At 57.7% G+C, this 57671-nt stretch carries 49 protein-coding genes and 3 pseudogenes (1 of these 52 running past the window's edge); 15 read left to right on the top strand and 37 right to left on the bottom strand.

Translation table 11 applies throughout. The annotated features are described in order from the left end of the window. The 8 genes from HV796_RS27720 to HV796_RS27690 form a co-directional block, all read right to left on the bottom strand. A protein-coding gene (locus tag HV796_RS27720) for a TadA family conjugal transfer-associated ATPase (protein ID WP_175229722.1) crosses the window boundary here: on the bottom strand, window positions 1-912 show its 5' portion. It extends 141 nt beyond the left edge of the window; only the first 912 of its 1053 coding nucleotides appear in the window; the start codon lies at window positions 910-912; its stop codon lies off the left edge, out of view. Window positions 913-1039: 127 nt separating this feature from the next. After that, window positions 1040-1678 carry an IncC plasmid conjugative DNA transfer DtrJ family protein gene (locus HV796_RS27715; protein WP_175229720.1) on the bottom strand — a complete coding sequence of 213 codons (639 nt, stop codon included), beginning with the start codon at window positions 1676-1678 and terminating at the stop codon, window positions 1040-1042. After that, window positions 1678-2298 (bottom strand): hypothetical protein, encoded by a 621-nt coding sequence (locus HV796_RS27710; RefSeq protein WP_175229718.1) that lies wholly within the window; start codon window positions 2296-2298, stop codon window positions 1678-1680. Before HV796_RS27710 ends, HV796_RS27715 begins: the two co-directional genes overlap by 1 nt. Window positions 2299-2333: 35 nt before the next feature. Beyond that, window positions 2334-4223 (bottom strand): conjugative transfer system coupling protein TraD, encoded by a 1890-nt coding sequence (gene traD / locus HV796_RS27705; RefSeq protein ID WP_175229715.1) that lies wholly within the window; start codon window positions 4221-4223, stop codon window positions 2334-2336. Further along, window positions 4220-6364 carry a MobH family relaxase gene (mobH, locus tag HV796_RS27700; RefSeq protein WP_175229712.1) on the bottom strand — a complete coding sequence of 715 codons (2145 nt, stop codon included), beginning with the start codon at window positions 6362-6364 and terminating at the stop codon, window positions 4220-4222. The genes traD and mobH overlap by 4 nt, the downstream gene beginning before the upstream one ends. 73 nt (window positions 6365-6437) lie before the next feature. Next, a complete protein-coding gene (locus HV796_RS45895; RefSeq protein WP_377694958.1) occupies window positions 6438-6587 on the bottom strand; it encodes an SWIM zinc finger family protein in 150 nt (49 codons plus the stop codon). Further along, on the bottom strand, window positions 6588-7142 hold the full coding sequence (locus tag HV796_RS27695; RefSeq protein ID WP_175229698.1) for a FlhC family transcriptional regulator: 555 nt from the start codon (window positions 7140-7142) through the stop codon (window positions 6588-6590). It lies immediately after the preceding gene. A gap of 2 nt (window positions 7143-7144) precedes the next feature. Next, window positions 7145-7357 (bottom strand): hypothetical protein, encoded by a 213-nt coding sequence (locus tag HV796_RS27690; protein ID WP_246356071.1) that lies wholly within the window; start codon window positions 7355-7357, stop codon window positions 7145-7147. Between the two features lie 456 nt (window positions 7358-7813). On the opposite strand from HV796_RS27690, the gene HV796_RS27685 reads away from it, so the two are divergent. Continuing rightward, window positions 7814-8494: a helix-turn-helix domain-containing protein gene (locus HV796_RS27685; RefSeq protein ID WP_175229695.1), complete on the top strand. Its 681-nt coding sequence runs from the start codon at window positions 7814-7816 to the stop codon at window positions 8492-8494. Here the strand turns inward: HV796_RS27685 and HV796_RS27680 are convergent. The 14 genes and pseudogenes from HV796_RS27680 to HV796_RS27615 form a co-directional block, all read right to left on the bottom strand. Then, window positions 8442-9146 (bottom strand): hypothetical protein, encoded by a 705-nt coding sequence (locus HV796_RS27680; RefSeq protein ID WP_175229690.1) that lies wholly within the window; start codon window positions 9144-9146, stop codon window positions 8442-8444. The genes HV796_RS27685 and HV796_RS27680 overlap by 53 nt on opposite strands. Before the next feature lie 131 nt (window positions 9147-9277). Continuing rightward, window positions 9278-10351 carry a DUF7146 domain-containing protein gene (locus HV796_RS27675; protein WP_175229689.1) on the bottom strand — a complete coding sequence of 358 codons (1074 nt, stop codon included), beginning with the start codon at window positions 10349-10351 and terminating at the stop codon, window positions 9278-9280. A gap of 61 nt (window positions 10352-10412) precedes the next feature. Then, window positions 10413-12521, bottom strand: coding sequence for a VWA domain-containing protein (locus HV796_RS27670; RefSeq protein ID WP_175229688.1), 2109 nt, complete (start codon window positions 12519-12521; stop codon window positions 10413-10415). A 59-nt stretch (window positions 12522-12580) separates the two neighbouring features. Further along, the gene (locus tag HV796_RS27665; RefSeq protein ID WP_175229687.1) at window positions 12581-13681 is read right to left on the bottom strand and encodes a DUF3150 domain-containing protein; all 1101 of its coding nucleotides are present in this window, start codon (window positions 13679-13681) and stop codon (window positions 12581-12583) included. Window positions 13682-13892: 211 nt separating this feature from the next. Then, entirely contained in the window at window positions 13893-15221 is a 1329-nt protein-coding gene (locus HV796_RS27660; RefSeq protein WP_175229686.1) for a glycyl radical enzyme family protein, read from the bottom strand. Window positions 15222-15786: 565 nt separating this feature from the next. Further along, window positions 15787-16842 (bottom strand): annotated as a pseudogene (locus tag HV796_RS27655) (ribonucleotide-diphosphate reductase subunit beta); the annotation flags it as partial. A gap of 109 nt (window positions 16843-16951) precedes the next feature. Continuing rightward, entirely contained in the window at window positions 16952-19792 is a 2841-nt protein-coding gene (locus HV796_RS27650; RefSeq protein WP_175229684.1) for a ribonucleoside-diphosphate reductase subunit alpha, read from the bottom strand. Between the two features lie 400 nt (window positions 19793-20192). Continuing rightward, the gene (locus tag HV796_RS27645) at window positions 20193-20420 is read right to left on the bottom strand and encodes a hypothetical protein (RefSeq protein WP_175229683.1); all 228 of its coding nucleotides are present in this window, start codon (window positions 20418-20420) and stop codon (window positions 20193-20195) included. Between the two features lie 110 nt (window positions 20421-20530). Continuing rightward, window positions 20531-21007 carry a single-stranded DNA-binding protein gene (locus HV796_RS27640; protein WP_175229682.1) on the bottom strand — a complete coding sequence of 159 codons (477 nt, stop codon included), beginning with the start codon at window positions 21005-21007 and terminating at the stop codon, window positions 20531-20533. A gap of 16 nt (window positions 21008-21023) precedes the next feature. Beyond that, entirely contained in the window at window positions 21024-22052 is a 1029-nt protein-coding gene (locus HV796_RS27635) for a hypothetical protein (RefSeq protein ID WP_175229681.1), read from the bottom strand. A gap of 10 nt (window positions 22053-22062) precedes the next feature. Next, complete coding sequence (locus tag HV796_RS27630) at window positions 22063-22668, bottom strand: hypothetical protein (protein ID WP_175229680.1); 606 nt, start codon at window positions 22666-22668, stop codon at window positions 22063-22065. Between the two features lie 2 nt (window positions 22669-22670). Next, window positions 22671-23786 carry an AAA family ATPase gene (locus tag HV796_RS27625; protein WP_175229679.1) on the bottom strand — a complete coding sequence of 372 codons (1116 nt, stop codon included), beginning with the start codon at window positions 23784-23786 and terminating at the stop codon, window positions 22671-22673. A 59-nt stretch (window positions 23787-23845) separates the two neighbouring features. Next, complete coding sequence (locus HV796_RS27620) at window positions 23846-24469, bottom strand: hypothetical protein (protein ID WP_175229678.1); 624 nt, start codon at window positions 24467-24469, stop codon at window positions 23846-23848. Continuing rightward, window positions 24466-24729: a hypothetical protein gene (locus tag HV796_RS27615; protein ID WP_175229677.1), complete on the bottom strand. Its 264-nt coding sequence runs from the start codon at window positions 24727-24729 to the stop codon at window positions 24466-24468. Before HV796_RS27615 ends, HV796_RS27620 begins: the two co-directional genes overlap by 4 nt. Before the next feature lie 677 nt (window positions 24730-25406). Here HV796_RS27615 and HV796_RS27610 point away from each other — a divergent pair. From HV796_RS27610 to HV796_RS27600, 3 genes are read left to right on the top strand one after another with little or no spacing between them, the layout of a single operon-like run. Continuing rightward, the gene (locus HV796_RS27610; RefSeq protein ID WP_175229676.1) at window positions 25407-26150 is read left to right on the top strand and encodes a hypothetical protein; all 744 of its coding nucleotides are present in this window, start codon (window positions 25407-25409) and stop codon (window positions 26148-26150) included. A gap of 3 nt (window positions 26151-26153) precedes the next feature. Beyond that, window positions 26154-27995 (top strand): ATP-dependent helicase, encoded by a 1842-nt coding sequence (locus HV796_RS27605; RefSeq protein WP_175229675.1) that lies wholly within the window; start codon window positions 26154-26156, stop codon window positions 27993-27995. A gap of 42 nt (window positions 27996-28037) precedes the next feature. After that, window positions 28038-28436 carry a hypothetical protein gene (locus HV796_RS27600; RefSeq protein WP_175229674.1) on the top strand — a complete coding sequence of 133 codons (399 nt, stop codon included), beginning with the start codon at window positions 28038-28040 and terminating at the stop codon, window positions 28434-28436. A 58-nt stretch (window positions 28437-28494) separates the two neighbouring features. Here HV796_RS27600 and HV796_RS27595 read toward each other — a convergent pair whose 3' ends face one another. The 6 genes from HV796_RS27595 to HV796_RS27570 all read right to left on the bottom strand — a co-directional run bounded on the left by HV796_RS27595 (window position 28495) and on the right by HV796_RS27570 (window position 33940). Continuing rightward, the gene (locus tag HV796_RS27595; protein ID WP_175229673.1) at window positions 28495-29223 is read right to left on the bottom strand and encodes a carbon-nitrogen hydrolase family protein; all 729 of its coding nucleotides are present in this window, start codon (window positions 29221-29223) and stop codon (window positions 28495-28497) included. A gap of 620 nt (window positions 29224-29843) precedes the next feature. Then, window positions 29844-30542, bottom strand: coding sequence for a bactofilin family protein (locus tag HV796_RS27590; RefSeq protein ID WP_175229672.1), 699 nt, complete (start codon window positions 30540-30542; stop codon window positions 29844-29846). Continuing rightward, complete coding sequence (locus HV796_RS27585) at window positions 30539-31435, bottom strand: hypothetical protein (RefSeq protein ID WP_175229671.1); 897 nt, start codon at window positions 31433-31435, stop codon at window positions 30539-30541. Before HV796_RS27585 ends, HV796_RS27590 begins: the two co-directional genes overlap by 4 nt. An 18-nt stretch (window positions 31436-31453) precedes the next feature. Next, on the bottom strand, window positions 31454-32722 hold the full coding sequence (locus HV796_RS27580) for a recombination directionality factor (RefSeq protein ID WP_175229670.1): 1269 nt from the start codon (window positions 32720-32722) through the stop codon (window positions 31454-31456). Between the two features lie 65 nt (window positions 32723-32787). Next, the gene (locus tag HV796_RS27575) at window positions 32788-33321 is read right to left on the bottom strand and encodes a hypothetical protein (RefSeq protein ID WP_246356070.1); all 534 of its coding nucleotides are present in this window, start codon (window positions 33319-33321) and stop codon (window positions 32788-32790) included. Between the two features lie 217 nt (window positions 33322-33538). Then, the gene (locus tag HV796_RS27570; protein ID WP_175229668.1) at window positions 33539-33940 is read right to left on the bottom strand and encodes a hypothetical protein; all 402 of its coding nucleotides are present in this window, start codon (window positions 33938-33940) and stop codon (window positions 33539-33541) included. A 124-nt stretch (window positions 33941-34064) separates the two neighbouring features. Between HV796_RS27570 and HV796_RS27565 the strand changes: the two genes are divergently transcribed. Continuing rightward, on the top strand, window positions 34065-34967 hold the full coding sequence (locus HV796_RS27565; RefSeq protein ID WP_175229667.1) for a PD-(D/E)XK nuclease-like domain-containing protein: 903 nt from the start codon (window positions 34065-34067) through the stop codon (window positions 34965-34967). An 11-nt stretch (window positions 34968-34978) separates the two neighbouring features. Here the strand turns inward: HV796_RS27565 and HV796_RS27560 are convergent, their stop codons facing one another. Both HV796_RS27560 and HV796_RS27555 read right to left on the bottom strand, forming a co-directional pair. Continuing rightward, window positions 34979-35557, bottom strand: a complete 579-nt coding sequence (locus HV796_RS27560) for a YcbK family protein (RefSeq protein WP_175229666.1) — start codon at window positions 35555-35557, stop codon at window positions 34979-34981. Between the two features lie 124 nt (window positions 35558-35681). Further along, window positions 35682-35885 (bottom strand): hypothetical protein, encoded by a 204-nt coding sequence (locus tag HV796_RS27555; protein ID WP_175229665.1) that lies wholly within the window; start codon window positions 35883-35885, stop codon window positions 35682-35684. Between the two features lie 1064 nt (window positions 35886-36949). On the opposite strand from HV796_RS27555, the gene HV796_RS27550 reads away from it, so the two are divergent. The 3 genes from HV796_RS27550 (at window position 36950) to HV796_RS27540 (ending at window position 40878) form a co-directional block, all read left to right on the top strand. Further along, the gene (locus HV796_RS27550; RefSeq protein ID WP_175229664.1) at window positions 36950-38287 is read left to right on the top strand and encodes a replication initiation protein; all 1338 of its coding nucleotides are present in this window, start codon (window positions 36950-36952) and stop codon (window positions 38285-38287) included. 848 nt (window positions 38288-39135) lie between these two features. Then, a complete protein-coding gene (locus tag HV796_RS27545) occupies window positions 39136-39807 on the top strand; it encodes a ParA family protein (protein WP_175229663.1) in 672 nt (223 codons plus the stop codon). A 6-nt stretch (window positions 39808-39813) separates the two neighbouring features. Next, window positions 39814-40878 (top strand): ParB/RepB/Spo0J family partition protein, encoded by a 1065-nt coding sequence (locus tag HV796_RS27540; RefSeq protein WP_175229662.1) that lies wholly within the window; start codon window positions 39814-39816, stop codon window positions 40876-40878. Window positions 40879-41156: 278 nt separating this feature from the next. Here HV796_RS27540 and HV796_RS27535 read toward each other — a convergent pair whose 3' ends face one another. Further along, window positions 41157-41441: a hypothetical protein gene (locus HV796_RS27535; RefSeq protein ID WP_175229661.1), complete on the bottom strand. Its 285-nt coding sequence runs from the start codon at window positions 41439-41441 to the stop codon at window positions 41157-41159. Between the two features lie 500 nt (window positions 41442-41941). Beyond that, window positions 41942-42454 (bottom strand): hypothetical protein, encoded by a 513-nt coding sequence (locus HV796_RS27530; RefSeq protein ID WP_175229660.1) that lies wholly within the window; start codon window positions 42452-42454, stop codon window positions 41942-41944. 580 nt (window positions 42455-43034) lie between these two features. On the opposite strand from HV796_RS27530, the gene HV796_RS27525 reads away from it, so the two are divergent. Further along, window positions 43035-44639 (top strand): replication initiation protein, encoded by a 1605-nt coding sequence (locus tag HV796_RS27525; protein ID WP_175229659.1) that lies wholly within the window; start codon window positions 43035-43037, stop codon window positions 44637-44639. A 288-nt stretch (window positions 44640-44927) separates the two neighbouring features. On the opposite strand, the gene HV796_RS27520 is transcribed toward HV796_RS27525, so the two are convergent. From HV796_RS27520 to HV796_RS27510, 3 genes are all read right to left on the bottom strand, one after another. Next, a complete protein-coding gene (locus HV796_RS27520; RefSeq protein ID WP_175229658.1) occupies window positions 44928-46187 on the bottom strand; it encodes a DUF3443 family protein in 1260 nt (419 codons plus the stop codon). Between the two features lie 11 nt (window positions 46188-46198). Beyond that, complete coding sequence (locus HV796_RS27515) at window positions 46199-46669, bottom strand: DUF2844 domain-containing protein (protein ID WP_175229657.1); 471 nt, start codon at window positions 46667-46669, stop codon at window positions 46199-46201. Window positions 46670-47447: 778 nt separating this feature from the next. Next, window positions 47448-48698, bottom strand: a complete 1251-nt coding sequence (locus tag HV796_RS27510) for a tyrosine-type recombinase/integrase (protein WP_175229656.1) — start codon at window positions 48696-48698, stop codon at window positions 47448-47450. A gap of 259 nt (window positions 48699-48957) precedes the next feature. Between HV796_RS27510 and HV796_RS27505 the strand changes: the two genes are divergently transcribed. The 3 genes and pseudogenes from HV796_RS27505 to HV796_RS27495 all read left to right on the top strand — a co-directional run. Next, on the top strand, window positions 48958-49710 hold the full coding sequence (locus HV796_RS27505; RefSeq protein ID WP_175229655.1) for a hypothetical protein: 753 nt from the start codon (window positions 48958-48960) through the stop codon (window positions 49708-49710). A 1096-nt stretch (window positions 49711-50806) separates the two neighbouring features. Continuing rightward, window positions 50807-51664, top strand: coding sequence for a hypothetical protein (locus HV796_RS27500; protein WP_175229654.1), 858 nt, complete (start codon window positions 50807-50809; stop codon window positions 51662-51664). Between the two features lie 101 nt (window positions 51665-51765). Then, window positions 51766-52050, top strand: a pseudogene (locus HV796_RS27495) (IS110 family transposase); the annotation flags it as partial. A 99-nt stretch (window positions 52051-52149) separates the two neighbouring features. Here the strand turns inward: HV796_RS27495 and istB are convergent. Together istB and istA are read right to left on the bottom strand one after the other, a co-directional pair. Beyond that, window positions 52150-52899, bottom strand: a complete 750-nt coding sequence (istB, locus tag HV796_RS27490) for an IS21-like element IS408 family helper ATPase IstB (RefSeq protein WP_175229653.1) — start codon at window positions 52897-52899, stop codon at window positions 52150-52152. 16 nt (window positions 52900-52915) lie between these two features. Then, window positions 52916-54472, bottom strand: coding sequence for an IS21 family transposase (gene istA / locus HV796_RS27485; RefSeq protein ID WP_175229652.1), 1557 nt, complete (start codon window positions 54470-54472; stop codon window positions 52916-52918). Window positions 54473-54736: 264 nt separating this feature from the next. Here istA and HV796_RS27480 point away from each other — a divergent pair. The 3 genes and pseudogenes from HV796_RS27480 to ltrA all read left to right on the top strand — a co-directional run. Further along, window positions 54737-55483: pseudogene (locus HV796_RS27480) on the top strand (IS110 family RNA-guided transposase); the annotation flags it as partial. Between the two features lie 212 nt (window positions 55484-55695). Then, on the top strand, window positions 55696-55959 hold the full coding sequence (locus HV796_RS27475) for a hypothetical protein (RefSeq protein WP_175229651.1): 264 nt from the start codon (window positions 55696-55698) through the stop codon (window positions 55957-55959). Between the two features lie 310 nt (window positions 55960-56269). Beyond that, a complete protein-coding gene (gene ltrA / locus HV796_RS27470) occupies window positions 56270-57514 on the top strand; it encodes a group II intron reverse transcriptase/maturase (protein ID WP_217478020.1) in 1245 nt (414 codons plus the stop codon). Window positions 57515-57671 lie beyond the last annotated feature (157 nt).

Raw genomic sequence — 57671 nt, 5'->3', positions numbered from 1 at the left:
CACGATTCGGTCGTCGTCGACCAACGTCATGAACACCATTACCTGGAAAGCAGTCGCAATACGAACCTGAATGCCTTCCCGGCTATCCGGCGCATCGCTGGACTGCGCCACCATGTCTTCGAAGCGAGGAAGCCCCTCTGCACCGTTATTTGCATGCAACGTCACCAGCGGGCCAGGGTGCCCCGTATTAGCCGCCTGAAGAAGGTCGTTCGCTTCTCCGCCGCGCGCCTCACCGAGCACAATTCGATCCGGGTTTTGCCGCAGCACACTTTCCACCAGACGTTTGGCCGTCACTCTGACCTGCGGGTTGATCTGCAAGCGCACGTTGTTAGGCGACTTGACGACGAGTTCCGGGACCTGTTCAATCGTGATAATCCGATCATCAGGGGGGAAACATCCCAAGAGAGTGTTCGCAAATGTCGTCTTGCCAGAACCCGTACTACCAACCACCGCAACACCTAGACGACGACGGACCGCAGCGGTCAGAAAGTCCGCGACATCTTGTGGCAAAGCGCCTTGCTTGACCCAGTCGGCCATATCCTTGACGACCATATTGTTTCGCCGAAAGGAGATGGTAGGGCCGTCAACAGCAACCGGCGGAAGCGTGGCCTCGACGCGGAATCCGGGGAGCTTCGTACTAACAATCGCGTCGGCCGATTCGTTGCTGACCTGAATGCCTGAGTTCGAAGCAAGAAGCGTAATCGCGGCTTCGACCTGCGCAGCCGAGATCTTCGCCCCGCAACGGAATTTCTTCCCACCCTGCTGAATCCAGACATCATCGGGTCGATTGATCATGATGTCCGTAACGGTCGGGTCCTCGAGCCATTCGCGAAGCGTTCCGAGGCAATTCATGACCATCTCAAGCAGACTGGATCGCCCGCCACTCCGACCTTCTTTCCGCAACTCGCTCATCTTTGGCCTCGCGTGGGCGCCGCGATCGGCACGCCCCTTTTTAGTCAAATGCATAATCTACAGACGCTTCCTGTTAGGAACTACCCGGAAACGCAACCTATAGCGGGGGGGTTTCCGCGCCGATTGATCAGGAACCGAAGATCCGTTGCGAGTTCGAAAGCATCACCGCCACCGGAAGAGCCATCGCGAGCGCCCAGATCGGCACAAAGAGTGGCGTGACCGGGATCGGAGCGACCAAGTACATGATCGGAAAGAAGATGATCCACAGAAGCACGTGCGCGGAAAGCGAGAAAGCGCTCGGATTCTGATAGGCAAACTCGGCAAGCTTCTTCGCACGGGTCATATAGCCGTCCACCACACACGCGATCAGGAAAGGGCCGACAAAGCCTAGCCAATGCCAGACGATAAATAGGCGGATCATCATCCCGTAGAGGTTGATCACCATCGAACCGAAGTAGGAGTTGGTAACCGCCCCGAAGTGCTTGAGTGCACCGCTCAACGCATGCGCCTTTCTGTAGTCACCTTGCGAAAAGTGAGTTTTATTAAGATCCGCGATGAAACCAGATTCCACAAAGGCTGTGCTGTAGACGCTTTTCGCGCGATCGACGATGTTTGCCGTCATGTCATCACCGAAGACCTGCCTGGTCATGTCTACCTCGCGCGAAATGCGATCCAAGCCGTCCTGCACTGAGACGATCGCCGGTACAGCGAGAATCAGAACGAGCGTCACAAGAATCCAAAACTTCAGATGCAAGCCCCATTTCATCACTGCCTCCCCAGCGCTCTGATATCAAGTGCTCCGCTCGGCAGCTCGCTCACCCTACCGATGTCTTTGGCTGTCATGATTCGGCTACACAGCAGAAAACGATTTCCGACGCGCACGTCCGGCTCCGCCGGCGGTACGCGAACGAAGCGCACTTTCTGGAGACCGAGCCGCCGTGCCCACGATCCGATGGGCTCCTCGAAGGGAGGCCATATCCGTCGGTTCCCAGACTCGTCAAAGCCAACCGCGCTGTACTCCATCGCAACGTCGGCAGAAAGCGCTAACGACTCGAGGAAGGCCACCATCGAATCGGTGCTCCGCCGCGACGTTTCATACACCTCCACGAACCGTTCGATCGCGTGTTGAATCGCTTCATCCACCAACGAACCTACGGCGCCCGGATAGCGATCAGACAAGATCTCGCAGAACTTCAGGGCCGACTGCTGCAGCCGTGGCCACTGCAAAAAGATCGGCCTAGCAGCCGCCTTTCGTTCCGCGGAGCGAAGCACGCTTGAGAGAATGGCATCACCCTGCCTGCTGATACAGGCCACCGGCACTTCTACCGCGCCCTTCGTCTTCTTGCGAAATTCCCTGCCCGCCAGATTGATAACCTGCGATTCCATAACTTTCTTTCAACCGGTTTAGTGTGTCCTACTCGTCACAGAACGAGCTTCGGAATGCGTCCCTTGACAACCGTGCCACGGTTCCAAACGGCCATGTAATGCAGGTCAGGCAATTTGCTCATTAGCGTGATGGGGAACAGATCGACCAATTCTTCCGATACCGTCTCGCTAATGGAGCCGCCGAACTCGATCCCGTGATCCTCTGTCTTTGAATTGCGTCCGTGGCTGCGGGAGATCTTCTTGATGTAAGTTTCGCCAATCTTCTCGGCAATGATCTTTTGCGTATCTTCGTCCTGCGTCGCGCCGGCGATCAGATTGTTGAAATTGCCGATCATCCGCTTGGCCTTGATCTCGGAGCCAAGTTTGTCCGCAAGGTCAGCGAATGTCTGGCCGCAAGCAATAATGTCCAAGCCTGCTCCACGCCCCTTGTTCAATTCCTGAATCACCGGTTCGCACATCACATCGCCCCATTCGTCGATTAGCACGACGATACGGGACTTCTCCTTGATGTTCGGATCGTAGTTGTATCTCTCGCCGGCAACGGCCTGCATATCGGACAGAAGAGCCGCTGCGATCGAGGACCCAACTTCCGGGTCGCTCAGCGAATCGAGGCCTGCGTAGAAAATGTATCCCCCCTCTACGATCTTCTTCGTGTCGAAAATTGGCCGTGGATCGTCGATGTCGTCGTAGTCCGGGCTGAGCAGTCCTTCGAGCTCTCCGGCGGTGAGCTTGGTAAGCAGAGGCAGCAACAACACCATCATCTTCGCGAACCATTCACGGTTCGAGCGCACGGTGCTTATTAGACCTTTGATTTGCCGAGGCTGATTGTTAAGCGGGATCTCTGACTCGAAAAACTCTACATAGGCGCGCAACTCTGCCGATGCTCCTTCCATGTCGCTGTTTTTCCTGGCGTCGGGCTTATTGAATTTCGCGACAGCCTGCGCGACCTGCCCTTCCCATCCAGGAACGTTCTGCCTGAAGAAGATGCGGAGCGCCTTCTCCAGCAGCTTTTGCGCGCCATTCAGGTTCTGAATCGCATCCAGCAAGGATGACCAGGACGGCCGAGTGCCCGTATAGATTAAGGCCTGCGCTACGTGATTGACCTGCATCCACACGAACGAGCGGAAAGACTCGTCCCCGTCGCTTGGGATGAGTGAAGAGATTCGCGACGCCACCTGCGTCTCCCGATCCCAGTTCTTAAGCGTGTCGATGCGCACGGACTCCGACGGAAAAGCAGGGTGGAACGTAATGACCTTTTCCGCCCGTCCCGAAAGTTTTCCGGCGTTTTTCGCAATCTCCTTCAGATCGTGATCGCCCTTCGGATCGATGATGACGATCGTGTACCCAAGCAAAGCAAGCTGGTAGACGAGCAAACTATAGAGAGTCGTCTTGATCGCGCCCGTCGTGGCAAGTACAGCCGTATGGCCCTGCAACGCCGAACGCGGCATCAGCATATCCACTTCTTTCTCGAGCCCGTGAATCCACTGGAGCCCTTTGGCGTTCTTCGGGTCGAGCTGCGATCCCTTCAGGCCACGCGCTTTGAGGAACCACTTTGGCGGGTACACGGCCGCGAGGTCCCGCTTCATGATCTCGGTTGCCTGTTGCGTATGGCTCGGCTCCCACCGATAGCCCCAGCCAAGCCACAGGTTGTCGCCGAACTTCGGAAGATTGACGCGAACGACATCGGCCTTCAGGAACGTAAAAGGCTTGCCCGCGAGATTCGCCTTGAAGTTCCAGATGCTCTGCGTTTGTTTCGCTCGCCACAGCATCATGGCGGCAGAACCAGCACCCATCCACACAAAGGCGGTCGTATGTACGTCGGACGCCAGCGCAATGCCAGTCATTGAGGCCAACGACACGCCCCAAGCAAGCGCCGATCGCGCTTCATACGTCGGCCGGAATAGGTTCTGATAGTTGATGATCATTGTTCGATCTCGAGATACTGAACGGCGTGTGAGGCCAGGACGAGGCACGGCGTGTCTTTCTCAGAGCCTGGTAATCTCCGCTGATGCTGCTTCTTGCCCGGGTTCGAAGGATCGACGTAGAGCATGTTCAGGTGATCCAGTTCCTCAATGACGGCGGGGAGAGGAGCGCCGAGCGTTCCCGCGTATTTGAAGCTCACGCATAGGCCGTCGCGGTCAAGAAGGAACTTATCGCTAAGCTCACCTGAGCGGAAATCCGCAATCAATCGACCGAGTGTCTCGCCTAGGAACGGTTTCAACTTGCGACGAAACGGCTCGGGCAAAAGCTGAACGTATGAAAAGTCGGCTTGCTCAGCTGGTGCCGTCGGTTTGCCTTGAGCAGTTGCATCTTGTCTCTGAGCAGGAATCCGATCGACAGCGCCCTTCGCCGGCGTCGAAGCTTCCTTTGGCACGGCCGCCGCCCCGTCCTCCCCGTTCGCCCTCGGCTTTCTTCCACCAGACCCCTCGTGGACCCTGCTAGGTTCGGAGCCTCGCCGCGCGCTTGTTGTCTGTTCTCCGGGAGGCGTGTCATTCTCTGACTTTGCACCCGGGGGATTTGCGCCGTCTGCTACTCGCTCTGCGATCGCCTCTTCAGCAGATCGGTCCCCCAGTTCTGTCGGCTCTAACGTTCGCATTTCCGAGCGAGCCTGAGCTTGCTTGTTCATCAGCGAAGTCAGCTGGTCCGGCCGTTTCCCCGCTGGCGTCGGAGGTTTTGCAGCCTCGCGTGGAGACACGCCGGAATCCGCCTGCGGGGGAGTCAGCGCGGATGGCGGTGCTGCGGGCGATGCCGCCGCAGGCGATGGCGCCGCAGGCACTGGCGCTGCGCTCGCGTCGTGCGGCACTGCGGCCGACGGGGCAGATCCGCCAGCCAATAAACTGGGTAGTGGCGACACTTCGATATCACCCAGCAGACTGAGCGGGTTGACCAACTTGGTCGCGACGTATTCCTTGCCGTTGGGAAGAAGGACTTTCCAGTAGGGATCTCGATCCACCCTCGCCGAAAACACCTTCGCATTCAGCAGCGCCTCCGCAAGAGTGTTTGCTTCCGTCGGCACCCCCTGAATTCCCTTCTGGGCAATCTCCTGTGAAAGCTCCTCGGCCGCCTTCTTCCAGATCACGAAGAGCCCGTCCGCCCCAAACCACACGCGCCCGCCTTCCTGATTGATCTTCCACTTGCCACTACGGATCAATGTCCGCATCGCCTCGAGCAAATGCGGCTCAAGGTGGTTGCCAACAACCATCGTGCCGTAGTAATCCGGCCGGATCGCCTTGTCACGATCAAGGACGCGCTTCCGGATCCGCGCGACGAGCTCGGCAACGGAGTTCTCGTTGTCTCGCGCCGCCCCCGTCGCGACGGAAAAGACGATGGGCGCGATAGCCGGCGACCCGGCTTCGAGATATTGCAGACAGCGATCGGGGACGATCCGGCTGATCATCGCGGACACCTCTCCCTTTGCGGAGGCGGTCTGAAAGCGAGGCTCGGGCTGCCAGGAGATGTGATATCGGTCGAACCCGGCTTCGCTACACCACCGATGCAAAGGCAGCAGATACTTCGGCCACTGCACCCCATCCGGCCCACTGACAATCAGGGAAGCCAGTGGACGATGCAACTCCGAGCAGATACCCGCCAGGAACGCTGCGTATCGCCACCGCGGCTCAAGCTTATGTCGGCGTTCGACTCCTTCAGTTGGGGTGAATATCACTCCCTCCGACGCCTGCAAGCAGTAAAAGCCCATTTCCAACGACAGACGGAAAAGACCACCGGCGCCGGTGTGCGTTTCTTGACGAGAAGCGGGAAGTAGATGTACGTACTCGGCCAGATTCTTGATTATGGACAGGTACATGTCCGCGAAGTCAGCATCCGTACCACCTGCCACGGTGCGAATTCGCGCGATGATCGACGACTGACTTTCCACGATGCTCTCGACCGACAAAGCCTCGATGCCGGGGTCGATGGGAGGATAGACGGGAGTACGCGATGCTACCGTGTCCACGCGAACTTTAGACGCGGCTTGTCGCTGGAGCACAACAGGCGCGACGGTCGGAGTTTCCTGGGACGATTCATCAGGCCGACCCGCCAGCCGCTGTAGGATTTTTTTGAGCATAAGAAAAGTCTATGCCCCGCCCCCTACGCAAGAAAGCGCAAAACGTTCGCCAATTGAGCCCGCTTTCCCTGCGTTACGCTTCCTGACAGAAATCTGCGGCGGGTACTCTACACTCCGCACCCGGAATTCTGGGTCCTCTTCCCACTGCGAAAGATAGATGCGTACAAGGGCCGGAATTTAATGCAGAATAGCAGCAGCTGCATGAGCAGCCGGAAAGAACCACCTACCCCGCTTGATGGAAGGTCGCAAGAACGCGATTTCTATGGCGCTTGCGAGATCCGCCAAAGTTCCCGTTGTTGCATACGGGGCACATCACGGGTTCGTTTCTCTCGTGCACATGATGGGACGAACAACAGGCACATTTCGTGAAACGAAGATCGCCAGTCTCGAAGCCGCGGACCAGAATCAATGCCCGCTCAAACGAGAATTCGGAACTCTTTTCCGGCTCGGAGCTTTCAAGAAAGAATGCGTAGGCCTCGATCAGAGAATCGATGTGATGCGCGCCGAGAGCGCAGAGGCGGATGTAGGCCTGAAGGATAAGGCTACCTTTGAAGCGCCAGCCCGGCTTCTGAAGGAACGCATAGTCCTGCGCCGGCGACATGCCAGGCTTGGGCGTGCGACCGGTGAGCTGGGTGAATATCTCGCGGAAAGTCTGGATATGCACTCCGCCGCGAGGGGACAGCAACGCCTGCATCGTTTTCGGGCGGGCGCCAAACTCGCACAGACGCTTGAGCCTCTGCTCGTGTTCGATATAGAAGCGTAGCTGCAGGTTTTTCATGATCAGCCACGCAGTGCAATGACGTTCTGGACGGTAGACTGCGGTGCCGCCTGAACGGTCACAACCTTAAGGAGGTCCGTGAACTGGTTGTCCACAAAAATCGCCTGGTTTGCATCCTTGATCTTCTCGACAAGAAGTTCGAGCGGGGTTGAAAGAAGGACATCGACCGCTTCAACGCTCAACTTGTATACAAGCATAGCGCGAGTCTTATTCATGCGAACCGCGTTCCAGCGATTCTCGACAGCCTTTACATTCTCAAGCGCGGCAAGCTCAAGGATAGGACACATTTCTGATGCACCTCGATCGTGGTCACTGCCAAGACTTCCTTACTGAAACAACCTTTTTTTGAACAACTTCTTATCAGGAAGTGTTCCAGACGGGAATCTACCGAAGTCCACGATCGAATGCAAGCACGAAGCCCTGAATGTTCCTCAATGTTGGGCAACGCACTCGACACAGCGCAAGTTTTTCCTTACCGTTCGTTAAACGCTGTCCGACGCTCTTGGGAATAGACGAAGCTGGACCTACCGGGTCGACTTGGACGCCCCGGAAAGTTAGCCGGAGCATTAGGCTTGACAAAACCGGCTTATCAACGTTCGACTTTTGTCATCCGGGGTTGCGGACCTGCGGCATAATACGCAGCCGAAAACTCACTTTTTGGGTACGCCACTATGGAAAAGAGCGGCATCGACGCCGTCAGACAGACGTTCGGAAAGCGACTGCATACGATTCTTGATGCACGAGGCCTACCGACTACTGGATTCGCCCGAAGCCGGTACATCGCCGATTTAATTGGGGTCACATCTCCAACGGCGTATAAATACCTGTCGGGCATATTTGTTCCGGGCTACGACATCCTTATCGAACTAGCGAAGCGACTGAACGTCACGCCCGACTACCTTATTGGCGTGGGTGGCCCGAACAGCTACCTTCTCTACGATCCGACCGGGCACAACCCGATTCAGATGTCCCTGCCTGAACGCATCAAGGAATTTTCGACCATCGGCTGGATCGGACTTTTCTTCTATTGGAGCGTAACACCCCGCGAGGCAATCAGTCTTGTTCGTCCCGGCGACATAATCGTCTACACGATTCAGAACTTGGGACTTGAGGCGGGTAGGCACTACATCGTCCAGTACGATGGATTGATGTACATCGCTCAGCTAAAGGCCTTGGAGACGACAGACGAAGGTGTTTCACAGTGGGAATTCTCTTTTGAGGACAACACTGTGATTGACGTCGCCCAGACTGATATAGGCTTTGGCTTCGCACCGCACCAGGTACCGCAGAGCCTCAATGTCATTGGAACTCCGGTCTATCGCCTGCCTGCTGGGCATGCTTTTCCACGTTGAATTCGGTGTAGGCGGTGATCAGGTATCCATCGTCGCCCACCACGAACACCCAATGACTGTCCGCGTGGTACAGCCTGGTGCTACCACGCTCCGGATTCGGAATAGGCCACATTCCTGCTTTCGCAACCCGTTGCATCTCCTTCCAGGCGTCGGTCACATTGACGTGATTCAACCGCGCACGGAATTGATCGAAGCCGTGCTGTCGCACGCCGACCCTGCCGTGCCCCTTAACGTCCAGGACGAGCTTGAGCGGCTCAGACACCGACAGATGCCGCACACGAGTACTGGCGCCCTCACCCACCCAACCGCAGTCCTTCTCGACCTTGAGCGGGACCTCCGCGAATTTCGTTCGCAGCAAGACCGCAAACGGATACAGGTGTGACTTCTTGCTCCGGCCGCTTTGTAAAGCCGCGATCGTCGGATTGGAGATCGTGATCTCGAGGCTCGTTCCGCTTCGATTGTCTCCCATCAATTGAACTTCCTCTACTAGGTAATGTAGCGCGCTCAGCTCCGCCACAACATCCTTCTCAGCGATGTCAGTCTCCACCATTACATACACGATGCCCTGTTTGCGACCGAGCCGCCACGTACAAACGAAGCGCTCTTCTTCGGCCCGGGTATGGATGGTAAGACGATCGATCAGGTAGCTCATTGCATTTGCCTAGCGTTATGGAGACAGCATACCGGTTCCGAATGACCTTGCAAGAGGGAGACCTTGCTCCCATAAAAAAAGCGCCGAGGTTTCCCTCGGCGCTTCCTGTTCAGGCCGTTTCCGACCTTTCTTCATGACCGCTTTGGCAGCGAACGAACAAAGTCCAGCATGTCCGTCCCAGTCTTTGCTGGTGCGTACTTGATCACTCGCTTACCCATCGCCTTCGCGCGTTCCGCGAGCTTCTCGCCCGCCTGGAAGCCACGACGAACTCCCCGGCCGTCGGGAAGATCATTGTCCCGATAGATCCGAAGGAGATCAATGTCGTCGAGCACGGAGAAATTGAACTCCTCCATCCCGCCGGCGTCGACCATAGACCAGCACGCTTCACCGCGGAACACCCGGACAGCCAGGGACGTTTCAATGCCTTCCGCAATGCTCAGTTCCCGGCTAGCCGGAGCGTGGAGTCGAATGGCCCCGCCTTTGACTTGCAAAGAGAGCTCCTTCTTCCTCACGCTCGGTACCGGAGCCTTTCCACCATCCTCCGTGAGGAAGGTTCGATGGATGTTGCAACAGACACCGTCCGGCCCTTGAATTGCCGCCACCATACCGGGGAACTTCCCGACAAGAACGAAATTCTCGTCCTCGTCCTGTTCCCAATAGGGCAACGCAGGATGAAACCGGAGAACAGCGGGGATATCAGCAGCGTCAAGCTCTGGAAGGCGACCGGTCAGATACTTCCAGACCGGGTCGCCTACAGAGACGCGCCGAGCCTCGTTCCAAAGCTTTACGTGACGAGCCTTGCGTCGGGCAAACTCCTCCCTGCTCAACGGCTCGCCAGACCGCCGCGGTGCATCCGAACTTCGTGGACGTACCGGGAGCTCGGGCAACCCAGCCCCGAGCGATTCCAGCACCCAGCGAACACGTTGCATGAACGTCTTCTCCGGGAATACCACGCTCAGCAGCTTGAGGCCGTTACCGCCACCGCATCCGCGGCAGAAGTAGCTTCCATCCCCGTACTTGTCGGTAAAGGCATATCGGTCCTTCCCTCCACAAAAGGGACACGGACCGTTTCGCTTCAGTCGCAGATACTGTTCGTCTAGGCCGGCCACCTGCAGCAAGTCAGGCCAACGACCATCCGAACGCGACTGAGCTTCGGCGACCTGCCTTTCATTCTCAAGCCGACGCTCGAGCACATCAACGCTCATCGTCTACTCCTGTCTGCTACTGCAGTTGAAAAACCGGGGGGTTTGCCCCCCCGGGCCCGACCTACGCTGCCCTCTTCAGGACAAGCTGCTTGCGAAGCAGCTCGAACATCTGGGTCGGCAGATCTGCAACCTCCGAGATACAGATGCTGTTGGGAATCACGCCGGAGATATCGAGTCCGATACCCACACCCATCACCTCGATACCCCAGCGCTGACACGATGCGACCACATCCGCCACGCCTTCCTTGCTGTCTGGTACACCGTCCGTGATCGGCAGAAGAATCCGCCGGGTCGCCTTGGTCGACAACAGCGAGTACTGGCCATACAGCATCGCATCTGCGAGCGGCGTGTTGTGACCGTCCGCTCGAACCGCTGCGATTCGGCCGGCACGCTTCCGCACCGCCTCGCCGAAGCGATTCAGAACGAGAACATCCCGATCGCACTCTCCCGATCCGGCCGGAAACGCGGACGTTGCCACCTGTACCCCGTCGATTTGCCCGAGAGCAATACCGAGCGCGGTGCAGGTATCCATCGCCAACGTCATCCGCTCCTCTACGCGCATGCTTCCGGAGCGATCCAGAAGCAGGTGGATGGCCACGTCGATACTGCTACGCGACGACTCCCTCTCGAAGATGTTCAGGTCTCCGGTCGACAGCCTGAGCGCACCCAGATTGCAAAGACGCTCGCCCGCATACACGTCCCGACTACTGGTTCGCGTTATCGCCTCCAGGGCCGTGGTCAATCTCCGACGCAGCGCGATCGACTCGCGCTTGACGCGCTGGACGATTTCGCTGTTGTCTTCGATCTCCTCGGTGAACGGGATAGCGTTCGACAGCACAGGAGGTGCCTCCGACTCAGCTGCCATCCCGCTCAGCATGCCCTGAACGATTTCCCCGAGATCCTCTCCGGGGTTGTAGCCAGCGCCCAACGCCGCATGAACATCGCGCGACGTCGCTTTCTGGGAGAGATCCAAACCGGATGTTTCAGGATCATTCGCCTGCGCCCGCAGCTGCCCGTCGTCGCCTGAGCCATTTGAGCCCGCGTGGTCTTCAGCGACAGCAACAGGCTCCTGGGCCGAACCTCCTCCCGATTGGACACCGACGCCCGTCTGCGAACCGCCGCCAAGTCGCGAACCATCGTCCGGATCAGTTGCAGATCCGGCGACACCTTCCGACTTATCGCGGTCAGGCTTCGCTTCAGCATTACTGCCGCTGTCGGCAGGCCCGCTTTGCTCCGACGACGTGTCTCCGGTCCCATCGGTTTCCGCGTCCGCGGGACCTTGCGAAGGCTTCCCTTCGTCGGCCGACCTCGCATCACACCCCGCAGCAGAACCATTCTCGCAAGCTTCCGCCGCCGCTTGATCAGCCGACACGGGAGGGGACGGAACGGCACCGTCGTCGCCGGGCTCTTCGTCTTGCCCGTCGTCCTCCGGTTGCCCGCCCTCGCCGCCACCTGAACCTCCCTGCGAGGAATCCTCGTTGGGCTCGTCCTGACCGTCGCTCTCCCGACCGCTCGAGTCCTGGTCCGGGTCCGCGTTCTCGTCTGCGTACTGCTTCAGGAGAGAGACCGCCTCGACAGCAATCCGGGCAGCATCCGCCGACGAGAGTGCAAATTGAACCTTGCCGATGACCGTCAGATACGTATCCGAAAAAGCACTGCCGAACGCACTCGTAAGCCATTGCACCGCGATCGCCTCACGAGCCTCGAAGAAGGTTCGCTTGAGCTGCCGCCAGTTCAACGTATGCGAAGTTACGGTGACGAGAGCATCAGCCAGATCGGAGGCGTTCGACATTTCGCGAAGCAACCCGTCTTTCGACAGGGTCTCCCGCATTGCCGTAAATATCCGATTGGCACCAGCGTAGCGCCGCTCCACCAGACCTTCGATGCGGACGTCCTCGATTGCATTCCAGATACGGTAAGTGAACACCGGGAGGTCCATCGCCGCAATCGACTCAAAGTCGGTATGAACGATATGTCCTGCCCCCTCGTGGAGGACAAACCCGAGCCCGAGGACTCGAGCCTTTTCCACTTCGATCGGAAGATCGGGAAGCACGATCTCACTGGAGCTCGCGCAGGCTCGATTACCGCCGATGCGCACCTTCAGACCACACTTCTCCGCAAGCAGCCTTGCCGCGATGGGCAAGGCGCCTTTTAGTGTATTGATATTCATGCGATTCCTTGGAGAAAGAATCGCCCCCGGAGGGGGCGATTGTTACGCCCCTTTCGGGTTCAGATCCCGAAGGCCGTCGCCACACCCGGCTGGGGTGGCAAAGGCAACGGCATCGACGGAACTGCTGGGCCAGGACGGCCGACAGTTGCTGGCGAACCAGCGCTAACAACAGGGTGCTGGTGAGCTGCCACCGGCACTGCGACCGGCGGGGCGTCACCCTCTTCATCTGCCACAGCAAAGCGCGGACCGACTGCGAGATTGAACGTCGCGGCGACGTCCCCCGACTGCAGACACTGCTGGCCAAACGCCCGCATACGCTCCGGCCGTCTGAGGATTCCCGTCAGACCCCAAAGTGTCGTCAGATGGATGCCCTCAATCTTTCCCTTCTCCGGCAGCAACTTAATGCTGTAGTCGATGGTGTCGATGATCGGTCGCACACACGGGTCGAGGAAGGCAAGCCCTTCCATCTTCTCGCGAATCGCCTGCAGCGCGTTCTTGCAGCGCTGTGTGACGTACTCTCGCGCCTGGCCTTTCTTCTCGCTGCCGAACGACAGCGTGCGTTCTTCGAACGCGGCGGCCTCTTGGGCAATCTCCCGGAAAAGCGTCCCTGCCAGCCCCTGCTCGGCCTGTTTCAGGCCACCCGCCAGTTGGTCAAAATCTTCTTCCGACTCGCCGACAGAGCGAACCTTGAATGCCTGCCAGCGAAAGCCCAGAGCACCTTCGACGTATGCCTTTTCGGGCGCCTCGTCTTTGATGATATGAGCCCATTCCTGGTTTTGCGCCGCGTTCTGCCACTCGAGGATCAGACGATCGTAGTTCGAAACGAGATGGTTACGCTCCTTCTCGTATTCGACTGCGATGGCGTCAAGATCATCCGCGACCAGCTTTGCCTTTCCGGCCGGAATGGCATAGCCGCCCAGGAAGCGAACGCCCCGGCTTTCACAAGCCTTTTGCGCACGCTTTTTCAGCTTGTCAAACACCTTGAGGTGCTCGCTGTCGATGACCTTCTTGCTACCCAACGACGCGAGGTCGCCGTGCGGCAGATCTTCGACTTCACCGATATCGGTCGTCTTCAGCTTGCGGCGACCGGACCAGATGTGAGCTTCGATACTGAAACAGAGAACCCTTTCGAGGGTTCGGACTTCGGTTTGCTGCGACATGGAGATCTCCTGAAACCCCGAAGACTCCATGCCCCCTACCGGGCATGAAATCCCCGGTAGGGTTGACAAACGAATGGCTGACTTGGATAGGTGTGTCAGCTACCCTTTCTGCGCTACGCGCAAAAAACCTCTTTGCAAACACCTCGTTTTGCAAAGAAGTCTCTTGATTAAATGGGCCGGCCAAGCCCATTTGCATGTCCACCGTACGCTATCAACGTACAGTCACGCCCCAGAGGCCTTCCTGCTGACACCGCACGGCAAGTTCCCCCACCTGCTTGGCGCCCCAGTCGTCCGGAACCAGTACCTCAGCAAGGTACTTCGTCCCGAAGGCTTCCGAAATCGCAGCATGCCATTGCAACTGCTGGCCGACCCCCTCTGCGGTTCGCACCGCATCGATACATCCGTCCGACGTCAGTCCGACGGCGTGCGCAGAAACCGGACGGTCCGCTACCAGGGCCCACCCGAAAATCTGCACGTTCCTGAGTCCATACACTCGTACACGCTTCACCAACTCCGGCGGCAGCAGCGTCGCTATCGGTCCGGCATCGAACTCCGCGCAATCGAACCATTCCGAAGTGCCGTGTTCCCGTGCGAGATCGCACGATGCACCGTAAGCTTCGTCACGGATCATCCCAGCTACCTGTGCAAGCGACGCGTTGGCTCTATCCGCACTCCCTACGCTCCCGAGTTTCTGGAGCGCCGAAGCAATGCCCGATATTCCGATGGCGATGCGTCGGGCCACACTGGATCGCTCCAGATTCCCGCCTATCGCACGAACGTCGTGCATCGCGTCAAGATCGCGGATCGCCAGGCGTATGTGCTCCTTGAGCCGCCTGTCGTCGAGCTGGGCGTTCTTGCCCGGAGATTCGACGAGGTAATCGCACAGGTCCAATATCATTCCCGTGACCACCTCGCTTGTGCCGATAAACTCGGAACATGTTCCGAAGATGCCACCGCAGCCATCCCGTACCACTGGACTCTCATCGAAAAATACACCACTGACCCCCGTCCCAAGGGATTCGAACGCGATCAGTGACTGCGGGGATACAGCGCTTGATCCGCGTCGGCCATTGCTGACGCGAACATACGTTTCCGCAGTCCCCAATGACGCCACATCGGCAAGATGATCCTCGCCGATCACGACCATTGGCAACGAGCCGTCCACCGGACCGCCACGCCGTGAAGACTCATAGAGCCGTTCAATCGACTGGACAAGCAATCCGCACGACGAATCGAAGGAAAGCATTTCAGTCGTGGATGCAGCTGCGGACGACGTATCGACTAGCAGCGGCACACCCTCATGCCCGGCCATCACGACTTCAGCCAGGACGTCGTATGCAGAACTTTCGCTTGAAGTAGCCAGACTGATTGCCAGTCTTGGGCTTAGACATGGTATCGAAGCGCCTTCGACTTCGAGGGCGCGACGAGCCAACGCAGGACCGGCCGCACGGGCTTGGGGAATCCCATCAGCAATGCTGGGGAACCCCCGCCCCGGCTGCACCGTGATCTGGGTATCAGACACCTGGGTTTGGACGTTCATGTTGATCTCCTTGTCGAACGTGAACCCCGGAATCGGGGCCCCCCAGAGCGTTGAGAATCGCTCTGGGGGGCCTCGAAACCGGGAACACTCGACAGGAGAAATGCCAATCCAGAATGGAGAGGCGTGACGTGAGGGAATAAACCCTGAGGCCTGGCTAGTCCAGCTCAAACGCAGGACGGGCGTACCAGGCGACCCTTCTGTGCCGGAGCACAAAAAAACCTCGCAAGCATCCAACCTATGCATGCTTGTGACGTCTCAGAAAGGGAAAAGCGCCGACTTACAGCTCAGGCTGGTATAGACCCCCAGCTAGGTAGCGCAAATTATAGTATAGGTAAATTCCTGACGGGAATTTTTCGCGGCATCTCGCAAAACCTGCCGCTCTCCATCTCGAATCACCATGAACATCTCTAATAGGTAACCACTTTTACACTGTTGACGGTTGCCGCTCCAGGAGAGTGGTCTCCTTCCTGGCTTCGTAACAGGAATCGAACACCTTCTTAAAAAAATGGCACCCGGTGTTCCGGGTGCCTACCTGGTTGCTGCTGGCAAGAGCCAGCGCAACTCATCACTCCCAGCTCAAAGCGCCACCCGTCTGGTACTCAAGTACTCGGGTCTCGAAGAAGTTCCGATGTTTACGGAGATCAAGCATTTCGCTCATCCACGGAAATGGGTTGGTCTCTCCCTCGAAATCAGGGTTGAGACCGATCTGCGCCTTACGCCTGTTGGCGATGAAACGCAGGTAGCCCTTGAACAAATCGGCATTCAGACCAAGAACACCGCGGGGCATGGTGTCCTCCGCGTACTGGTACTCGAGGCGTAACGCTTCCTTGAATACGCGGTCCACTTGCTCCTTGAAAACCTCCGTCCATAAATGTGGGTTCTCCAACTTGATCGCATTGATCAGGTCGATGCCGAAATTGCAGTGCATCGACTCATCCCTAAGGATGTACTGGTACTGCTCCGCCGCACCCGTCATCTTGTTCTGCCGGCCCAACGACAGGATTTGCGTAAAGCCGACATAGAAGAACAGGCCTTCCATGAGACATGCGAAAACAATCAGGCTCAACAGAAGCTTCTGATCGTTCTCCATCGTACCCGTCGTGAAAGACGGATTGGTCAGCGTCTCGATGAACGGGATCAGAAAGTCGTCCTTTGCCCTGATCGACGGAACTTCTCGATAGGCATTGAAAACCTCCCCTTCATCCAGTCCGAGGGACTCCACGATGTATTGGTAAGCGTGCGTGTGCACGGCCTCCTCAAACGCCTGCCGGAGCAGGAACTGACGACACTCCGGTGCGGTGATGTGCCGATAGGTGCCAAGCACAATGTTGTTCGCAGCCAGCGAGTCAGCAGTCGTGAAGAACCCCAGATTCCGTGTGACGATCCGACGTTCGTCGGGCGTCAAGCCATTCGGGTCTTTCCATAGCGCAATGTCCCGCGCCATGTTGATTTCCTGCGGCATCCAGTGGTTTGCGCAACCAGCCAGATACTTTTCCCAGGCCCACTTGTACTTGAACGGTACGAGCTGATTTACATCGGTCTTGCCATTGATGATCCGCTTGTCAGCAGCATCGACTCGACCGGTGGCACCGCCTGCATGCGCGTTAGAAACGGCGCTGAAGGACGAAGATATTTCCATCTCAAACTCCGAAAACGAAAGAAGCAGGACGGCCCAAGGCCGTCCTGCGATTAAGACATCACGAGTCCACCAGCTAATCCCTGACTCATTTCTACTGGCACGCGTCACAAGCTTCGTAACCCTGATCGCCTGGACGCATCGTGCAAACGGGACCGTCTGCTTCCAGTGCCGGCTCCGCGGTGATACGCGGAGCAACAGCAGCCGGAGCCGACGGGGCAACCGCATTGAGCGCCCCCGATGTCACTGTCGATTTCTCGACAGACGTAGCCGCCATCGTGCGCAGGTAGTAGGTCGTTTTCAGACCACGAATCCACGCAAGCTTGTAGACCTCGTCCAGCTTCTTGCCCGACGCGCCCCCGACATAGATGTTCAGGGACTGAGCCTGGTCGATCCACTTCTGCCGGCGGGCGGCACCCTCCACGAGCCACTTCGGTTCGATCTCAAACGCCGTCGCATAGCGCGCCTTGATTTCCTCCGGTATGCGGTCGATGCGCTGAACAGACCCGTCGTAATACTTCAGGTCGGCCAGCATCAACTCGTCCCAGATGCCGAGCTTCTTCAGATCGGCAATCAGGTACTCGTTGACCAGAGTGAACTCACCGGACAAATTTGACTTCACATACAGGTTCTGAAACTGCGGCTCGATACACGCTGATACACCCACGATGTTCGAGATCGTCGCCGTCGGTGCGATCGCGATACAGTTGGAGTTGCGCATACCTTGCTTCAGGATCTTCTCCCGCAGGTTGTCCCAGTCCATCGTAATGCTCTGATCGACTTCGAGATACTGACCACCTCGCGATTCAGCCAGAAGCTTCATCGAGTCGAACGGCAGGACACCCTTCGACCACAGCGACCCCTTGAAGCTGGAGTAAGCGCCGCGTTCCACAGCCAGATCCGATGAAGCCTCGTACGCGTGGTACGCGAGAGCCTCCATCGAACGGTCCGAGAACTCGACCGCCTCGTCGCTTCCGAACGGGATGCCAAGGATATACAGCGCATCCTGGTGCCCCATCAGGCCCAGACCCACCGGGCGGTGCTTCAGGTTCGACAAACGAGCCTTCGCCACCGCGTAGTAGTTCATGTCGATCACGTTGTCGAGCATCCGCATCGCAATGCGGACGGTACGACGCAGCTTCTCGTGATCGATCCGCCCATCCTTGAGATGATTGACCAGATTGACCGAGCCCAGGTTGCAGACAGCGATCTCCTCATCGCTCGTGTTCAGCGTGATCTCTGTGCACAGGTTGGAGCTATGCACCACGCCGACATGTTGCTGCGGCGAACGGATGTTGCACGGATCCTTGAACGTGATCCATGGATGGCCGGTTTCGAACAGCATGCCGAGCATCTTTCGCCACAGTTCCACGGCCGGACGACGCTTAAACAGCCTGATAACGCCCGCATCCGCCTGCGCCTCGTACTGAACATAGCGTTCCTCGAACTTCATGCCGTACAGATCATGAAGATCGGGGACGTCATTCGGGGAGAACAGCGTCCACTCACCTCCTTCCATAACGCGTTTCATGAACAGGTCCGGAATCCAGTTGGCCGTGTTCATGTCGTGCGTGCGGCGACGATCGTCACCGGTGTTCTTGCGCAGATCGAGAAACTCCTCGATGTCGAGGTGCCACGATTCAAGATAGGCGCAAACCGCCCCCTGGCGCTTACCACCCTGGTTGACGGCCACAGCCGTGTCATTGACCACCTTGAGGAAAGGGACGACACCCTGTGACTTGCCATTGGTACCTTTGATCCTGGCACCCATGGCACGGACGTTCGTCCAATCGTTACCCAAGCCGCCGGCGAACTTCGACAGCAAAGCGTTTTCCTTCAGTCCATCGTAGATCCCTTCGAGATCGTCCGAAATGGTCGTCAGGTAGCAGCTCGAAAGCTGCGAGCGCCGCGAGCCCGTGTTGAAGAGCGTCGGCGTGCTCGACATGTAGTCGAACGACGACAGCACCTCGTAAAACTCGATCGCACGCGTTTCGCGTTCGATCTCATTGCGGGCCAGCCCCATCGCGACGCGCATCAGGAAAGCCTGCGGCAGTTCGATGCGACGCTCGCTGACGTGCAACAGATAACGGTCATAGAGGGTCTGCATGCCGAGATAGTTCAGGAGTCGGTCGCGCTCGGGCCGGATTGCCGAAGCAAGACGGCCGAGGTCGAAACCCCTGGACATATCCTCTGTCAGCAGCTCGGCCTTCACACCGGCCTCGATACCCCGAATGAACGCTTCGCCATAGCCTGCAGCCACCTCGTCCAACGTTACCGGCTTACCGAAAACATCCTGCCCAAGCTGGAATGCGAGCACGAGCCGAGCAGCGGCCTTAGCGTGCTCCGGCTCGACCTCGATCTTCGTCCGCGCCGCAAGAACCAGCGCATTCTCGATCTCGGTCTCCTTAGCCTCGTTGTAGAGGTTGCGGACCGCCTCATGGAACAAATCCGTCGCAGACACGTTCTCGAGACCCAACACCACGGACTCGATGATCGCTATCCAGAAGGTTGCATCGAACGGCGCCAATGCACCGTCACGCCGACGATATGACTTGACGTGGTCGTACTGACCCATCGTTGGCGCCGGAGTGCGTTTCTGCGAAGCCATTTCGCGGTACAGCACATACCCGCGTGCAACTTCGTGCTCACCACTACGCATGAGCACGCGCTCCACCTGATCCTGAATGTCCTCGATGCGGAAAGCAACGCTCTCCCCTCGGCGGTTCAGGGCTGCACAGACGTCCTTGGTCAGCTCCTCGACCTTGGCGCGCTGCGCAGCACTCAGGGACGACGCGCCAGGCCGATACAGATTGCCATGTGCGTCGTACAGGAATGCCTTGGCCATAGCATTAGCGATCTTCGCTCTGTCGAACGATACGGTCTCGCCACTACGGCGGATGACCATGTGTGCACCAATCAGATCTTCGCGTTTCATTTCTAACTCCTACTGTGAAAGTTGTTACCCAGGTGAAAAGGCGCGAGGCCCAGTTAAACGGCCTCGCATCGAGATCGCTTAAGTGGATCCCGAATCAAGTGGGCGACAAGAATCGGCAGGAATCTTCCCCAGCGGGAAAGCAAACCCCCGCCGGGCTCAAGACATCGGCCTGCAAAAGACCGACAACGAGTAAAGGGACCGCGATCCCCGAAGCACGTGGTGCTTCAAAACGATAGTCACCTGAGTGACCGTGGCTGAATCCGTCAGCTCGGGAGCGAACATCGCTCAACAGAACCGGTAACTTCCCCAAACCGATCCACTGGAAAGGCTTGGGGAAGTCCGCTCTTTCGAGCGGACTTCGGCTTGCGTACGGCACACGGGCCACACGCGGAACAAGCGGTCAATCCAGCACCGCAGCGACGAAGACGCTATGCGCCGAAACGAACTGGTCGGGATCGAGAGACTCGTTCTCCACGACCAGGCCGATGCCGTCGAACGCGACCTGCTTAACCGTCGACTTGCCGTCTGTCTTGACCGTCACATCGCAGGCGAACGTATTGCGCATCACTTGCTCATTCTTGATAAATTCGACCAGTTCAGCGCCCGTCTTCACACGTTGAGTATTCATGTCCAACTCCGTCAAATTGAATTGATACAGGCGGACACGTCCCCGGTCGGGGAACGTGCCCCCTTCCGGAAAAACTCAGTTTCAAAACGAATCAGGTAGTGACCCGGCCTTCAAAAAGCCGGACCACGATCGTCATCTCCGTAGCCACCCGCATATCCCTGACCTTCGTCACGGAACTGCTCGGTGCTACCTTGGTGCTGCCCAGGACCGCGCGAACCAGCCTGCCCGTTGGACTGTTGGCGGACCAACTCGCCCTTCTTGGCAATCAGCTCGATCGATTGAACGTACATCTCCACCACCTTGCATCTCTGCTGGTCCCTACCGACATAAGTACGAGGCTTCACGCGGCAAGTGATGTTGACAAGGTCGCCCTTCTGGTACTTTTCTGCGACCTTCTCTGCATAATCGCCGACCACAACGCAATCATGCCACTCTGCAACCTCCACCCAACTGTTCGCTTTCCTGTCGAAGTAGTCATCGTTAGAACAGAGTGAAAACTTCGCCTGCGGCGTACCAGACGGAAGGAACCTTACCTCCGGATCCTTGCCGATCCGACCATGGATGAAACAGACATTGGTGTTACGCATACCGTTTCCCCTACTATCAAAGCTTGACGATGTTGTAGGCGTTTTTCCAAGCTTTCCGCCCGTTCGGTTCTTCCCACTCGATACGCCCGAGATGTTCGATCCGCACGCGGTTTCCAACCTGCGCCCCACAATCGGCAATCGCACGCTCGAGGTCGGTACCAAAGACCGGCAGAACATTACCGAGCAACTCATCAGCTTCGATGCTCACGCAGTACTGCTCGATTTCCTTGTTCTCGAGCATGCGAGGCTTGACCCCGATCTCGACAATCTCGCCCGTGTATACCTTCGACGGACGGCTACGTTTCTGCTTCTTCTCCACGGCTTCCTTGAACGAACTCGGCATCACTGCCACATCGCCGTCCGCGTTCTTGGATCGCTTTGGTGACTTTTCAGATGAATCGCCGCCGGCACTGCGCTTCGTGGAGTCCTGGTCTTTCGAATCCGACGTCGGCGCTGCCGTGGCCGCAGGGTCGGAAGATCCTCCCGCAACGACTCGCAACTTCACCTCATGCTCCCCCCGCAACAGCTTATTCACCTGTGCGACGGTTGCTCTGACGATCGAATCGACTTCGGTCATACCGGAATACGAGACCTCTTGCAGTTCTCGACGCTCGAAGCCGAGACGCTCGGAAAGCGTACGGTCATAGATCTTCACCAGCCTCCTGACCTTACCGCCGGGGTAGAACCAGAACAGCACCGTCCCGAACCCTTTCTCGAACGTGATACTCCGAGTAAACGCGGCCGAGACCGGCCCTTTCGACGCCGTAAAAGTCGAAGCCGGCTTTGCCGCCTCCACCTTTTCAGGTTTTGACGTCTCTTCCGGCTTGACCGATGCGACTCCGTCCTCGCCCACTTCCGATACTTCGCTTTTCCGGGAAGACTTCGCATACTGCAGGACGGTACGCAGCAACAGCAGTACACCTCGAGTCGTAAACCGCAGCACCGCAAAAGTCAGTTTGAATGCGAGTTCAACCAAGCCGAACGCGAGTTCAACCAACGATTCGGAAAGGCTCTGAGGCTTCCGGGCCGTAGCTTGCTGAGACATATCTACCTCTCTAGAAATTGACCAATGACCTCCCCACAGTGAAAACCGTTGGAGCGGCAACCAGTCCGGCTTTGACAGATATCCCCTGGTGCGCCCCCAAAAGGAGATCGCGACCAAAGAACGACAACATCTCCTTCCCACCGCGATGGATGGGTACTTCGTCGAGATCTTCAATCGTGCTATCGGGCTTCGCCACACGGATACCCAGCTGCATCGCGGCGCCAAGTATCCCGAGAATGGTTTGCCCGTTTGCACGTTTGCCTACAACGGTGACACCGTCGTAGGTTTCGACAAAACTCCAGTCGGGATCGCTCCCGACGTATTCCGCCACCATCTCGCGAAACCTGGAATCGATCGAGCCGTTGACCAGCACCAGCAGATCCGAGGAGGGAGCCTGATCGACGCACCCCTCGTTCAACATTGCCTCACCGATGAGTTCGAACCCCAACGAGTTCAACTGGCCCTGAAGCGATGAGGACGTCCCCGAAGCGACGTCATAATCCTTCAGGCGGCCACCGCTAACACCGACGAAAAAGCGCGTCAGGTTGTCGGAGGCCGTCGGTAAAGCTACATCGATCCCGTCAGAGCTCTTGCGATACAACTGGACGGGAATCATGGTCAGGCACCTGCGTGTTGCATCGTGTGCAGGTTGTTCTTGCTGGACTTGTAGTCGCCACCGCCGAACGTCTGCGTCACGAGCTCGTGCACCGCGACTCGGACTTCATCAGAACAGGAGAGCGACCAGGCGCGCTCCAGCCCGTAATGCATCGGCGACTCCACGAGGCTGCCCTGCGTCGAAGCACTCATCGCCTTCGAAACCCAACGGCGCAAAACACGCGTCGAGATCGTCTTGTCGAGTGCACCCGAATCGTCAGTCACGCCTGCATACAACTTGCGCACCTGATTCGCGACAGAGACAAAGTTCTTGGCGAGGGTGTCGGCCGGCAACGTAGGCTGATACGGAGCAATCAGTTCCGTTAGCAATTGGATCTCTTCCTCTGGTGGGAGATATCCGAACCAGCTGTACTCCCAGCGCTCATCATTCGCGTTGTCTTGCGTATGACGACCCTGTACCAGCCCTTTGTCGTCCTTGGGGTTACACGTCGCATAGACCCGGAACCCATGACGCGGAACTACCAGCTCGCCTGTTTCGGGAACGAGATACGGCCGCCCCTCCAGAAGCATGTTCAATCCCGTCATTTCGCCCGGATCGATAACGTTATATTCATCGATGAGGACGGGCCAGCCGAGGCGAGCCGCCATGAGCACGGGACCGTCGACCCACGAAACGCCGCCGTCCTTGTTCGGGACGAGGCGCCCGATCAGGTGATAAGCCTGGGTTCGCGGATTGGCCGACATACTCAATAGCGGAAGATTCAGGGCGGAGTGAAACTGCTGAACGCCCATCGTCTTGCCCGTGCCTGGATGGCCCAGAGCGCAGAAGGCGTTGCCGCCCGCCATGTAGAAATGAAGCAGATCGCGCAGATTATCGATCGGCCACTTGTACGTCGAATCGTTTGCCGGAGTGAACACCGAAGGTTCGCTCAGACCGAGGATTTTTGCACCACGCATGCGTTCGATGCCGAAGCAATCGAACCCGTCGAAGTGAACCCATTGCGGGCTCGCCTGCTGTTCAACAGGTGCGGCCGCAGCAGCAGCCGTCGCGGACACCTGCGAAGCCTTTTTTCGGGTCTTCGCCGGCGCGCTGGCAGGTTGAGTTGCTTGGGTCGTCATGGAGTTCTCCAGATATTTGGAGGACTCCAGCCCTCTCGGGGACTGGAGCCCCCGTGGGCTTAAGTACTTAGAATCTGCGCCTTTCTCGCACGAATCTGTTCCCTGAGTTCATCAGGGTTCAGGCCGGCGACTCGGCAGCAGGTGACGAAGGTGAACGGGATCTCGCTCTGATACAGCTTGACCCGCATCCGACGCTTCTCAACGATTTCAGTTCTCTTGCCGTCGACGATTTCGTCGTCGACCTCAGAGAGGAACTGGTCACGGTAGCCCATGAAGTTCGGCTTCAACACCCAGTCAAGGATGTCGTGCTTCTCCTCTAGGTTACCGCGCATCGACAACAGTTCGATAGAACGCTCGAGACACAGAACGTGAAGCCACTTCACGCCTTCATCGCTCCACTCCTCTCGCGCACAATCCCCCCCGACCACACCGACGACCGGAACCTCCACTTCGCCTTCGTCCGCCTCGAAAATCCGGGCAAACGACTCACAAAGCAGCGGCATATCCAGGTCATCGAATCCTTCAGGGATTGACCGAACCTTCAACTTACTCTTGGCGTAGGCTGACTGCCTCGCCGTTCTCTCGCGCGCCGCCTGATCCGCCTTCGCTTCCCGAACGACCTGTTCGTGTTCGGGAATAAAGAAGAACGTACCTTGGACCGGCACCAACTCGATCGCGCTCATGAGCCGTTCTCCTTGTCGGTGAACAGCTCCGCACCCTCCCTCAGCGCTTGAACGATATCCGTGAGTCCGCGGCTATCTTTCGTGACACTAAGGAAATGGTGCTGCCCGTGGTCTTTCTTTTCCCGATGAAAAATGAGGCATCCACTGGGATTCGACAGTTCCCAGACCGTAAAAAACCGATCACGAGTAATGTCGTCGACCTCCACGCGAGACTCGACGCGAGAATTGCCTTGCAGACGAGAAACTTCCGTCCAGTTCATAGGCTTCTCCATCACAGAGACGCGAGAAGCCCATCCCCTTTGCGGAAATGAGATTCCCGCAAGGGTTGAATACGCAGCATGAAGCTACGTCAGGCGATGCCTGAGACAGATTGGCTGGATGACCAGCTATGGCCCGGGGAACCCCGGACTTACCCCCTGACGCGACAACGGTCAGAGGGCATTTCAACGACGTCTAACAGCTACGTCGCACGAAATACTGGCTTTGGAATAGACAATGGAGGGAAAGAGAGCGTTTTCAACGCCTATTCGAAAGCCCCCGGGGACCACCCGGAGGCGAGTACTTCTGGCAGTGCTTGAGGCACTCCCGGGTCAGCGGGACCCTTTTACAAAGCGATTTGGCAGTTTCCTGCCAGGAACCGACCGTCGTCAGTCCGCACCAAGGGGGCTCGAGATGAGTACCAGCTCCAGCTGCTGAGCGCCGATTCTCTACCGGCACGGCGTCGATTTTCTACCGGCCCAATCGAAATTGCAAGTGAATTCCTGACAGGAAATTCCGACTTTTCGCGCCAACACATTGTGATCCGTCCCCTTCGTTTCCTCTGAATTTGCCTCGACAGGCATGGCTGAAAGACCCGCCTCTTAGCTAACGTTTCAGAGTTGTTACAGCTAGGCCTCGCACTTACTCTACGCTGACCCACTTCCTATGAGGAACCATCATGACCATCGCGGAAAGCGTCAACCTCCTGCGCCCAACCGTAACCATGCAGGTCGCGGAATTCGCCCGGGAGACCTTCGGTCGGCAAATGCGAGGCGCGCTCGAGAAAGAGCCGGTCGAGTTTGGCTCGAGCATCGTCCAGTCGTTCGTCCGGCGCGACTACACCCTCCTCAACAAGAACCTGCACTTCGCGATCGATGCTCCGCGCACACTACCGCGCTACGATGCTACTGCCTGCGACGAGATCGACGAGTTGTTCCGGAAGAAGATCGGCGAAACGATTGCCTACGTCAACAACCTGAAACAACAACTCTGGCAACTGTTTCAGGCCAACGCCATCGAGCCGAGCGCCGAATTCCCGAGCGTGCTCAAGCAGGACCTGCTTTACGCCTCACCGCACGCGAAGAACTACATCAAGCTACTCCGCATCGCCGACGAGTACATGCTGCATCTCTGGTCGGCCTACCTGAACGGACTGGTCTCGGCCCGCGATCGCCACGGTGAAGAGCTCAAGGTGCGCAAGCGCATCCGCTCCATTACGAATCTCGCACGCGATGTCAAGTTCCAGACATACAAGAAGTTTAACGCGTGGCAGGCAAGCGAGCAGGCCCGCACCGGCGCGGCCACAGTCGCCGCTACGCCAGTGAAAGCGCCCGGCGCCGAAAGCGAACCGCCTGCTCCAACGGGCGACGCCGCGCAACCTGCCCCGGCGCCCTCCGACGAAGCCCATGCACAGGCGGCTTAGTCCGTGAGTCTCAATCCTTCCCAACACCGAGTGGCTCATGGCTCCGGCAATATGCTTGCCGTAGCCGGGCCAGGTTCGGGAAAGACCAAGACGATCATCACAAAAATCGGCGTGATCCTGCAGGCCGATCGGAAATTTCGGGTAGGAGCCGTCACCTTCACCAGCGATACCGCGAACGAGATGCGCGAACGACTGGTGAAGGAGTTTGGTTACGACGTCCTCAAGCGGGTTGACCTGGGTACATTCCACAAGCTGTCAATCGATCACCTCCGCCGACACAAGATGCTCGGCAAGATCGCCACTCCTCCCGAACAGAAGACCTTTCTGCGCAGGGCTATTTCGGCAACGAACACTGAAATCGACAACGAAGAAGCATTCAAGCTCTTCGAGAACTACAAGTGCGCAATCGCGCCCTCTGGGAGCGAGATTCCGCCGTTTATCCTGGCCTACAACGAGATGCTCAAGCGCAATCGCGTCGTCGATCTATACGACGTCATGCGCGACTGCGCGACGAAAATGAGCAATGGAGATTTGCCTCCCCTGCCCGTCACGCACCTCCTCGTCGACGAGTTTCAGGATAGCGACGAAATCCAGTTCGTGTGGATGATGGCGCACGCCAAACGTGACATCCCCGTCACGATCGTCGGAGATGACGATCAGTCCATCTATGCGTGGCGTCGCGCACTAGGCTACAAGGGCATGATCGATTTCGTTGAGCAGACCGGCGCCGAGATCATTCCATTGGGCGAAAACTACCGTTCCCATTCGGAGATCCTTGCGCCGGCCGATCGGCTGATCCGTCACAACGCTGGTCAGCGCGTCGAAAAAGAGCTCGTTGCCAAGCGCGGGCCGGGCGGCTCAATTCACGTGTATGCCGTGTCGGCCGTAAACCGCCAGGACGGCGAAGAGCACGATACGGTCGCGCTCCAGACAGAATTTCTCATCCCATACATCATGGAATTCTTGCTTCCCGACGAGGAACAGCCCGGCGGACGGCTGGCTGTCCAGCCCGGAGAATGGGCCATCCTTGCCCGCACCAACTTTCTCCTCGATTCAGTTGAGGCAGTGTTGGACCAGTTCAACATTCGTTCAAGGAGAAACGGCGCTTCGTTCTGGGACAAGGATTACATCAACAGCTACCTGCAGTTGCTAATTTCGGTCGAGACGATGAACCGTAGCGGCATCGACCATGCCCTGGCATTCGTCGGCACAAGCGAGGAAGCACTAAACCAGCTTCACAAACGAATTCCGGGCGCTACGATGGCACCGTTCTTTGAGCGGGACTTCGACGACTACGGCGACATCGCCAAGATAGACGCTGAGCACATGCGAACGCTTCAGCAACTGCTCGTCACGTGGCGGCAGGACGCACTGTTCCGGAAGATTCCGGGCACCACCACTCCGATGCGATCGGTCAACCAGGCTATCGACTCTGCGGCGACGTTTCTGACGATGGGTATGCGGGCGGGCAACTTCCGCGACCGCGTGGCCAGACACTTGACCAAGGCAGGTGACATTCTTAAACGCCGCAACGGCTCCCTTGTCTCGCGTGTCCAAAGTGTGCAAAAGCCGAAGGGCAAAGACGATCCCGCATCTGTTGGATTGTTCACCATGCACAGCTGCAAAGGCCTGGAGTTTGGGAACACCGCTATCGTCGCCGCCGATAAGGACATCGTCCCATCGCTCGGGGAGGGCAGCACAGAAGTCGACGAGCGTCGGCTCTTCTATGTCGCAATGACTCGAGCGAAGAATCGCCTTTTCATCCTCCACACGCCAATCAACGATACCCCCTATATCGCTGAGGCTGGCCTGATCTCCAACCCCGCAACAGTTTACCCGGCATAACGCCTCTCCCATATATACGTTCAACCGAGAGAAAGCCCCACGATGAACCGCATCGCGCTACCAACCGTCGACGACTACAAGCGCCTCTACCAACAGGAAAAAGCGGAGGTCTATTCCGAAGACAGGTGGGCGGACACTGCCTGGCTCTACGACGCTTGTGTGCTCGCGTGGAAAGGTCTCGTATATGCTGTTGTACTCGTTCCGGTGGTCGCGTTTTGGGTTGCCGCGTCAGATCTGCAGCACGCCCGGGATATTCTCAATCTCGGCAGCGTCGACGAGCTAAAATCACTGCTGTTTCGCTATTTCGTCGGCTTTTTCGGGTTAAGCGTATTCGGACACGCTCTCTTCTATCGTTGGACCTTACCGGCGAAGATCAAGCGTCGGATCACAGCAAAGGTCGTTGCGCAGTACATCAAGGAGGACATCCGTAGCGGGCGCTAGCGCGTTTCGCAGAGCGGCGGTCCCTCGCGTGAGCAAAGGACTTCGCCACATTATCGGACTACTGGTTCATCGCGATCAGCAGTGGCAGTTTGAAAAGCCGTGCAAACCCTTCCGCATAGCGGCGTTGCAATACGGGCTCGCCCGTACCCTTCGCCCACCACAGATTGGATAAGCCGACGATCATGTCCGGCTTCTCCCGACCGATCGAATAAAGCACCTCCCAAGGCAGATACTCCTCGTAGCAAAATACGAACAGAGCGCTCCTTCCGTTGATCGGTACCACGCCACGTGCAAACCAGTTAGCCGGATAGTGATACTTTGATAGCGGATTCCACTCCGCGACCGGCACCGTCTGTCGAGCTTCGAAAATAAACTGTCTCACCCCTTCCGGCCAGTATTCGTAGGTCCGCGCCTGGTTGGCCATCCCGGAATCCGTGAGCTCGTTTGAGCCAAATATCACCGAGACCTTTTCCTCTTCGACCGCCTGCCCGATCATGATGTCGATCGCACCCTGCTCGGATGAATCGTAAGTGCCGATGATGCTCTCGGGAAACACAATAACCTTGGCGCCGGCTTTCGCAGACTCACTGATCGCCCGGTGCATCTCCACCAATGTGTCTGAGACAGTCTCCGGCGTTTGCACGCCCCACGTGGTCGACACGGCTGTCCAATCCCCGATCCGCGAATGCTGGCTCTCCTGCATGGGCGATAGCACAAGGGAAAGAAAGGCCACGCCGGCGACCGCAAGCCTTCCTGGCCTGGTGTGCGCATAGGCTGCGAGTAGCATCGTTAATCCGAGGCCTAGGCCCAAGCCAACCCACCTCGTACCCGGGAACCAGAATCCCCAGGTCGCAATCAACGTACCGGGCAGAAAAGCTCCGACTGGCGGGTATGCCCACAGAACAGTCCATGCCAGACCCGCGACAGCCTTCTTCTTCGGGCTCTGCGTGTTCCTGGGATACAGCATTGCGACCGTCGCGCTGAACGCCAAACCGTAAGCAGATCCAGCGATAAGCCCCAGGAGCCAGGACCCACCGAAGAACTGCCCTGCTCCCCCAAATCCCATGACTCCGATGGCCAGGCCATATCCCAGCCCGAGAAGCCACGCTTGCATTCGAGATCCACACATGACCATAAACACTGGCAGCAAAGCGGCCAGCAACGGTGCGGCGCCACTACGCCAGCTAATTGCGCAGACACCCACGCCGAAAAGAAGCGTGCCAACGAATACTGCAGCGGTGTTCTTCCAAAGGTCCCCGAAGCGCTCACGCCACCGCCCTGTATACCTGAGCACGGCTCTGGGCTCCTTTCCCGCGTAATCCGTCATTCCAATATGCTCCAGAAATGAAAAGCCGCGACGGTCTAACAAGACAACGCCGCGGCCTCTGCGTGCAAATTGTGGCCCGATCAGCCGCTATAAGGCACGCGATTCCCGGACGCGTACCCGCTATGGCTGACATAGCCCTGTTGATGCTGCTCGCCCGCGCGGCCCTCGTCCGGCTCCGACGCGACAACGACGCGCAAGGGCACCGCAGTAAAGTTCGCGATCGGCGACGGGCTGTTTGGCAAAGCCAGAGGAGCCCCCGCCATCTGATGCTGCGGCGGCACTTGGTCGCGCTGAGTCTGCTGGCCTGGCGGTTGCCACGTCGCTGCCGCCTCCTGCTGAGTCGCCGGCACCACCGGCACGCCCACGTCCGCGATCCGCTGAATCTGGCCGCCAACGTTTGTGGCCGAAAGGCCGTTGTGCTGGACATCCGCATGCAACTGGGCAAAGTGACTCACCAGCAGACCGTCGACCATCTCGCACCGGATCAAAGCCTTGCGATTGGGCAAGCCGACCTGGCCGAAGATGAGGCACCGCCCCTTCGCGAACACGCTCCCCTCGATGATCGCGTCCCGATCGATCACGAGCGTGCCACTTTCGCTGTAGACGTTGCCCTTGATCACGCCGCCAATGCGGCCGCCTTCCTTAAGGCGCAGCGATCCATCCGATTCGATCGTTGCTCCCGCCGGGAAAACCGTTGTCACGCGTTCTCGCACAGGGTCGATGTTCAGGACGAACGAAACGACATCGACCTGCTGATCATTGCTTGTTGCATTACTCATTTGGATTCACTCCCTTTCGAATCGGTCGCTTTGTCGCTGTACTGGCCACCCACCAGGATGGGCGAATTCTGTTCCGATGGTTGCTGACTTACCTCGCGCTCACCATGTCGCGGGGTCTCCGGGACGGGACGTCCGCCGCGTCGAACGGGCAGCGGCCCCGCCGGCGGAATTGGCAGAACGGGAGTGGCCAACGCCATCACGGTCGCCGGCACCGGATTAACCGTCACCGTCTTAACGGGTTCAGCCTTTACAGCCACTGCTGCAGCGGTTGTCGGCTCAGCTAAAGGCGCAGCCGCGGCGAGCGGTTGAACAGGCGGTTGCGGCCGTTGCGTGACCGTAGCACTTCCTTGAACTGTGGGCGTGGAAGCGGTGGCAGATGCTTCGACCGTCCGGGGCGCAGTGACGTCAGTCGCTGGCGCCGTGCGCTGAGCAAGCGCCGCGGTCACCGCCGTGCTCGCGTCCGCTTTCAACGGTACATGTATGCTCGGAAGGAACTCCGCGATGAACTTCGCTCGTCCATGCAACCAGATATCCCCGACGACCATCGCCACGAATACCACCGCGATGAGTGCCCAAGCCGTTCGCATCCGCTCAGCATTCAACGGCTTCATCACAAACAGCGCCCGCCACTTACCTTTCGTTACAGCGATGGGCTCCGCCGTACCGGGCGCGGCAAGAACGACCGTCTCTGGAGCTGGTTCGAGACTAACCGCGTCTGAAACTCGGGCCACGTTCGGTGCCGCCGATTTTGGCTGGTCGGGCTGAACCGGTGCCGCTGCTGGCCTCGGAGGAGTCGGCAAGGCAGATCGCGGAGAAACATCAGGTGAAGGGTCATCGAGTCGAATCGATATCATCGACCCGATCACCCTCGCATCGAGTTCTTCAAAGGCCATAGCTTTCCTTTTGATCCATCAGAACACTGCAGGTGCCGCATTCGCACGCGGCATTTCGGGGATACCGGACAGGGCTGCGGCCACGACGCGAGGAATCGCCGCGGCCAACGGCGCCTGAACGAGCGTTGCCGTCGCGATCTCTCTGGTCGCCGTTTGGACAAGCTGAAGAGTCTTCGGGCGGTCGTCGGACGCCTTTACCGCCTCCCCAAGATCCGTGACCTGAGTACGCGCTGCCTCCCGTTCCTGGACGCCCGCCAACGCGGCAGCACGCATCCGCTCGCGAGCCCCGGTGGCCGGCCCTACGATCGGCCGGCGCACCGTCTCACCGTCCGTTTCGATAACGTCTCCGACAGCCGGTCCATCCGCCAACTTTCCAGAGGAGTTAACGGCTGTGCCTCCGAAATGTTGAGCGGTGACTTCCTGCGAAGAACGTCGAGCGTCCTTTGCGTAAAAGTCTTGGACCTGCCCGAACTCCTCCGGCGGTGCAAACGCCGAATGCCGCTTCAATTCGAGCATGGCCGCCTCGAGGCCCTCCTGATTGAAGCCGGCCTCCAGCTGCTCCTTTTCATGCACCCGGGCCAACTTCACCGCCTCGTTGGGGCTCACTCCTCGTAGCACGAGATCAGCGTAGAACACCGGTCCTTGCGACGGGTCCATCGAGGCCGTATTTCTCATCTTAAGCAACATCGGGATACCAACAAGCTTTCCGCCGAACGCCCCGTGCATTGAGTGGAGCTTGGCAAGCAGCGTCTGCCCGGTGTTTCTCCCGGCCGAATGCAGGACGAAAACTGAGAACTGATCACCCTGCCCGTCGATGCGAAAGATGAGCGAGGTTCGGCGCTGGCAAAGCACATCCTGACTATTTCCAAACGGGCACCGGTCGCAACCGACACATTCTGTTTCGCCGGCCCGCGTCGACTCGGCGATTCGAATCGCTTTGACGCCGTCGCCAACGCAGACACGTTTGCCGTCCGAAAGGCGGCGCGCCTCGAACTGCTGCGTAAGGAGCAACTCGGGCTTGTTATACGGCAACAGGATCGGGATCCGGAGTAGCTTTTTCGGGTCGTGGTTCTCGCCCTCACCCTCTCCGGCCGTCTTCTGACAGTTAAGGAGCTTCTCGTGAAGAGCGTGCTTTACCCACGTGCCATCCGGGTTCTTTCGCCGGGTATGCACTTCGAAGTAGTCGAAATGTACGAGTTGACCCTCTGCCCCCGCCTCACCTGGGCGGACTTCGCCCATGCGAACCGTGCCGAGAATAGGGGTGTCGAATTCGAGTCCAGTTACCATTGCTTCCTCCTTAAGTCAGTGGAGGTAATTTCAACAGATTGCGATTCCATTTCTAGCCCAGACTTTCAATGCCGAGTTTCGTGACCCCAGATCGCCGTTTTTCCCGTCAAGAAGCGGATGCTTTCGTCCAGTCTCGCAATCTCCCCATCCACATCCCCACCGTTCCGCGCCGGCACGTCGATCACACGAACGCCAGACCCATTGTGCAGATGGACGCGATATGCGTGATCAACGGTCGTTATCGTGACTCCGTCGATTTCACTCTCTTCAGAGATCGTCCGAGTCCCCGTACAAATCAACATTCCGCGTGCGTCGTCAATTGCCGCATCAATCCACTTGGCTTGGCCAATAACGGCGCCACCGACCTCGGTCATATGGAAACCCAGGTAGCCTTGCAGCTTCGGTACGACCGATTGCCAAACGTCTGGCGCCGGGAGGCTAAATCGCTGGCTTCCGTTCGTCTCTCGGGCTACCACACCGATTGCCATCACGACCTCGGGCCAGACCTCCCCCGGCCCGATCGCATGGACATATCGTTCGATGCTTGCAGTTCGGTTGTGCATGGCGAGCGACACCATCTCGCGCTCGAAATCCTTCATGGTCTCCGGCGATATCACCGTCGCCCCGGTTAGGGGTATCAGACGATCCAATGCGCGAACCCGGTAAGGGGTTGCAGCCCGAAGAATCCGGGTTACTTCCGACATGAACAGGTACTGTCCGCGAATCGACTCACTAAGGCACCGACGATTCCTGGGCAAGAGGATTGGTACGCCAAACAAGGCCCCGCTATGCGTTCCAATTGCATGTTCAGTCATATCAGATTCCCAGGAAGAATGAATTGTTGGTGTGCTCGAGCGCATTCGGAACATCACGAAGAAGGCCTACTGCTCGAAAGAGCACCGCCACCTCCACTTGCTCGAGACGCGGAAACTCGCTGCAAAATTTTGTGAACCCATGGGTCCGCGATGACATCACGCGGCCCTTCTCGTCTTTCAACGTCAGTAGATCGGGATATCTGTCGGTCGCAGCCAAGAGCGTTGCAAGTGCCTGTGCACGACGTAATGGTGGATTTCCAACGTTGTTGAAGATAGACCGCACTTCCTGACAAACATCGGTCGGCCGAGCGAAGTGAGTTTGTCCGAACTGCCTGAATGTTTGCTCGACGAATCCTTGAAGATCCGCGGCACCGGGTCTGGATAGAGAGTTCACGCGTTTCATGGTATCGACGATACGTGATCGCCTTCCGATATCCAGTGCTCTCGCGACACGATGGCAGGGTCACACCGCCCCTTGAAAACACAACGCGGGCCTGTACGCTGCATTCAAACAGGAGCGATATCGAATGAACGCGAACGCGGCGGTCCAGCATCCTGCCCATCAAGGCATCTGGAGTGGTCAGAAAAGAATCTCGGTCGGTCGCGATCTAGCCAGTTACACCAAGGCTGTGACCGACGACGAATATCATGGTGACGCAGAGAACGTCTCGTCGACGCAACTCAAGTCGATGCTGAAAACGCCGCAGCATTTTCTCGCGGCTGTTCAGGGTGCCGGAAAGGACACGGCTGCGCTGGAGTTCGGCAGGCTGGCCCATATGGCGGTCTTCGAGCCTTGGCGCTTTGAGGATCGTGTCCTGCCCTTCGATGGTGAATTCAATCGGCGTTATCGAGAATGCAAAAAGTTTGTCTCCGAACATCCTCATCACTTCGTCATTGGCCAGGACAAGTACGACGCGCTGCTGGCCATGCGGAATGCTGTCCGCTCGCATCGATTCCGAGGACGCGCACTCGGTGAGTGGTTCGACGAGGGTGAGCCAGAGAAAGCGATCTACTTTGTTGAGAGAGTCACAGGGGTCAAGTGTCGAGTCAAGGTCGACTGCTTGCATCCAGAGTTCATCTTCGATCTGAAGTCGACGCTGGACGTTCTCCCTCGCTCGTTCAGCTCTGCCGTTCAGAACTACCACTACGATATGTCGGCGTTCATGTATCAGACTGGAGTGCAGTACTTCACCGGCGAAGAGCGCCCGTTCATTTTTGTGCCCGTCGAAAAGGAAGCGCCCTATAGCGTCATGACGTACACAGCCGGTGATTCTTTGCTCGAGAACGGGGCACAGAAGTTCGAGGATGCGTTGACTCGGCTGAAGCATGCGCGCGAGTACAATTCGTGGCCGGGCTACGCAGGTGAGTACGTACTTGAGATCGATCGCTGGCGTGAATACAAGTCTAACCATCAAATTCTTGGCGACTGAGCAGCAGGGGACTAGCCGGCCCATGTGCGGAGCCGGCCACTGTCAACGTGCACGAAATGCTTGGTGGCGTAATATCCCACGCCACCTCCCCGTAAATACATACCAAGCTTGGCCAGATAGTCAGTAGGGACGTCAGGGACCTGTATGTCGGCAGCTCGACCGACCATATGCATTGAGTTCCGTGCCGACCCTTCGGTAAGGTTGTTCGTGGCACTTGTCCTATATCCGGACGTGACAATGATCGGTCTCTCCATCCCGGCCTGCGCAAACCACCCGTATACTCCGCACAGAATGTCCAGAAGCGTCGGGTTCATCTGTACCACTGCGCCCGCCCGAACATCTCTCAACAACGTACAGCACCGCACATAAGCATCAACAACAAGCTTCCCGTCACTCCAGTACACGGTTCGAAGCTCCTCCCCGGTTTCCTTTCTCTTCAGCCAGAGCGCCCGCGGCCGCGACCAATAGTCGCCACTCTGTTGAGCCAGGATCTCCGGAGCCCATGCGGCAGCGGCAAGCAGTGCGGTACTCTGCAGGAACCGGCGACGAGGCAAGCTTTCAAGTGGAGAGTGGATGGGAAAATTTTCCATCCCTCATTTTTTCTGGACTTTCACGTACCATCCAGCGTGAAACGAGGCCCAAGCCGGGGCTCTTTCCAACAGAAGGCGGAAAACTGAACCAAATAAAAAAGGGGAAGCACGCTTCCCCCCTTCCCTACGTATGGCGATGATCATGCTCGTTTTGCTGACCGTAGTACACGGCATCAGCATCGATGTTTCGCCGATCGTCCTCTGCAGCCTGCCACTCTTCCTGTTCCCGCACACGCTTCTGCTGTGGCGTCTCGCCTAGGTCAAAAAAGCCAGCGATGAAGCAATACAGCACGAACAGGCCAACGGCCCATTCAAGCAACGTTTTCATATCTGCTCCTGGGTGATGCAGAGCAGCTCTCCCGGGGGTGAGTTGCCCCGCGGGTCGGTAAGCCGGTTTGCCGGTTGGGCTGGTTCCCCAGCTGGTCATTTGAAACTGGAATCTTCTCGTTTCAGTGTGAGCCATCATGGTATCGAAGCACTGCGGCGGTGACAATCGTTACCAACTTCTTGACAGGAATTATCCACAACGTCGGGGCATAGGTTGCCGGTTTTAGAGCAGATCGGATGCGTTTGTATACATCTTTAAAGATTACAGTCCTTGTTTAATATGTTTAGCCTGCCCGACGCCTCGTGTGACAAGCGGTAGCGAGATGAGAGGTAACCGTCGATACAGGAAAGGTAACTATACGCACGGCACTTCGAAGCCGTCAGGTTGCAACCTTTGCGAAGACACGGTGCCCGGATCTAAGGGACGTCGGGTAAAAGCGGTTACCTGAGGGCTACCGTTGCTCTGTTGTTGAGCATGCGGGCGTTGCGGCAGCCAGATCTACAGCCGTCACGCTCTTTTCGGGCGAGGCCTCGCTTTCAAACGGCGAGTTGTGGAGAATTTGCCACGAGATCAAAGGCACGGAACACGAATTTGCTGCGTTCTAACCGAGAAACAACCGCAAGCGACAAGGTAACGACTTTTACCGTGATGGCGCCGGCAGTATGGGCTCCGGACAGAACGCGAGAGGACAACCATAAAAGTAGTTACCAATCAGTCGGGACGGGGGTATCCCGGGCGCACGGCGAAGACAAAGGTAACCACCTTTACTGGCTAACCTGGCACTCCCCGCTGCCGTCTTTCGCATCGTTAGCTGCGAAGCGAACGAGCCCGATTTAACGTTGCGCTACGAATAAGCCCCCAAATGGGGGTTTCTTTCCCTCTTCCCTCTCACATGACACCCGTATATTTTGCTTCCAGTCAGGAAGTGATGAGTTCCATCTAGCCACAACGATGTTCGACAAGAAACATCGTCTCGGGCGTGTCGCAAGCGACTCGAGTTTGGCGTTTGGCGAAGTGCGTTGCGGCCCATTCAGGGCGCTACTCGGTATAGGGATGGGCGGGAAATGAGCGACATCGGTACGAAGTCAACTAGGCTACTGGCTGTGACGCCGAGCAAGGCGATTATTCCTGTGGAGAAGCATGCCACGTCCGTGACGATGCGCAAGGCGAAGGAAGCTATTTTCGTCTTTCCGGAAAAACCGTTGTCCGTCCTGCAGCGTCGCCTTTTCAATGCGTGCGTGTACTTTGCGCAGCGCAAGCCCGACCTTCAGAGTTGGGTGGTTCAGTTATCCCAGCTCGAGCCTATCATTGGGTACAACGACTCCAGTAATCGCCGATACATCATGGGCGAACTCATCAGCCTGATGAAGGCCCATGTGATCTGGGATGCGACGGTAAATCCGGAAGACCGAAAGCTAACAGCGTCTACCTTGCTCGCGGACGTCACCTACCTTGTCGACCAGCGTGCCTACGAATTCTCATTTAGCCCGAAGCTGCGCGGAGTCTTGCTGAACCCGGAGATCTGGCAACGCCTCGATTTGGCCATCTCCCAGCGATTCCGCTCGATGGGAAGCCCACCTCTATACGAGTGGTGCAAGCGCTACGAGCGCACGGGTACGACGAGCCGTTGGGCATGGGAAGACTTCCGGCATGCGGTCGTTGGGATCGTCAAAGAGGATTCGATTTATCTCCAGTACAAGTTCTTCAAGTCGAAGATCCTTAAACGTGCAATCGCAGAAGTGAACGAACTTTCGGATATCGACGTTACCCTGAGAGAGCACAAAAACGGGCGTGTGGTTGAGCAGATACAGTTCGAAGTGCATCGAAAGAATAGTGGCCAACTCGCTGCTGACGTGAATCCGGATCTTCCCGACGACTCCCCGTCAGCAGTCACTCTCCTTGAGAAGGTTTTGGAGATCGGCGTGACGCCAAATCGAGCTGCACAGATCGTGAACGACTACAGTGCCAACGATATCCGTGCTGCCCTTCGACACGTGCTGCTTCGCGACGCGGCAACAGACAAAGAGCCGTTAAAGAGTCGAGCGTCGTTTTTCATTTCGAGTCTAGAGAATGGATATGCTCGCCCCTCTGCTGTCTCTGCCCGGACCTATGTGAAGAAAGAAGCTTCCCCCGTGCTGACCGATGCGCATCTTCGAGAAGGTTTCATGCGTAGCCGGGATCCTCAGGCGGAAGCCGCATTCCTTTCTATGGCATTGGACGAACAGGCGAAGGTGCTCGATGAGTACAATCAGTCAGCCGCCCACAATCAACTTCGCTACGATCCCGCGAAGAATTCTAAACTGGCTAGAACAGCGTTTATCCGATATCTGAACAAACGTCTGTGGGGCGAGGCAAGCGACGCTGACGTTTACGCCTTTCATTTTCACAAAGCCAACGCGTGAAACAGCCGGACCTACCCCGAGTGGATCGAGAGCTCCATCGGTCTCGGAGTCTCCCTCCTGCCCCTTCCCTCCCCCGCTCGCACACAGCGCTTCGCGCGTGACACTTGACCATTAATGGCCGATAACTGGCCAGCTGCTGTCAATAGCTGCTCAATCTGACGCCCAAGCAATATACGTCTCGACAAGAATGGCCGCTTATTGGGCAAGTCTGGCCAATAATTGGCCATCGACGGATGAGTCGATTTCACGACTACGAGAGAACACCAGAAGGCGCTTATTTGACTTTATTCCGAACGTACCGCTACGCGGCGCACCGAGAGCGATTTTCGCGCACCACGCCAGTTTCAGCGCTGAAACTTCAACGCGCCTCAGTCTTTGACGACGCACACGTGTTACGTTATGTCGACTCAAGTTTCCTGAAAAGCAGAGATTCGACCATCTTTTATAACCGATGTCGTCGCCGATGTATTGGAGGTACGCCCCCCGCCGCTCGGTATGCGAACCGCGAATACACTTCAGGACCCGCGATGGTCATAGGGCATCGCGGCCAGTTTCAGCGCTGAAACTGGCCCATGGGGTGCGGAAAAGTAGCGGTGTCGTGTCGCATCATTCGCCGTTGCGGCTTCTGGGAGCGAGTCACCGGACCCGGTTGGGCTCGGTCGGACCGCGGCGAGTGGGGCTTGTGGTTGGTGTGTGGTGAGATCGGAAGTCGGTTTCAGCGCTGAAACTGTGGCATGCATATTGTCTGGCTTCGTTCCGTCAAAGAAGGTTCAACATCTGCCACGTGTGTTCTTGATTTTTCAGGCATCGGAGGATATTGTGCTTGTGAATTCTCGAGGGAGATATGAGTGGGAAAAATATTCGCGGTTGCTAATCAGAAGGGCGGGGCGGGTAAGACGACGATCGCTCTGAATCTGGCCGGTGCTTACACCTACGACGACCCAGAGTTAAAAGTTCTTGTTATTGACACTGACTCACAGAACACCTCGGTTCGTTCGTCAGGCGTGGGTGAAGAGCCGCTACCGTTCTTGGTGGCTGGGTTGGCCGGGGCGGGGAAGGGCCTTGGTCGACAAATTACTACGATGGCACGGGACTACGACCTGGTGCTAGTCGATTGCCCTCCTAGCGTCGATAACCCGAATACAGAGAACGTTGTTCAAGTCGCCGACTTCGTACTTGTCCCGATGGACGCTTCGCCAGCCGATGCGTGGAGTACGGAGGGTATGCTGCGTCTTGTGCGCCGCGTCATCGGACCAGATCCAAAACGATGCGGCATCGTGTTTAATCGCGTAAATACGAAGACCGTGGCCTATGCGGAAATCCGTGAAGCGATGGGCGAAGACAATCCCTATCCAATATTGAAAAGCACGATCTCGTTGCGAGAGGTTTATAAGAGTTCGGTCGGTACTGGCACGACCGTATTCACTGCTATCAAGGGGCAGCGGAGTAATAAGCCTGCGCGCGAGGAGATCATGAACGTGGCGATGGAAATGTTGCAAATTATCGGTTTAGCGGAGTAATTTTAAATGAACGATAAACCCCAAAGTCAAAACACCAACCGTGGTCGACTGGCCAAATCCCTGCGCAGAGGTCTCGCCATGGAACGAGGGGATGTTGATGGCCGTCTGGATGCACAGGGTATTCAACCTAACGCCGCTTCCTCGACCGACGCAGGCGCCAGCACAAGCCCGGCCGTTGCTACTTACGGCGGGCGCGGCAACTCGTCCGCGGTCAAGCCGCGGTTGACGCTGCCGTTGAGCGAGCTCGTTTCAAATCCTTTCAATCCGCGGACTTTCTATAGCCCGGAGGCAATTGACGGGCTGGCAGTGAAACTCAAACGCGACGGGCAGTACGAAACGATCAAAGTAACCGAGAACGCACGCTTTCCCGGCAAGTACGTGATCGTTGACGGCGAATATCGCTTTCGCGCGAAAAAAAGCCTTGGTGAGGAATTCATCGAGGCTGAGGTTCTCCCCGTATTAAGCGATCGTGACCTCTACCTGATAGCAAACCGCATCAACAAGGACCGGACCGCACAGAGTGTGTTTGACGATGCAGTTGGCTGGAAGAAAGTGCTCGACGAAGGCGTTTTCCCCGATCAGGACTCACTGGCAGCCAGCCTCGATATCAGTAAATCGCTGCTCTCAAAAATCCTGAAGCTGAATGCGCTGCCGGAGACGTTGCTGCGTCGAATGGCGGAGAGTCACACCCAAATTGGCATCACCAACGCCTACAACATCACCCTGATGTTCGAACGAAGGGGCTTGGAGACGGCAGAGACCTACCTCGAGCAGGTGATTAACGGCGAGATAAGCTCGAAGCGTCTGCAGGAGATTAACGCGAAGGCGGACAATGATAGTTCTCCGCGCCAGACACGATCGCACTACAGCGCACGCGTCCAATTCTCGGCCCGTAACGGCGCCGAGATTGGAGAACTCAAGCGATTCCGTGACGGTCGGACCCAACTGAAACTTGAGGGCCTTACCGAGCAACAACAGGAGACCCTTTCTGAGCGCTTGGAGGCCCTCGTACGTGAGTTCGTCGAGTCGTCCGTCAACCCTGGTCTACCGAGCGAACAGAGCGGCTCTTAACGCTTCGAGATCTGGCTTGATGACGCCGCGAAAACGGGACGATTTCGGGACGAGAACAGAAGGGGAAGGAGCAATGCTACGACTAGGAAAACGGATTAGGCTGACATCGGAAGAGAGGGCGAAGTTCAAATGTATAACTGGTCAGACGACATTGCCGACGACCATTGACCAACACAACTGGGCGCTGGGTCGAACCGCTGAGTTTTACCGTCTGCTGGCCGCACAAGAAAACTCCGCGGATGCGGAGCTTCTTGCGCGGATAGCAGAAGGGGAGCTGATTACGGCTGCGCCGGCATCAGAACCAGACAAGCGATAACGCTGCTTGCATAACGCCCGATACCAGGCGCTTCACAGAGCGTTGCCAGCTGTTTTGCAAAGCCCTTCTCCACAAGAATCTCGACCACCTCTTCGAGACAGGAGAGATCGCCAACGAGCGACGGATACTCATCGAAGTTTTTGAGCAACACTTCTGGATACTTGCCCGCGAGCTCGATGAGATGGCTGCGGGCTTCCGATATTGCTTGGCGACGCAGGGCACGTTCCGACAAAACGACGTTCGACATGACAATCTCCAAAGGAGCTTGCGAAGACGTCGTCCCCCAACGAGGGGAATCGAGTCCCCGCGCGGGTTGAAAACACATCTGAACCGAATCTCGATCGCATCGAGATACAGCCCAGTAGTGGTGTTGCAGATGACAAGCCGCCAGAAAGGACGACGTCAGACAGGAAGGCCGAAGGACTTCCTAGGCTACCGAGGTAGCAAGCCGTCCACGAAGGGACGAGCAAGATCCGATGGATCTCGCGGGAAAACAAGGCACGCGCAGTGCACTGAATTCAGCTCGCAACGGTGGAAGCGTGCAAACCCGAGGGGGCTTGGAGAAAATCTTGGGAAAGGCCTCGGTGCTTTTCCCGAAATTTCCCCGAAGAAGGTTTGCGTTCTAGGGAGGCTCGAAAGGGTGTGAGTTCCAGCTGCTCGGTACGACAATGCGCCTATTGTTTTTTAGCGCGCTCGGAAAGTCAAGGAATTTACTTCCTGATGAGAACTCGCCCGACCGTCAATCAATCAATTTGCCCGGGCAGTAGCGGGCATCGCCTCGAGCAGCATCAGCCGCCTGGTCAGCTCTCCCTCGACCCAAGACGATTTGCTTTCTGCGGAATCTGGCACAGAACCGGCCAGTTCATCTAGCACCTGCCGCGCCTCTGCCGGCGAGTTGGACCTTTGCTTGAAGCGATCGACGAGGTCGGTATCCAGCCACAGGGAAGTACGCTTGCCGTCAGCGAGCCGAACCGGGACCGACTTGCGACGCTGCCGTTTCTTCCCTCGGCCTTCTTGACTACCTCCAGTGGCGGACACCACTTCTTGCAACGCCTCTTTGAGCGCATCTTTCACGTCAGCGCGTGTAACCCCCTGAGTCGACCCAGTCGAAGCGATCGAAGCGAGCCTCTCGTTGACGATCGGTGTGAACCCGAGCACAAACTCTGCAAGCGCAACGCCCGTTACGCCGGACTGCGTGAGCAACCGGACGGCTTCGCCAAGCAGAAAGCGCGCATTGGGGTCGTTGAGGTCAGATGACATAGTCCAGTTTCCTGCTTGGAGTGTATCAGCATAGGACTATCTGGGGCTAGTCCACCTTGCCGAACAGGCTATGCCTACCAATTTAGGCCCTTGAAACATAGAGAACCTATGCAAAAATACCATTGCAACGGCATCGCACCAGCATCTCACATAGAAATCATAGCTATGCGCCTATACCACGTATGAGACTTGTCGCCAGCCGAAAAGGTGCCGCGCGCGGGCCGTGCTGTGGTTGCAGGGTTGCTCAGCGTTTTTCTACAGGACAATCTACGTCTGTGTTCCGACAAATCTCTCAAAGCTTCCCAACTTCCAGCGGGTCGGAGCCTCGCCAGCTAAGGCGCTGCCGAGGGAATGATGGTATTTTCGCATAGCCAAGATGGTCCTTCCGCGGGGGAATCATGGTAAGTGCGCCGTGATACCGATGGCACTTTGGCATAGGCACGATGTTCAGCCGCCCGATCGATGGTATTTTGGCATAGGCGATCGGTGGATAACTCTAACGATGGCCGGCCAAGACTGGTCTTGACCATCATTAAACGCTATGATGTTGACGCATACCCATGCACCGACGTCATTGCCAATGCCAAAGAAGCCGCGCCTGCCAAATCAAGTGCCAGAACAGATCGGTCCTGAACTTAAATGGCTGGAGCAGGACAATGCACCAGATAGCGACAGCTATGAGGTGCTCTCGCGTGACGAGAAACCCGGCACGCCCCAGACGCCATTGTTCTCGGCTGACGAGCTGTTCCTGCCCGAGCGTCCCGGAACGTACCGCAAGCCGGTCGCCGCTATTCACGCTATCCCAGTCCAGCGCGACAAAAACCTGAAGCTGTCTGCTCGAAAGCTCATGGACGCGCTCGCGCTTGCCGTGCAACTCGATTTGCGTGCTCGGGGCAGGGAAGCGGCTCAGACGCTCATCCGGAAGATCCGTGAAGACCGTGCGACGCCGCTCTTCGAAATCCGTACTCACCGGCTCGCCGAACTTGCCGGGCTATCAACCACTAACAAGGACCGGATATACGACACCCTCGCGGAGCTGCTCAACTTCCAGTTTATCTGGAACGTGTTAGGCGAGGATGGCAAAGCGCAATACGAATCGATCGCAGCCTTTCTCATCCGACGCGACAAGGGGGTCGGCAGTCAGGCGGGGACTACTCGCTTTGCTTTCGAACCTGAGGTCCTTCTGTGGTTTCTCGAGCCGACCATGTGGGCCAACCTCAACTGGTCAGTGATGGCGAGCTTCGGACGTGACGCCGGCTCGGGCGAGGCAGCTTTCGGGTTGTATCAAAACGCGTGGCGCTATATCGGCACCAACGCCAAGGTTACGCCGATTCTGGATCTTGCGACGTGGATAGACTTGATTCTCGGCCCATCCCGCTTTGTGATCATTGGCGAGCGGAAGGAAAAGCAGGCCCGCGAATATGGGGAGTTCAAGCGGACCTACCTTAATCCAGCAATCGCGATGCTCAATGCGCATCCGGCTTTGACGCACGAGATCGCAGTTGAGGAATTCAAGTCCGGCCGCAAGGTCACCAAGCTGCGTTTCAAGTTCACGGAAAAGCGTCAACAGGCTTTCGAACTGCCCCTCGGCTGGCCAGATGACACGATCCAAAAGCTGAAGGATCTGGGCTTCACGGCAAAGGATATGTCGACTTTGGCACAGCTCTATACCTATTCTCAGGTCAAAGAGGCTATGTCCCGTATGCCAGTTTCCGAGGCACGCCTGAAGGCGCGAGGGGAGGTGATTCAGTCCCGGGAAGCGTTCTTCCGCGCGATCTTGCGCAATGTTTCGACGGAGCAGACCCAGACGGAGGAGGCGGACCAGAAGGCTTTGGAAGAGGCGCGCCGACTTCAACAGCAAACAGAATTGCAGCGCCGGCAGGAGGCATTGGAGGCCAAATTCAAGGCGCACCAGCGATCGTTGGTAGCAAGAGGGTTGCAGTCCCTACCCGAAGACGAGCGTAACCGGCTCATTCAAGCGCACCTGAACGCCAGCCCTGCGGATCGAGCGTTGTACAAAGAAGGAGAGGCTCGAGCCGCTTGGCTCATCCTGTTCCAGCAGTGGCTTATCAACGCGCGACAGGATCTTTTCCAGCGCTGGCTTCCCGAACTGCATGACAGGGATTTTCAGACCTGGCTTGTCTGGCAGTTCACAGACAGGACGACCGACGGCGCCGGCACGTAAGCGGACTCAAATGCCCTGGCACGGGAGACTCGACGCGTGCCTCACGCAGTGGGCGCGCACGTCAATTAGATGAACTCTCGCGTTGGAGCGAATTGTTTCTGGTAGGAGCGATCCCGAATATCCTCACCTTTGAGGGTTATATACGCTTTGGCGCCTATCATGCAGCCATACGGACGAATCAAAGATTCGTCCGAGACCCCGTCTACAGGAAGGGAGGCAGATTCTGTGTCAACAAGGCTCAAAAAAACCGGCCGCTGGGGCCGGTTTTTGAGGGAAGAGAAGGGCGGTTCACAACGCGAAAAATGGTCCTTGGCCACCAGAGTTCACTGTGCCTGCGATCGCGGTATAGATCGACCGCCCCCAGAATGCCGATAGACCCCAGTCGAAGATGTTTGTTGACCCGCTTTGAGCTGCAAAATCGTCCATCGCGTACGCCCCCCGAGCCACCATTGCATCGGCATTGCCCACGTCGAAATCGAGCGATACGTTGTTGCCGTTCAAGCCCTGAATCATCGCCGAAAAACTCATGGTCGATGCGGGGCAATAGAACGTACTTCCTGAGCAGGCGGGGATGGAGTCATCGAAGAAGAGTCCGTTTGAACCGCTGTCGAGAAATGATTCCGGGAACGTATTGCCGTTGAACGTCGTGCTGAAATCGTAGTTGCTGTTCAACGTGTAGACCTTCGCGGATCCCAGCGCATTATCAGCTTGTGTATCGATGCCGAAAGTAAGCGTGCCGGAAGCACTCGATACCCCTGTTGGCGGAACGCTCGGCAATGTCAGCACGACTCCATTGTTGTCGTGCGCGAACATGCTCACGGGATTCGTCACCTGGTCTGCCAAGGGAACAGTTGTGCCGAGGCATGTCGTAGCATTCGCGGGGCAACCGTAATACCACCCCGGGGACGTCGTTGCCACGCAACTCGCACCACAATCGGCCGCGTTCAAGCCAACACCGAGAATGCCGTTCGCGCCCATTACAGAGGGGCTGTTCAGGTCCGTCACGCCAGTCGGAATGCAGTTGCTCGTGGCCGAGCCACTGACAGCCGGATCCGCGATCAACTGGATAGGGGTGGTTGAAGCCACTTCACCGGCAAGCTTGATGTCCACTTGTGCGACGGTGCCCCAAGCCGTTCCGGAACCGAAGGTCGTGCATTCGGTCAACGTGCCGCCGGCTGCTGCGGAGACCTTCTGCAGCGGAAGAGTGACTTGTGAGTCGAACAGACGCAGCCCAAACGACCCAGTGTCGACGAGAACGTCGTTGATAGTCTGGCAGTTAGATGTACCCGGGACACAGATCGTGACCGAAGTGTAGAGAACGTTCTGCGCGCTCCACGCATTCGGGCCAACCGTGACGGACATCTGGTTTGCGACGACGGTAGGCGACGCGCCCGTCGTCGGCTTGCCGTTCGTTTGGCCCGCAGGCGCGGAAGTCGAACTACCCGAGGTCGTCGAAGCTGCGGAGTTCGCACTTCCGCCGCCTCCTCCGCAAGCTGCCATCGAGGCGAACAGGCACAAGGCCGCTGAGATCATGAGGAATTTTCGCATCGTCGGGTCCTTTATCGAATGTCCGAGCGCGAGACGCCGCTGGGAACTGCACTCGGGATGTAGGCGCGACCAGCATAGAAGCCCATATGGCCACTTGATTGAAATACGAAGTCCCCAGACGACACAGAGACCGGGCCGATGCCACCGTGAGCCTGGCGGTACGCTCTCACGCTCGCACTTGCCTGGTCCACGTATGCTCCCAGCAGTTGCTGGACATTCGGCGTAGACGGGCCACTCCAGGTCACTGCAAAGACTTTTCCGCCGGCAACGTATTCCCGCACGACTGTCGTACTAGGCAAAACCATTTCGTTGACCGTGTAGCCCACGCTCGCCGTTGCCGGCTTATCTGCGGTTTGGTGGTTGGCGACCAGCCTGATCTGATCATCCGACACGGTGGAAACACTGCCCCCGAGTGACGCATTGGCAAGCGTACTGATCGAGCAACACGCCGTCGCTGCCAGTGTCAGCAAATTTCTTCTCATCGTTAGACACTCCGGTTTATGGAATCAAGGCAGAAGTCACGGATTTCGATGCCGAGACTTCCTGTCAGGAAGTATAAAGGAGGTCATTTCAAAAACGAGTAGTGTCGGATTTTTGGATCGGGCCCGCAGTACTCTCAATGCCGGAATCTCGTTATGATCGACACGTTACGGCTAAGTCTTCGTCACAATGAAACTGCGCGACGCCCGCAAGAAGGCCTACCAGATCCACACGCGAGTCCGAGCCGTGAACGGACTTTTAGCGACACCTGCAAGCGATCGCGACGCGGTGCGAATCGCTCGGATATGGGTATTCGGTTCGACTGTGAAGGGCTCGAGCGAGCCTCGAGATCTGGACTTGCTAGTAGACCTATATCCTTGTGGGCGACGCTACTCAGCGAAACGTCACGAGGCTGCTTTCGATCGCGAACACTTCAAGCGCTACGGAGCCCGCCGTAGCCGCTCCTCAACTATGGTGGCTCTCAAATGGCTCAAGCACGGTATGCGGGGCCTCTCCCTGCACCGGCTGACTGACGAGAAAGTGGGCATAGATAGGATGGTAGAGATCTATCCGCGCTTTCTCCTCGACAGGCACTTCGCCGGCGAAGCCGTGGGCCTTTCCCGGCCGGAATTGTCCGAAGAGGAGATCTTCCTGGTCCAGACCGCGCGCATTCGGGATCCCGTCTACCTCCAGCCTCACAGAGCTCCGCGTTGACGATTGAGTGTCGCGGCTCACTCCCCAGAGGATTGTCGCGTGCCTCCACGATCGACCGCGATGGAACTAGCGTCCTGTGAGGAATTTCTCTGTTTCGAACGCCCGGGCCGTCTCTTCGTCGTCGATGTATACGCGGGTGGTATTTAAATCGGCATGACCGAGATTGTTGGCAACGATCAGGAGGTCGGCACCGGATGCGACCAGATTCTTTGCAAAGCTGTGTCGTAACCAGTGGGTAGAGGCGCGTTCAAGCTTGTCCGCTTCGACGGGATCGCGAGCATCCCACCACGCCAGTGCCTCCTTGAAGATTGCCTTCACCAGCCGGTACAGGGAGGAGCGGTCCGTGATGCCGTCGATCGTTCCAAGATCGCGGCGCAGGGCGCGCACGCCGCGGGCGCTGAGATTCCTGCTGAGTTCAGGGGTGCGCCGCCGGGCGCCAAGAAGAAGCGGGGTGGTTTCTCCAGGCGCAGGCAGCGATGAGAGGCCGTAGGCCACCCGATAATCCTGCAGACTGCCCATGACGGCAGCGCAGGAAACCGTCCGTCGCTGGCCGCCTTTCCCCGATTCGACCTCAAGCATCCAGACACCTTCCGGATATTCGGGATGCTTGGCTCGCTGCGCGGCGGTGAAGCGGACGAATTGAATCGAACCCATCGACGCGTTGATTGCCTCGGAAGTCCGCAAACCGGTTTTCGTGAACAGTTCCATGACGAAGAGATCACGAGCCTGCTTTGCCCGTTCCCGGTCGGTCCGGCACTCCCGGGCAGCGATGGCGTCGCGGGCGAGCTCAATGCCGTCCTGGCCGACGAACCGCTTCTGCTTTTTGCCACGCTGACGCCTCTTTCCGGCGAGCCCATAACCGGCGAAGGGGTCAGCCCGAAGGTACTGGACCGCAACCAGCCATTTGAAAAGGCTGCCGGCGATAACCTGGCTCTGGCGTGCCGAGGCCTTGCTCAGAGCCTTGCGGAACGGCGTCCACCGCGGATCGCCGCGCGGCACGCGCCCGGTGCAGATAGCAGCCTTGTCGGGCGCCTTCAGGAATGAAAGATAGTCGCCGGCTTCTTCCAGCGTCCATTCCGAGATAGGCGTATCGATCCATCTCGCGTACCAGAACAGCCGGCGCGCCTCGACCACGTACTGGGCCAGGGTCGTCTCGGCCAGACGGCCGTCGCCAGCTATCTTAGTTTTCAGCCACTGGATCACGACGTCCTGCTCCGAGAGGCCGGCCGGAAGGACCGGGCTGGTCGCCCGATTGCGCGGCGGCGCGCTTGACAGGTTCTCGACGACATATGACTCGATAACGAGCTCGGTGGACATGGGTTTCGTTTGGATTTGGAGGGTCAGATAGGCGGCGTTTTCAGAATCTGCTACATTCGTACAGAATGCACCATTATACAAATAATGATGCAAAATGGTGAAAAAAAGTGGTTAAAACTACGATTTTATTTACTGCGGCTCGACCCGACCGTATACTGGCTACAGGGTCCGTCGCCTAGCGCTGCACGGTCCCGGCGCTGATACCAAAATCCCTGAGGATTCCATGGCTCGCCCTCGAATCACCTTCACTGACAACCAGATGCGCGGGATGATTCCCGTAGCGGCAGCTGCCGATCGCACCGCCGCGCCAGGTGATAACGGTCGGTTTCTCGATGAGTTCATCGCCGGCGTCGCGCGCTGTACGGGCCGAATTTACGGGCAATCGACCTACGAACGACTGCTCGACGCTTTCCATATCCGCCGGCGCCCGTCCGCACAGACTTGGAGCAAGGCGATCCAGCGAGCGCATGCTTCTGGCATCGAACTGCTTCCATCAACGCCCGGTCCCACTGACGCGGTACTGCGCCCCGTCGACCACCAGCGATCCACATCGACCGTTACGCTCGCCGTAGCCCAGCCTATTCGTGACGACGACGAACGCATCGAGCTGAAAGTTCGAATACAGGTGGCCGAATCCGCACTTCGAGATGCTTACGCCAGAATCTCCGGACTGGAAGCGCAGCGGGCATCGCTCCTTGACCGCGCAGCGACCGCGGAAGCCACCGCAAAGGTCGCGGGCAAGCAGATCGAGAACGAACGTACCGAACACGCTTCGCAGGTCAAGGCGTTGACTGATCGGCTCGGCGAACTGAGCAATACCGTTACTCAGCTTTCAGGACTTGAGCGGCATCTTCATCTTCAGACTGATGCGTTGCGCCAGGAGCTCGGCCAGCAGCGAGATCTCTATAAAGCCCGAGCCGAAGCCGCGGAAAAGGCGCTCGCCGCCGAGAGGACTCAGGCGGACGCGATGCGGCAGATCCTGGGAAATCGGACCACTTCGCGACCGAATTAATCCATACGGACCCACTCGGCGGCTCAGAGATCGCCAATTTCCCTTCTGGAAGTGTTGTGCGTTGACGTTAACTGCTGTGCCGATTTCGCACGGAGATTACACCGTCTCCACGACCGACTATCCTGTACAGGTCGCACGCGAAAGGCTGGTCGCGAAGATTCGGAACGCCCATTTGGATTGACGGCGATATGCGCGAATCGGTCAAACGGCGGAAACCGTGATCAGGCCGGTTTGGTCATGAGTATGGAGACATTGCGATGACCGACTCTATTGCTGAGCTGCGGAGCTTGATTCTTCTGTGTGCACAGACTGGACGTCTTGACTTGAGGCTGCTTGGTCAGCTTCAAGTGTTGGTTCAGGCGTCAATTGCGCAGGAGATCGCCGTGAGAGGCGGTGCTCTCGGCGATCCAGGCGACTTCGCGCCCCCTCCACGAGTCCCATCTCCAGCAGAGGTATTTCGCTCCCCGGTAGCATCAGCATGGGTTAAATCATCCATTCGGCGGGGCCTGAAGGGGGACGTCTTTGCGGCGTATTCAGAAGCAGCGTTGGTGGCGGCGGTGTTGCGGTATGAACTGCACACGGCAGAAAGTTGAAGGCGCAGACGTAGAACGCAATAATTCTGTCAATCCGGAATCGCGGAGACAGCGCGATTTGCAGGCGTGAGTTGACAATTTTATTATTTGTACTCGCAACGAAATAAAAACGTCAACTCGCCTCCGTACGAATTAAATGTGTCACTTCACATCGCACAGGTCTGAAAGCATCAGTAGCACAGTGATTTTTTACGAACTTCAGTCGCGTGGCGTTCGGCATTGCGCCGGTATGGCGGCTGGCCGATCGGTCGATCCGGGGACTACTTACGGGGTCGAAATTCGACTGTGGCGATAGCAAGGGATTGTTTGTCGGAGGTAGCGAGCGGCAGGGCGAGGCACGTTTGGTGTACGACGACTTTAGCCCGGGAAGGTTGGCGTTAAGATAAGAACAGTTATCACGTCAGTCGGACCATCTGGTGACGAAATCGATTGATTTTTGAAGCTTCCAGCGCATGGTGGTCTCCCCGCTGGTCTGAGCGCCTAGCTATCCACAGGATCCGCTCGTGCGAAAAGTTATCGACGCAAATTATTTCCAGTCGCCCGATTTGAGGCGCTACCTCGAGGCATCCAAAGCGAACATCGCCGTGCTTCCGGACATAGCGGGCATGGAGGCGTACAAAGGTGATCCCGTCAGGAACCTTGAACTGTCCTACGAGATTCTCCATCGATTTCCGCGACAGGTGCTCATCCTGCGAGGGACTCGCATAATCATAAAGACCGCAGCCGACACAAAGAACCATACGCGTTGGATGGTGGACAAGGAACAGACAGCGGGCTTTGCGCAGTTTTACCGGCAAATCAAAGTTGCTGCAGGTGGCGATGAGCCTCACATTCGCGCAGTGCAACGGACTGCAATGGACGCTATTGACCATTTCGATCGAGTGCGCCGCGACGTCGCCGATTTGCCCACTGCATACGAGGGAATGGCCTCAATTTATACCGAGGCCGACCAGCGGCAACTGCGATTGGGCCTCGACCGTGCAACAGGTCCGCTACGAAACAAAGTTGTCCGTCAGATGCTAGAACTCGCTGCCTTCTCGCTCCGCAAGCATCCTGATGTACAGAATTTCCCGCGGCAGCTGGACGGGGCTGTGCGACGACTGCCTGCCCGATATTCAATAGCGAACTACCTGCTTTTCATCCGCAAGCTACTCAGTGGAGGCCATCGTTCCGTTGGCAGCGCTCACCTCGCTAGCGATGTCGCCGACATGATGTACATCGCGTACGCCACGTACTTTGACGGCCTGCTTTCCAAAGAAAAAATGGTCAATGAGGTATATCGCGATGTGCTAACTGTGCTGTCCTGGATTGAGCAACCCAGTAAGCCGTCGCGGCTCTCGTGGAGTGCCGGCGACGTGTAGTGACACATTTATCGTCGCAGAGTTGACAGTAATGAGATGGTCCCCCCCGCCCTCGCCGAGTGCGTTACGCTAGCGGCGTCAATTCCGGATTGGAGACTGTCATGCAAGACGTCACGATGGTTGGCATCGATTTGGGAAAGAACACCTTTCACCTTCACGGTCAGGATAGAAGGGGCAAGGCGGTGTTTCGCAAGAAACTGGGGCGCAGGCAACTGGTCGAGTTCTTCGCGACGTTTCATGCATGCACAGTTGTAATGGAGGCTTGTGCCGGCGCCCATCACATGGCTCGCCTGCTGACGACGTTCGGACATCAGGTCAAACTGATCTCGCCGCAGTTTGTGCGTCCGTTCGTAAAGAGCAACAAGAATGACTTTGTAGACGCCGAGGTGCGGATTTCGGCGATGGTGATCAGTCGTTTCGGCGAACGTGATCGGTCTGGAAGGTGGTGTTGCGCGGTCAATGGATTATAGCGACGGTGATCACGATCAGGCGTCAGCGAATTCGGATTTCGTTTTCTTTCTCATCGAATCGCCCTTGACCGGAAGCTTGTGGGCCTGATGCACGAGCCGGTCGAGAATCGCATCGGCGAGCGTGGGGTCCTGCAGCCACGCATGCCAGTGTTCGAGCGGCAACTGGCTGGTGATCACAGTCGAGCGCGTACCGACACGATCATCAAGTACTTCGAGCAGATCGTTGCGCGCGGCCTGATCGAGATCCTGCAAGCCCCAGTCGTCGAGGATCAGCACATCGATCTTCGCGAGTTGCGCGAGCCGACGTGTGAAGCTGCCGTCGCCGTGCGCGATCTTCAGTTCCTCAAACAGCCGCGCGACGCGCACATAGAACACCGAGAAGCCCTGACGGCACGCCTGCTGGCCGAACGCGCATGCGAGCCACGTCTTGCCCGCGCCAGTAGGGCCGGTCAGGATCAGATTCTGCGCATTGCGCACCCAGTCGCAGCCGGCAAGCGTGGCGACGATGCGCTGGTCCAGGCCACGGCTTTGCCGGTATTCAATGTCCTCGACGCAGGCCTGTGGGTTCTTGAGCTTCGCCGCGCGCAGCAAACGTTCGAGTCGTCGCGTATCACGCCAGGCCAGCTCGCGATCGACGAGCATGCCCACGCGCTCCTCGAACGACAGGCTGGTGCTGGCCGTGAGCGCGGACTGCTCCTCAAACGCGCGGGCCATGCCGTCCAGTTTGAGCGCCTTCAGTTGGGTAAGGGTGTGCTGCATCAACATCGTGACCTCCTTCGGGTCAGTGGTAGTAGTCGGGACCGCGTACGTTCTCGTGCTCGGGCGAGCGCCATTCGGTGAGCGTGATCGGGAGCGAGGGCTGCAGGTCAAGCCCCGCTTCCAGGATCGACAGCACGGAGCGGCGCGTGGGCGAGCCGATCTTCAATGCGCGCTGGCAAGCGGCCTCGAGGCGGTATTTGCCGTACTTGCGCGCGAGCGAGAGCAGACCGAGGCAGGCGCGATAGCCCATCTCGGGGTGGGGTTTGTTGGTCAGCAGGTGCCGCACGACAGCCTCGGCGCCGGGGCCGACGGATGCGCCCCAGTTGAGCAGGCGGCCCGGAGTCCATTCCATGTGCGCGCGATGCGCGGCCGGCATGTGTTCCGCGATGGTCGTGTGTTTGCCTTTGAGGCGCGAGCGTGCGTGCGCGGCGACACGCTTGCCGCCATGCAGTATCTCGACGCCGTGGCGCGTGATGCGCGCCCAGACCTCCTGCCGTGCGAGGCTGTGCGGGACGCTGTAATAGTGGCCGCCGACATCGACGTGGTAATCGATGTTCACACGGCACTTCTGGAAGGTGGCGATCTCGTAGCGCCGCACGGGCAACGCGCGCAGTACGGGCTGGTCCAGCCGTTCGAACCATTCACGACGGTTGCCTTCGAGCCGCTTGAACGGGCGCTGGTTCAGGTCGGCGATCAGTTCTGCAATGGCCTTGTTGAGTTCGGCCAGACTGTAGAAGCGATAGTGGCGCAGCCGGGCCAGCACCCAGCGCTCGACGATCTGCACGCCGACTTCGACCTTGGCCTTGTCCTGCGGCTTGCGCGGACGCGCCGGCAGCATCGCCGTGCCGTAGTGGTTCACGAAGTCCTGCGTGGTCGTGCCCAGTCCGGGCTCGTAACGGTCGGGCCGCGCGATCAGCGCCTTCGGGTTGTCGGGTACGAGCAGCTCGGGCACGCCGCCGATGAACTCCAGCGCGTCGCACAGACTGCCGATCCAGTCCGCCATCGTCTCGGTGCGCGTCGCGCACGCGAACGTGTAGTTCGATGCACCGAGCACGGCCACGAACACATGCGCCTCGAACTCGACGCCGCCATTGCGCGCGAGGATCGGCACGGTGGGGCCCGCGAAGTCGGCGAACAGCTTCTCGCCGGCGCGGTGCTGCTGGCGCATTGAGCGCTTGATCGACTTCGCCCAGTCCTTGTACTTCTGGCAGAACTGCGTGTAGCGGTAAGTTCGCCGGCCGGGGTTCGCTTCAGCGTATTCTTCCCACAGCAGTTGCAGCGTCACGCCCTTGCGGCGCAGCTCGCGATGCAATGCCGTGTAGTCGGGCTCGATGCGTCGCGACGCGATCGCCGTGGCATCGGTTGCCGCAGGCCTCAGGCGCGCGTTCAGTTCATCGTCGGACAGTGCTTCGGCTGCGGCCCAGTCGAGTCCCGCCTGGGTGGCCTGGGCCGCGAACTTCGACACGGCCCCGACGCTGATGCCGATAGCCCGGCTGATCTGTCGATGCGTCAGGCCACACGCCCACTTCAGTCGCAGGACTTCCTTCAATTTGCGCATGCTCATCCGAGGTGTCGGCATCGGCCCTTCTCCCGCAAAAAAAGGGAGGAGGCTAACGCCGCCGGTGAATACATGCGCAACGCCACCGCCAGACTCAAACCCGGATTACGTTCCGGTTACGTGATCACCCATTTCGGTCCCGTGATCACGCATTCCGGCATCGTGATCACGCGTTTCGGAAACCTGTGATCGCGATCACGATCAACCGAAACGGGTGATCACGATCATTCGGAACCCATGATCACGATCCGCCGGAATGCGTGATCACGTTCGCCGGAATACGCAGCCGAGGCTATCTGCGAAGCTGCCTCCCGGCCCACCATGCGGTTTGTCACCGCGAAAACCGAATCACAGCAGACGCTCTCCGCACTACATCGCCTACGGGAGTCATTCGTGCGGGATCGCACCAGAACCATCAACCAGATGCACGGCTTATTGCTGGAATTCGGCGTTAGTCTGCCAGTTGGAAAGGCTTCCGTTGCGCGTCTTCCAGCCTTCCTCACTGAGCATTCATTGCCACCACGCCTGATCGCGATCCTTCAGCGTCTGCACGAGCACTACAAGTACCTCGACAGCGAAGTTGGTCATATCGAGAAAGAGATTAACGCCCAGCTCGCAGACGACGAGCTCGGCCAGCGCCTGCTGACGATTCCGGGCATCGGCCCCGTCACCGCCAGTGTTCTGGCCGCAGAAATGGGAGACGGCAAGCAGTACAGGTGCGGTCGCGATTTTGCAGCGTCGGTCGGTCTCGTTCCCAGGCAATACAGTACCGGTGGGAAGGCGACGTTGCTTGGTATCAGCCGACGTGGCGACAAGAATATCCGACGGCTGCTCGTCACGTGCGCTCGAGCCTACATGCTGCGGCTTGAGGGACGGACAGGCCATCTCGCGGACTGGGTTCGTGCCATGCTTACCCGACGACATTCAAACGTTGTCGCCTGCGCACTGGCTAACAAGCTGGCTCGAACTGCGTGGTCAATGGCAGCCCACGGCACCGCGTACTGTGCGGGATTGACTGTCGCTTCGGACTGACTGCGCGGCTCAACTTCTGGCGAATCACCCAACTGGTTTTGCGACGACTGAAATTTGATGACATGAACGGCACATCGGCCTGAAGGACAACCTGGGTATTAATTAGGCTTCCCAAAGCCGAGACAGTTTTAAGGACCTTCAGGCGCGAACCTCATCGTGGCGCGGGGCATGATCCCCACTATCGACGCCGGATAGATTTAAGCGAGCCTGCAATGACATCGAAAATCGTGGTTGCAAAAATGGGAGGGACCATGTGTGTCACGAACGCAGGCGGAAGCCTGCGGTGCTGTACCGAAGATGGGAGCAGGCCTCCCGAAGTCGGCTTTCAGGAGCAGGCTTCAAACCGCCCGATGCTGCTGCGTTCAAAAGACGTGGTGGTGAGCGATCGTGGAAAAGTCATCCGTCAAGGATGGCAGGTACGTGTTGAGAAGATGAGCGAAAGCAAACCGTTCGATGACGCATCGTTATCCCACTAAGACGCTGCCAAAACTGGAGCCGATGGTCCGCTCCAGGATCAGTCGGGACGACACCTGATTACGGACTCGATGGCAGCCGGTGTATAGACGGCATGAGCTCAACACAGGCTTTGGTATGGAACGTGAGAACCTTGCTTCGGATGTTAAGGGAAAAGACAAATGGCAGACACCATGAGAATGAATACCGATGCTGGAGCGAGGGGCGGAGCTGCTCGTATTAGTGTTGAAGCCTTCGTAATGAAGGTGGAGCGAAGGGGCGGCGTTATCCTGTTGACGAAGGTCACCAACCTGCATTGCGGGGATGAGTGACATGACATCAACGAAACCGTACAGCATTGCGAAACGGGTCGTGTGGGAAGCGTACCAGTTGGTGAGGGCCAACCGCGGCGCTGCTGGCGTGGATGATGAAACTATCGCCATGTTCGAGCAGCACCTTTCTGGAAATCTGTACAAGCTGTGGAACCGGATGTCGTCGGGGTCGTACTTCCCGCCACCGGTGAAGCAGGTAGAGATTCCGAAAGCCAAGGGCGGCACGAGAAAGTTGGGTATTCCTACCGTAGCTGACCGAGTGGCGCAGAGTGTAGTCAAGCTGATGATCGAGCCGACGCTCGACCCGATATTCCATGAGGATTCTTACGGGTATCGGCCGGGAAAGTCGGCGAAACTGGCGATTGCCGTGACGCGCACGCGTTGCTGGAAATACGACTGGGTTGTCGAGTTTGATATCAAGGCGGCATTCGACCAGATTGACCATACGTTGCTGCTGAAAGCGGTACGACGCCACATCAAGGAGAGCTGGATCCTGTTGTACGTCGAGCGGTGGCTGACTGCACCGTTCGAAACTGCGGACGGGACGAGTTTGCCTCGAACGCGGGGTACACCACAGGGCGGCGTGGTCAGCCCGATCCTGATGAATCTGTTTATGCACTATGCGTTCGATAGCTGGATGCAGCGGACATGGCCTCAGTCTCCCTTTGCGCGCTACGCCGACGACGCGGTGGTTCATTGCCGCAGCCTGGCGGAAGCGGAATCCGTGATGCGAGCGATCGCCGCACGGCTGGAAGAGTGCGGCCTGACGATGCACCCGGAGAAGTCGAAGATCGTGTATTGCAAGGACAGTAATCGTACTGGCACTTATCCGAACGTGCAGTTCACGTTTCTCGGTTTTACGTTCAGACCGAGGGAGGCGTCGAGCAAATACCAACGGCGATTCACCAGTTTCCTGCCGGCGGTGAGTAGCGAGGCGCTGAAGCGGATGAGGCAAACGGTGCGAGGCTGGCGAATACACCGTCGAACACCTGCGACACTGGACGACCTTGCGACGCAATACAACACGACGATACAAGGGTGGTGGAACTACTATGGGGCGTTCTATCGGACGGCGATGCATAGTCTCTTCAACTACGTTGACCAACGGCTTGAGCAGTGGGCTCGACGAAAGTACAAGAGGATGCGGTGTCACGATCGGCGTAGTCAGGAATGGCTACGCAAGATGCGGAGCCTCTACCCCCGGTTGTTTGTCCACTGGCGTGTCGTTGGTGTATCGGTTGGATGACGGGAATGAAATGAACGCGTCCCGCCCAGTGAAACGTCAGCAAACTAAGATCGACCCTTGCGAACTGACCGTATGCAAGGGCCAAAATGGAACATTATTGAGGTCCGCATAGGCATACCGGAGATCCAGCATGAATCGCACAGCGGTGGGCGTGGAT

Origin of the sequence: Paraburkholderia humisilvae (assembly GCF_902859855.1) — a bacterium.
GTDB classification, from domain to species: domain Bacteria; phylum Pseudomonadota; class Gammaproteobacteria; order Burkholderiales; family Burkholderiaceae; genus Paraburkholderia; species Paraburkholderia humisilvae.
This window is presented reverse-complemented; position numbering and strand designations above follow the sequence as displayed.

Bases quoted from the DNA above. Each gene is read 5' to 3' on its own strand.
- HV796_RS27715 (WP_175229720.1), bottom strand. From the start codon at position 1,678: ATGAAATGGGGCTTGCATCTGAAGTTTTGGATTCTTGTGACGCTCGTT.
- HV796_RS27710 (WP_175229718.1), bottom strand. From the start codon at position 2,298: ATGGAATCGCAGGTTATCAATCTGGCGGGCAGGGAATTTCGCAAGAAG.
- traD (WP_175229715.1), bottom strand. From the start codon at position 4,223: ATGATCATCAACTATCAGAACCTATTCCGGCCGACGTATGAAGCGCGA.
- mobH (WP_175229712.1), bottom strand. From the start codon at position 6,364: ATGCTCAAAAAAATCCTACAGCGGCTGGCGGGTCGGCCTGATGAATCG.
- HV796_RS27695 (WP_175229698.1), bottom strand. From the start codon at position 7,142: ATGAAAAACCTGCAGCTACGCTTCTATATCGAACACGAGCAGAGGCTC.
- HV796_RS27690 (WP_246356071.1), bottom strand. From the start codon at position 7,357: ATGAATAAGACTCGCGCTATGCTTGTATACAAGTTGAGCGTTGAAGCG.
- HV796_RS27685 (WP_175229695.1), top strand. From the start codon at position 7,814: ATGGAAAAGAGCGGCATCGACGCCGTCAGACAGACGTTCGGAAAGCGA.
- HV796_RS27680 (WP_175229690.1), bottom strand. From the start codon at position 9,146: ATGAGCTACCTGATCGATCGTCTTACCATCCATACCCGGGCCGAAGAA.
- HV796_RS27675 (WP_175229689.1), bottom strand. From the start codon at position 10,351: ATGAGCGTTGATGTGCTCGAGCGTCGGCTTGAGAATGAAAGGCAGGTC.
- HV796_RS27670 (WP_175229688.1), bottom strand. From the start codon at position 12,521: ATGAATATCAATACACTAAAAGGCGCCTTGCCCATCGCGGCAAGGCTG.
- HV796_RS27665 (WP_175229687.1), bottom strand. From the start codon at position 13,681: ATGTCGCAGCAAACCGAAGTCCGAACCCTCGAAAGGGTTCTCTGTTTC.
- HV796_RS27660 (WP_175229686.1), bottom strand. From the start codon at position 15,221: ATGAACGTCCAAACCCAGGTGTCTGATACCCAGATCACGGTGCAGCCG.
- HV796_RS27650 (WP_175229684.1), bottom strand. From the start codon at position 19,792: ATGAAACGCGAAGATCTGATTGGTGCACACATGGTCATCCGCCGTAGT.
- HV796_RS27645 (WP_175229683.1), bottom strand. From the start codon at position 20,420: ATGAATACTCAACGTGTGAAGACGGGCGCTGAACTGGTCGAATTTATC.
- HV796_RS27640 (WP_175229682.1), bottom strand. From the start codon at position 21,007: ATGCGTAACACCAATGTCTGTTTCATCCATGGTCGGATCGGCAAGGAT.
- HV796_RS27635 (WP_175229681.1), bottom strand. From the start codon at position 22,052: ATGTCTCAGCAAGCTACGGCCCGGAAGCCTCAGAGCCTTTCCGAATCG.
- HV796_RS27630 (WP_175229680.1), bottom strand. From the start codon at position 22,668: ATGATTCCCGTCCAGTTGTATCGCAAGAGCTCTGACGGGATCGATGTA.
- HV796_RS27625 (WP_175229679.1), bottom strand. From the start codon at position 23,786: ATGACGACCCAAGCAACTCAACCTGCCAGCGCGCCGGCGAAGACCCGA.
- HV796_RS27620 (WP_175229678.1), bottom strand. From the start codon at position 24,469: ATGAGCGCGATCGAGTTGGTGCCGGTCCAAGGTACGTTCTTCTTTATT.
- HV796_RS27615 (WP_175229677.1), bottom strand. From the start codon at position 24,729: ATGAACTGGACGGAAGTTTCTCGTCTGCAAGGCAATTCTCGCGTCGAG.
- HV796_RS27610 (WP_175229676.1), top strand. From the start codon at position 25,407: ATGACCATCGCGGAAAGCGTCAACCTCCTGCGCCCAACCGTAACCATG.
- HV796_RS27600 (WP_175229674.1), top strand. From the start codon at position 28,038: ATGAACCGCATCGCGCTACCAACCGTCGACGACTACAAGCGCCTCTAC.
- HV796_RS27595 (WP_175229673.1), bottom strand. From the start codon at position 29,223: ATGCTACTCGCAGCCTATGCGCACACCAGGCCAGGAAGGCTTGCGGTC.
- HV796_RS27590 (WP_175229672.1), bottom strand. From the start codon at position 30,542: ATGAGTAATGCAACAAGCAATGATCAGCAGGTCGATGTCGTTTCGTTC.
- HV796_RS27585 (WP_175229671.1), bottom strand. From the start codon at position 31,435: ATGGCCTTTGAAGAACTCGATGCGAGGGTGATCGGGTCGATGATATCG.
- HV796_RS27580 (WP_175229670.1), bottom strand. From the start codon at position 32,722: ATGGTAACTGGACTCGAATTCGACACCCCTATTCTCGGCACGGTTCGC.
- HV796_RS27575 (WP_246356070.1), bottom strand. From the start codon at position 33,321: ATGAAGGATTTCGAGCGCGAGATGGTGTCGCTCGCCATGCACAACCGA.
- HV796_RS27570 (WP_175229668.1), bottom strand. From the start codon at position 33,940: ATGAAACGCGTGAACTCTCTATCCAGACCCGGTGCCGCGGATCTTCAA.
- HV796_RS27565 (WP_175229667.1), top strand. From the start codon at position 34,065: ATGAACGCGAACGCGGCGGTCCAGCATCCTGCCCATCAAGGCATCTGG.
- HV796_RS27560 (WP_175229666.1), bottom strand. From the start codon at position 35,557: ATGGAAAATTTTCCCATCCACTCTCCACTTGAAAGCTTGCCTCGTCGC.
- HV796_RS27555 (WP_175229665.1), bottom strand. From the start codon at position 35,885: ATGAAAACGTTGCTTGAATGGGCCGTTGGCCTGTTCGTGCTGTATTGC.
- HV796_RS27550 (WP_175229664.1), top strand. From the start codon at position 36,950: ATGAGCGACATCGGTACGAAGTCAACTAGGCTACTGGCTGTGACGCCG.
- HV796_RS27540 (WP_175229662.1), top strand. From the start codon at position 39,814: ATGAACGATAAACCCCAAAGTCAAAACACCAACCGTGGTCGACTGGCC.
- HV796_RS27535 (WP_175229661.1), bottom strand. From the start codon at position 41,441: ATGTCGAACGTCGTTTTGTCGGAACGTGCCCTGCGTCGCCAAGCAATA.
- HV796_RS27530 (WP_175229660.1), bottom strand. From the start codon at position 42,454: ATGTCATCTGACCTCAACGACCCCAATGCGCGCTTTCTGCTTGGCGAA.
- HV796_RS27525 (WP_175229659.1), top strand. From the start codon at position 43,035: ATGCCAAAGAAGCCGCGCCTGCCAAATCAAGTGCCAGAACAGATCGGT.
- HV796_RS27520 (WP_175229658.1), bottom strand. From the start codon at position 46,187: ATGCGAAAATTCCTCATGATCTCAGCGGCCTTGTGCCTGTTCGCCTCG.
- HV796_RS27515 (WP_175229657.1), bottom strand. From the start codon at position 46,669: ATGAGAAGAAATTTGCTGACACTGGCAGCGACGGCGTGTTGCTCGATC.
- HV796_RS27510 (WP_175229656.1), bottom strand. From the start codon at position 48,698: ATGTCCACCGAGCTCGTTATCGAGTCATATGTCGTCGAGAACCTGTCA.
- HV796_RS27505 (WP_175229655.1), top strand. From the start codon at position 48,958: ATGCGCGGGATGATTCCCGTAGCGGCAGCTGCCGATCGCACCGCCGCG.
- istB (WP_175229653.1), bottom strand. From the start codon at position 52,899: ATGTTGATGCAGCACACCCTTACCCAACTGAAGGCGCTCAAACTGGAC.
- istA (WP_175229652.1), bottom strand. From the start codon at position 54,472: ATGCCGACACCTCGGATGAGCATGCGCAAATTGAAGGAAGTCCTGCGA.
- HV796_RS27475 (WP_175229651.1), top strand. From the start codon at position 55,696: ATGACATCGAAAATCGTGGTTGCAAAAATGGGAGGGACCATGTGTGTC.
- ltrA (WP_217478020.1), top strand. From the start codon at position 56,270: ATGACATCAACGAAACCGTACAGCATTGCGAAACGGGTCGTGTGGGAA.